The 52,101-nt window shown below is 72.1% G+C and carries 45 protein-coding genes, 1 rRNA gene and 1 riboswitch; of the genes, 23 read left to right on the top strand and 23 right to left on the bottom strand.

The features are described 5' to 3' along the window. Window positions 1–93 (bottom strand): 16S ribosomal RNA (locus tag ACWEPF_RS30100); the annotation flags it as partial. Between the two features lie 580 nt (window positions 94–673). Between ACWEPF_RS30100 and ACWEPF_RS30095 the strand changes: the two genes are divergently transcribed. After that, entirely contained in the window at window positions 674–1,267 is a 594-nt protein-coding gene (locus ACWEPF_RS30095; protein ID WP_452175035.1) for a DUF4291 domain-containing protein, read from the top strand. Window positions 1,268–1,305: 38 nt separating this feature from the next. On the opposite strand, the gene ACWEPF_RS30090 is transcribed toward ACWEPF_RS30095, so the two are convergent. Continuing rightward, window positions 1,306–2,310 (bottom strand): DUF2199 domain-containing protein, encoded by a 1,005-nt coding sequence (locus tag ACWEPF_RS30090; protein ID WP_452175034.1) that lies wholly within the window; start codon window positions 2,308–2,310, stop codon window positions 1,306–1,308. Between the two features lie 90 nt (window positions 2,311–2,400). Beyond that, window positions 2,401–3,114, bottom strand: a complete 714-nt coding sequence (locus tag ACWEPF_RS30085) for an O-methyltransferase (protein WP_452175033.1) — start codon at window positions 3,112–3,114, stop codon at window positions 2,401–2,403. An 89-nt stretch (window positions 3,115–3,203) separates the two neighbouring features. Between ACWEPF_RS30085 and ACWEPF_RS30080 the strand changes: the two genes are divergently transcribed. The 3 genes from ACWEPF_RS30080 (at window position 3,204) to ACWEPF_RS30070 (ending at window position 7,171) form a co-directional block, all read left to right on the top strand. Further along, the gene (locus ACWEPF_RS30080; RefSeq protein ID WP_452175032.1) at window positions 3,204–4,070 is read left to right on the top strand and encodes an NAD-dependent protein deacetylase; all 867 of its coding nucleotides are present in this window, start codon (window positions 3,204–3,206) and stop codon (window positions 4,068–4,070) included. Between the two features lie 160 nt (window positions 4,071–4,230). Then, a complete protein-coding gene (locus ACWEPF_RS30075) occupies window positions 4,231–5,022 on the top strand; it encodes a hypothetical protein (RefSeq protein ID WP_452175031.1) in 792 nt (263 codons plus the stop codon). Between the two features lie 382 nt (window positions 5,023–5,404). Then, window positions 5,405–7,171, top strand: coding sequence for an ABC transporter ATP-binding protein (locus ACWEPF_RS30070; protein ID WP_452175030.1), 1,767 nt, complete (start codon window positions 5,405–5,407; stop codon window positions 7,169–7,171). A 94-nt stretch (window positions 7,172–7,265) separates the two neighbouring features. Here ACWEPF_RS30070 and ACWEPF_RS30065 read toward each other — a convergent pair whose 3' ends face one another. Both ACWEPF_RS30065 and ACWEPF_RS30060 read right to left on the bottom strand, forming a co-directional pair. After that, complete coding sequence (locus ACWEPF_RS30065; RefSeq protein WP_452175029.1) at window positions 7,266–8,276, bottom strand: LacI family DNA-binding transcriptional regulator; 1,011 nt, start codon at window positions 8,274–8,276, stop codon at window positions 7,266–7,268. A 30-nt stretch (window positions 8,277–8,306) separates the two neighbouring features. Then, entirely contained in the window at window positions 8,307–8,936 is a 630-nt protein-coding gene (locus ACWEPF_RS30060; RefSeq protein ID WP_452175027.1) for an SGNH/GDSL hydrolase family protein, read from the bottom strand. A 144-nt stretch (window positions 8,937–9,080) separates the two neighbouring features. Between ACWEPF_RS30060 and ACWEPF_RS30055 the strand changes: the two genes are divergently transcribed. The 4 genes from ACWEPF_RS30055 (at window position 9,081) to ACWEPF_RS30040 (ending at window position 11,769) form a co-directional block, all read left to right on the top strand. Beyond that, window positions 9,081–10,022 (top strand): ROK family protein, encoded by a 942-nt coding sequence (locus ACWEPF_RS30055; protein ID WP_452175026.1) that lies wholly within the window; start codon window positions 9,081–9,083, stop codon window positions 10,020–10,022. Window positions 10,023–10,122: 100 nt separating this feature from the next. Then, window positions 10,123–10,605, top strand: coding sequence for a hypothetical protein (locus ACWEPF_RS30050; RefSeq protein ID WP_452175025.1), 483 nt, complete (start codon window positions 10,123–10,125; stop codon window positions 10,603–10,605). A gap of 166 nt (window positions 10,606–10,771) precedes the next feature. Then, on the top strand, window positions 10,772–11,251 hold the full coding sequence (locus tag ACWEPF_RS30045) for a hypothetical protein (RefSeq protein ID WP_452175024.1): 480 nt from the start codon (window positions 10,772–10,774) through the stop codon (window positions 11,249–11,251). Window positions 11,252–11,331: 80 nt separating this feature from the next. Continuing rightward, the gene (locus ACWEPF_RS30040) at window positions 11,332–11,769 is read left to right on the top strand and encodes a hypothetical protein (protein ID WP_452175023.1); all 438 of its coding nucleotides are present in this window, start codon (window positions 11,332–11,334) and stop codon (window positions 11,767–11,769) included. Between the two features lie 53 nt (window positions 11,770–11,822). On the opposite strand, the gene ACWEPF_RS30035 is transcribed toward ACWEPF_RS30040, so the two are convergent. From ACWEPF_RS30035 to ACWEPF_RS30025, 3 genes are read right to left on the bottom strand one after another with little or no spacing between them, the layout of a single operon-like run. Then, window positions 11,823–12,890 carry a threonine aldolase family protein gene (locus ACWEPF_RS30035; RefSeq protein ID WP_452175022.1) on the bottom strand — a complete coding sequence of 356 codons (1,068 nt, stop codon included), beginning with the start codon at window positions 12,888–12,890 and terminating at the stop codon, window positions 11,823–11,825. Beyond that, window positions 12,887–13,636 carry an SDR family NAD(P)-dependent oxidoreductase gene (locus tag ACWEPF_RS30030; RefSeq protein ID WP_380149881.1) on the bottom strand — a complete coding sequence of 250 codons (750 nt, stop codon included), beginning with the start codon at window positions 13,634–13,636 and terminating at the stop codon, window positions 12,887–12,889. The genes ACWEPF_RS30035 and ACWEPF_RS30030 overlap by 4 nt, the downstream gene beginning before the upstream one ends. Then, the gene (locus ACWEPF_RS30025; protein WP_380149880.1) at window positions 13,633–15,048 is read right to left on the bottom strand and encodes a DUF6421 family protein; all 1,416 of its coding nucleotides are present in this window, start codon (window positions 15,046–15,048) and stop codon (window positions 13,633–13,635) included. Before ACWEPF_RS30025 ends, ACWEPF_RS30030 begins: the two co-directional genes overlap by 4 nt. Before the next feature lie 419 nt (window positions 15,049–15,467). On the opposite strand from ACWEPF_RS30025, the gene ACWEPF_RS30020 reads away from it, so the two are divergent. The 5 genes from ACWEPF_RS30020 (at window position 15,468) to ACWEPF_RS30000 (ending at window position 19,769) form a co-directional block, all read left to right on the top strand. Then, window positions 15,468–16,343, top strand: coding sequence for an ABC transporter substrate-binding protein (locus ACWEPF_RS30020; RefSeq protein WP_452175021.1), 876 nt, complete (start codon window positions 15,468–15,470; stop codon window positions 16,341–16,343). Then, the gene (locus tag ACWEPF_RS30015) at window positions 16,340–17,221 is read left to right on the top strand and encodes an amino acid ABC transporter permease (RefSeq protein ID WP_345289584.1); all 882 of its coding nucleotides are present in this window, start codon (window positions 16,340–16,342) and stop codon (window positions 17,219–17,221) included. Before ACWEPF_RS30020 ends, ACWEPF_RS30015 begins: the two co-directional genes overlap by 4 nt. Continuing rightward, window positions 17,218–17,982, top strand: a complete 765-nt coding sequence (locus ACWEPF_RS30010; RefSeq protein ID WP_452175020.1) for an amino acid ABC transporter ATP-binding protein — start codon at window positions 17,218–17,220, stop codon at window positions 17,980–17,982. The genes ACWEPF_RS30015 and ACWEPF_RS30010 overlap by 4 nt, the downstream gene beginning before the upstream one ends. Before the next feature lie 107 nt (window positions 17,983–18,089). Then, a complete protein-coding gene (locus ACWEPF_RS30005) occupies window positions 18,090–18,581 on the top strand; it encodes a DUF5134 domain-containing protein (RefSeq protein ID WP_452175019.1) in 492 nt (163 codons plus the stop codon). Window positions 18,582–18,812: 231 nt separating this feature from the next. Next, a complete protein-coding gene (locus ACWEPF_RS30000) occupies window positions 18,813–19,769 on the top strand; it encodes a M56 family metallopeptidase (RefSeq protein WP_452175018.1) in 957 nt (318 codons plus the stop codon). Window positions 19,770–19,789: 20 nt separating this feature from the next. Here ACWEPF_RS30000 and ACWEPF_RS29995 read toward each other — a convergent pair whose 3' ends face one another. Then, window positions 19,790–20,482 carry an SDR family oxidoreductase gene (locus tag ACWEPF_RS29995; protein WP_452175017.1) on the bottom strand — a complete coding sequence of 231 codons (693 nt, stop codon included), beginning with the start codon at window positions 20,480–20,482 and terminating at the stop codon, window positions 19,790–19,792. Between the two features lie 150 nt (window positions 20,483–20,632). Further along, window positions 20,633–21,259: a GNAT family N-acetyltransferase gene (locus ACWEPF_RS29990; protein ID WP_452175016.1), complete on the bottom strand. Its 627-nt coding sequence runs from the start codon at window positions 21,257–21,259 to the stop codon at window positions 20,633–20,635. A 99-nt stretch (window positions 21,260–21,358) separates the two neighbouring features. Here ACWEPF_RS29990 and ACWEPF_RS29985 point away from each other — a divergent pair, with 99 nt between their 5' ends. Beyond that, window positions 21,359–22,369: a serine hydrolase domain-containing protein gene (locus ACWEPF_RS29985; RefSeq protein WP_452175015.1), complete on the top strand. Its 1,011-nt coding sequence runs from the start codon at window positions 21,359–21,361 to the stop codon at window positions 22,367–22,369. A gap of 29 nt (window positions 22,370–22,398) precedes the next feature. Here the strand turns inward: ACWEPF_RS29985 and ACWEPF_RS29980 are convergent, their stop codons facing one another. Continuing rightward, complete coding sequence (locus ACWEPF_RS29980; protein WP_345289592.1) at window positions 22,399–22,842, bottom strand: MarR family winged helix-turn-helix transcriptional regulator; 444 nt, start codon at window positions 22,840–22,842, stop codon at window positions 22,399–22,401. 88 nt (window positions 22,843–22,930) lie between these two features. On the opposite strand from ACWEPF_RS29980, the gene ACWEPF_RS29975 reads away from it, so the two are divergent. Both ACWEPF_RS29975 and ACWEPF_RS29970 read left to right on the top strand, forming a co-directional pair. After that, window positions 22,931–24,472 carry an MFS transporter gene (locus ACWEPF_RS29975; RefSeq protein ID WP_452175014.1) on the top strand — a complete coding sequence of 514 codons (1,542 nt, stop codon included), beginning with the start codon at window positions 22,931–22,933 and terminating at the stop codon, window positions 24,470–24,472. Window positions 24,473–24,658: 186 nt separating this feature from the next. Beyond that, on the top strand, window positions 24,659–25,264 hold the full coding sequence (locus ACWEPF_RS29970; RefSeq protein ID WP_452175013.1) for a TetR/AcrR family transcriptional regulator: 606 nt from the start codon (window positions 24,659–24,661) through the stop codon (window positions 25,262–25,264). Window positions 25,265–25,346: 82 nt separating this feature from the next. Here ACWEPF_RS29970 and ACWEPF_RS29965 read toward each other — a convergent pair whose 3' ends face one another. Then, entirely contained in the window at window positions 25,347–26,213 is an 867-nt protein-coding gene (locus tag ACWEPF_RS29965) for a helix-turn-helix domain-containing protein (RefSeq protein WP_345289596.1), read from the bottom strand. A 421-nt stretch (window positions 26,214–26,634) separates the two neighbouring features. On the opposite strand from ACWEPF_RS29965, the gene ACWEPF_RS29960 reads away from it, so the two are divergent. Continuing rightward, window positions 26,635–27,177: an ATP-binding protein gene (locus tag ACWEPF_RS29960; protein ID WP_452175012.1), complete on the top strand. Its 543-nt coding sequence runs from the start codon at window positions 26,635–26,637 to the stop codon at window positions 27,175–27,177. 125 nt (window positions 27,178–27,302) lie between these two features. Here ACWEPF_RS29960 and ACWEPF_RS29955 read toward each other — a convergent pair whose 3' ends face one another. Next, window positions 27,303–27,542, bottom strand: coding sequence for a DUF397 domain-containing protein (locus ACWEPF_RS29955; protein ID WP_345289599.1), 240 nt, complete (start codon window positions 27,540–27,542; stop codon window positions 27,303–27,305). Window positions 27,543–27,882: 340 nt separating this feature from the next. Between ACWEPF_RS29955 and ACWEPF_RS29950 the strand changes: the two genes are divergently transcribed. Further along, window positions 27,883–28,740, top strand: coding sequence for a sirohydrochlorin chelatase (locus ACWEPF_RS29950; RefSeq protein ID WP_452175011.1), 858 nt, complete (start codon window positions 27,883–27,885; stop codon window positions 28,738–28,740). Between the two features lie 90 nt (window positions 28,741–28,830). On the opposite strand, the gene ACWEPF_RS29945 is transcribed toward ACWEPF_RS29950, so the two are convergent. Beyond that, window positions 28,831–30,924 (bottom strand): hypothetical protein, encoded by a 2,094-nt coding sequence (locus ACWEPF_RS29945; RefSeq protein ID WP_452175010.1) that lies wholly within the window; start codon window positions 30,922–30,924, stop codon window positions 28,831–28,833. A 191-nt stretch (window positions 30,925–31,115) separates the two neighbouring features. Further along, a riboswitch (cyclic di-AMP (ydaO/yuaA leader) is annotated at window positions 31,116–31,316 on the top strand. On the opposite strand from ACWEPF_RS29945, the gene ACWEPF_RS29940 reads away from it, so the two are divergent. Both ACWEPF_RS29940 and ACWEPF_RS29935 read left to right on the top strand, forming a co-directional pair. After that, window positions 31,303–32,454, top strand: coding sequence for a transglycosylase family protein (locus ACWEPF_RS29940; RefSeq protein ID WP_452175009.1), 1,152 nt, complete (start codon window positions 31,303–31,305; stop codon window positions 32,452–32,454). (Overlaps the previous riboswitch by 14 nt.) 66 nt (window positions 32,455–32,520) lie before the next feature. Then, entirely contained in the window at window positions 32,521–32,724 is a 204-nt protein-coding gene (locus tag ACWEPF_RS29935) for a hypothetical protein (RefSeq protein ID WP_452175008.1), read from the top strand. A 51-nt stretch (window positions 32,725–32,775) separates the two neighbouring features. Here ACWEPF_RS29935 and ACWEPF_RS29930 read toward each other — a convergent pair whose 3' ends face one another. The 5 genes from ACWEPF_RS29930 to ACWEPF_RS29910 form a co-directional block, all read right to left on the bottom strand. Continuing rightward, complete coding sequence (locus tag ACWEPF_RS29930; protein WP_345289151.1) at window positions 32,776–33,825, bottom strand: LacI family DNA-binding transcriptional regulator; 1,050 nt, start codon at window positions 33,823–33,825, stop codon at window positions 32,776–32,778. Window position 33,826: 1 nt separating this feature from the next. Further along, window positions 33,827–35,542, bottom strand: a complete 1,716-nt coding sequence (locus ACWEPF_RS29925; RefSeq protein ID WP_452175007.1) for a glycoside hydrolase family 13 protein — start codon at window positions 35,540–35,542, stop codon at window positions 33,827–33,829. Between the two features lie 107 nt (window positions 35,543–35,649). Further along, window positions 35,650–36,561 (bottom strand): sugar ABC transporter permease, encoded by a 912-nt coding sequence (locus ACWEPF_RS29920; RefSeq protein ID WP_452175006.1) that lies wholly within the window; start codon window positions 36,559–36,561, stop codon window positions 35,650–35,652. Beyond that, window positions 36,558–37,553 (bottom strand): carbohydrate ABC transporter permease, encoded by a 996-nt coding sequence (locus ACWEPF_RS29915; RefSeq protein ID WP_449798044.1) that lies wholly within the window; start codon window positions 37,551–37,553, stop codon window positions 36,558–36,560. Before ACWEPF_RS29915 ends, ACWEPF_RS29920 begins: the two co-directional genes overlap by 4 nt. A gap of 96 nt (window positions 37,554–37,649) precedes the next feature. Beyond that, window positions 37,650–38,933 carry an extracellular solute-binding protein gene (locus ACWEPF_RS29910; RefSeq protein WP_452175005.1) on the bottom strand — a complete coding sequence of 428 codons (1,284 nt, stop codon included), beginning with the start codon at window positions 38,931–38,933 and terminating at the stop codon, window positions 37,650–37,652. Window positions 38,934–39,244: 311 nt separating this feature from the next. Between ACWEPF_RS29910 and ACWEPF_RS29905 the strand changes: the two genes are divergently transcribed. Further along, complete coding sequence (locus ACWEPF_RS29905; RefSeq protein WP_452175004.1) at window positions 39,245–40,396, top strand: globin domain-containing protein; 1,152 nt, start codon at window positions 39,245–39,247, stop codon at window positions 40,394–40,396. A 1-nt stretch (window position 40,397) separates the two neighbouring features. On the opposite strand, the gene ACWEPF_RS29900 is transcribed toward ACWEPF_RS29905, so the two are convergent. From ACWEPF_RS29900 to ACWEPF_RS29890, 3 genes are all read right to left on the bottom strand, one after another. After that, window positions 40,398–41,000 carry a helix-turn-helix transcriptional regulator gene (locus ACWEPF_RS29900; protein WP_452175003.1) on the bottom strand — a complete coding sequence of 201 codons (603 nt, stop codon included), beginning with the start codon at window positions 40,998–41,000 and terminating at the stop codon, window positions 40,398–40,400. 71 nt (window positions 41,001–41,071) lie between these two features. After that, entirely contained in the window at window positions 41,072–42,109 is a 1,038-nt protein-coding gene (locus ACWEPF_RS29895) for an aldose epimerase family protein (RefSeq protein ID WP_345289159.1), read from the bottom strand. Window positions 42,110–42,307: 198 nt separating this feature from the next. Then, window positions 42,308–45,244: a helix-turn-helix transcriptional regulator gene (locus tag ACWEPF_RS29890; RefSeq protein ID WP_452175002.1), complete on the bottom strand. Its 2,937-nt coding sequence runs from the start codon at window positions 45,242–45,244 to the stop codon at window positions 42,308–42,310. A 283-nt stretch (window positions 45,245–45,527) separates the two neighbouring features. On the opposite strand from ACWEPF_RS29890, the gene ACWEPF_RS29885 reads away from it, so the two are divergent. Together ACWEPF_RS29885 and exaC are read left to right on the top strand one after the other, a co-directional pair. Next, the gene (locus ACWEPF_RS29885; RefSeq protein WP_345289161.1) at window positions 45,528–46,478 is read left to right on the top strand and encodes a terpene synthase family protein; all 951 of its coding nucleotides are present in this window, start codon (window positions 45,528–45,530) and stop codon (window positions 46,476–46,478) included. 221 nt (window positions 46,479–46,699) lie between these two features. Beyond that, entirely contained in the window at window positions 46,700–48,223 is a 1,524-nt protein-coding gene (gene exaC / locus ACWEPF_RS29880) for an acetaldehyde dehydrogenase ExaC (protein WP_452175001.1), read from the top strand. Window positions 48,224–48,254: 31 nt separating this feature from the next. On the opposite strand, the gene ACWEPF_RS29875 is transcribed toward exaC, so the two are convergent. After that, window positions 48,255–51,986, bottom strand: a complete 3,732-nt coding sequence (locus ACWEPF_RS29875) for a hypothetical protein (protein WP_452175000.1) — start codon at window positions 51,984–51,986, stop codon at window positions 48,255–48,257. Window positions 51,987–52,101: the final 115 nt, after the last annotated feature.

Genomic DNA, 52,101 nt, shown 5'->3' with positions numbered 1-52,101 from the left:
ACTGATCCACCCCGAAGGGCTTCACCGTTCGACTTGCATGTGTTAAGCACGCCGCCAGCGTTCGTCCTGAGCCAGGATCAAACTCTCCGTGAATGCTTTCGCACCTCGGAAGAGCGGCACAGCAACCACCGGAATAAGGTGATCCTGCGCACTGCGTCCTCGCTAGTGTCTTACTTTAAAGGAATCTCCAACCGAGCAGATGCCCGGCCGGGGATGTCAACATATCTGGCGTTGACTTTTGGCACGCTGTTGAGTTCTCAAGGAACGGTGGCTTCCTTCGATCCGCCTTCCAGCGGGCCCTCCGGGCGCTTCGTTCTTATTTCGAGCTTATCAGACGTTTTCGTCCGACTCGCTTCCGTCTTCTGCGACCTGACGGCCCGTCCGACGTTTCAAACTCTAGCCGATCCCCGCTCCGAAAAGCGAATCCAGCCGCAATCCATATAAACGCACACGACAAATAGACCCGGCCCGCAAAAAGCACAGACCAGTTCCGAGCAGAAGTGGTGTTCCAAGGATTGGCCGCCCCGGGACCGTCCACACAGAACGCGTGTCCGGTGCTCCCTGCCGAGCGACTAGAGAACAGTACGCCCGTCCCTGCCCGAAGGCAAACGCCCAGGCCCGCCCCTCGAAAACGGTTCGCCCGTTCGGCCCCGCGGGCCGCATCCTCCTCGGCATGGACGAACCGAAGCACCGCATCCGCGCGCTGCACACCGAGGAGACCGTCACCGTCTACCAGGCGTACCGCCCGGAGATCGGGGTGGCCGCGGCCCGTGACGGGCGCTTCCCCTCCTCCTGGAGCCGGAGCCGGATGACGTGGATCAAGCCCTCGTTCCTCTGGATGATGTACCGCTGCGGTTGGGGGGAGAAGGAAGGACAGGAGACCGTGCTCGCGGTCGAGATCTCCCGGGCCGGCTTCGAGTGGGCGCTGCGGCACGCGTGCCTCTCCCACTACGAGCGCGGGCTCCACTCCGACCAGGCCGCCTGGAAGCGCGAGCTCAAGCGGGCGCCGGCCCGGGTCCAGTGGGACCCCGAGCGGGACCTGCACCTCCGCCCCCTGCCGTACCGCTCGCTCCAGCTCGGTCTGGCCGGCGAGGCCTCGGGCCTGTACGCGGACGAGTGGACGGTGTCGATCACGGACGTGACCCCGCTCGCGCACCAGGTCCACGCGCTGGTGCGCGCGGGGGACCTGGGCGCGGCCGCGGAGCTGCTCCCGCAGGAGCGGCCGTACCCGGCGGGGCCGGAACTGCTGGCGCACCTCGGGGCGTGACGGTGTGACGGTGTGACGGGAGGTCACCCGACGGCGGCTCAGTGGTGGGCGTGCTCCGCTGGCTTCTCCGGGTCGTACGGGAGGGCCCAGGCCCGTTCCCCGACGAGGACCTCGTCCGGGAGCCAGGTGCTCTGCAGGACGGTGGTGAGCGCGGAGGCGGAGCTGCTGAGGACCGTCGGGGTGCTCAGCCCGTCCGCCCGGCGCGGGGAGGAGATGGTGACCGGGGCCGCGAGGACGGTGTCGCCCCAGGGTGCGAGGGCGGTGGCGAGCCGGCCGTCGAAGGCCTCCTCCGCGGAGCCGGTGCCGTGCACCGCGTCGGCGAATCGGCCGTAGGTGTCCGCCTCGATCGATATCCACACGCCGAAGCTGACGGTCCGTCCGTCGGTGAGCCGCACCCGGAGCAGGGCACGGACGAACCCGCCGAGGGTGCTGGTGAGCACGGTCTGTTCCGAGCGGAAGGTGACGACGCGCTCCCGCTCCTGCTCGGAGAGGGCTGCGACGGGGTCCGGCAGGTTGTAGTCGAAGGCCGGCGTCGCCGTGCCGAGCGGCTCGCCGCAGCAGCTGCAGAGCGGGAGGACCGCCTCCTCGTCGGACTCGTCCTCCTCCTCGAACGCCGCCGGGCCCTGCACCGCGACCCGAGCCCGCGCGGCGGCGAGCTCCGGGTCGCGGACGGCCAGGTAGGAGAGGTCCTCGTGCCAGGCCTCGGGCGTGAGGCGGACGAGCAGGCTGCCGGGGACGGAGGGGTCCGCGGTCGGCAGGTCGACGATGGCACCGTCGGCCCTGAGCTGGCCGAAGACGCCCATCCGCCCCAACTGGGTGTCCCCGTAGGGCTGCGCCCGCACGTACGCGCCGACGTCCACCACGTCGCCGGCCGAGTCGCTGCGGCGGAAGACCTCCTCGCGCAGCATCCCGGCGTGGTACCGGGTGTTCTGGGTCTGCTTGTTGCCGTAGATCCGCCGTCTCAGGTAGAGCCCGAGCGCGAGCCCCAGCGGCACTCCGATGGCGAGTCCGACGATCAGTACGTCGAGCAGATCCGAATCCATGGTCCGTCCCCCGTCCCCCGTGACTTGTCCGGCGGAGCGTAATGAGGACGGGGGCGTCCTGTCGATCGGCAATCGGCGGACCGGGCGGGGTCAGGCGGTGACCACGGCCAGGACGAAGCCGTCGTAGCCCTTGGAGCCGACGGTCTGGAGGGCGGTGGCGGTGAGGCGAGGGTGGGCGGCGATCAGTTCGGTGAAGGTGCGGACGCCCTGGACGCGGGGGTCGTCGGAGGCCTCGTCGGTGACGGCGCCGTCGCGGACCACGTTGTCGCCGATGATCAGGCTGCCGGGGCGGGTGAGGCGCAGGGCCCAGTCCAGGTAGGCGGGGTTGGAGGGCTTGTCGGCGTCGATGAAGACCAGGTCGAAGGGGCCCTGGCCCTCGGCGGCGAGCTGCGCGAGGGAGTCCAGGGCGGGGCCCTCGCGGAGTTCGACGCGGTCGGTGAGGCCGGCCCGGTCGAGGTTGGCGGTGGCCACCTCGACGCAGCGGGGGTCGACCTCCAGGGTGACGACGCGGCCGTCGGCCGGGAGGGCGCGGGCGAGCCAGATGGTGCTGTAGCCGCCGAGGGTGCCGATCTCCAGGACGGTGCGGGCGCCGCTGATGCTTGCCAGCAGGTGGAGCAGCTTGCCCTGGTTGGGGGCGACCTGGTGGCCGGGGAGTCCGGCGGCGTCGCTGTCGGCGACGGCGGTGAGCAAGGCGTCGTCCTCCTCGACGAGGAGGTCGTTGAAGTAGTCGTCGACCGCGGTCCAGGTCTGCTGCGCCTCCTGGGCCTGCTGGGTCAGGGTCTGCTGGGCCGAGGACTGCTGCATAGTGAGTTCCCTTTCGAAACTTGCGCCGTGCCGAACCGGAATCTACTACATCCCGCCCTGCTCGAACAGGCCGGTCTACCCTGGGCGGCATGGCTGAGCCCGTGATCGCGGCGGAACCGTCCGCCGGTGTCGAGGCCCTGGCCCGGCTGGTGGCCGGGCGGGGCGTGGTGGTGCTGAGCGGGGCCGGTCTGTCGACCGAGTCGGGGATCCCGGACTACCGGGGCGAGACCGGCAGCCGTCGCCGCGGCTCCCCGATGACCTATCAGGAGTTCACCGGGAGCGAGGCGGCCAGGCGCCGCTACTGGGCCCGCAGCCACGCCGGTTGGCGGACCATCGACCGGGCCGAGCCGAACGCCGGGCACCGCGCGGTGGAGCGGCTGCGCCGCTCGGGCCACGTCTCGGCCGTCATCACCCAGAACGTGGACGGCCTGCACCGGGCGGCCGGCACCCGGGACGCGGTGGAGCTGCACGGCGGGCTGGACCGGGTGGTCTGCCTGACCTGCCGTCACCTGAGCTCCCGGGCCGAGCTGGACCGCCGGCTGACCGAGCTGAACGGGGAGTTCGCGGACCCGGGAGCGCACCGCCAGGCCGACGGCGACGCCGTCCTGCCGGACGCGGCGGTGGAGGGCTTCCGGGTGGCGCCGTGCGCCCGGTGCGGCGGGGTGCTCAAGCCGGACGTGGTGTTCTTCGGCGAGAGCGTGCCCAAGCCCCGGGTGGAGCGCTGCTTCGACCTGGTGGCGGCCGGGCAGGTGCTGCTGGTGCTCGGCTCCTCCCTGACCGTCATGTCCGGCCTGCGGTTCGTCCGCCGGGCCGCCAGGGACGGCACCCCGGTCGCGATCGTCAACCAAGGCCCCACCCGGGGCGACGAGTTGGCCACCACCCGGCTCGGGCTCCCGCTCGGCCCGGCGCTCAGCGAACTGGCCGATCTGGTCGGCGGCACGGCGTCCTACGCCTGACCGTTCGGACCGCACGGGGCTGTCCGAACGGGCAGAACCGGAAAACCGCCGCTCCCTCCCGTTACCGCCACCGCCCGCCGCCACGTCCAGATGGGCAACACCGCCACCGGGCGGTCTGCATGGCCGGCATGCGACGACGACAACGGAAGGACCGACGGAGATGCACGAGCTCCCGTCCGACATCCCCCGCAACGAGCTGCCGATGCTCGACCTCACCCCGCCGAGCACCGACACCCGCCGACCGGCCCGTCGGCGCCGCGCCCGCCTGCTCGGCGGCGCGGTGGCCACCACGCTCGCCGTGGCCGGCCTGGCCGCACTGCTCGGCGGACACCTCCGGCCGACCGGCGGCACCGACGACACGGTGCAGCTGGCGGCGGCCGCCGGGCCCGCCGCGAGCCCCAGCGCCGGCGCCAGCGCCGGCGCCAGCGCCGACCCGGACGCCGGTCTGGTGAAGGTGACCGGCCGCGCCCTGCTCGGGCAGCTCCTGGACGCACTGCCGCCGTCCGTCCCGACCAGCGGCTACGCCGCCGAGACGGCCTATGTCGACGAGGGCTCCAAGGAGACCGTCGCCCAGGTGTACCTGAGCACGCCCAAAGGCACCGGCATGCTCCGGGCGTTCGTCAGCTCCGCCAGCCCGGACAAGGTCTGCACCGCGCAGACCTCCTGCCGGGTGGACGGGCGGGGGAACAAGTACACGGTCAGTCACATGCGGGACAACTGCATCCAGGACACGGTGATCTGGATGGTGCACCCCGACGGCACCGGCATCCAGCTGAACCTGGCCGGCTGCCTGGCCTGGGACGGCACCGGCAACAAGAAGGGCGTCGTGCCGCTGACCGAGGAGGAGGCGGTCCGGCTGGCCGGTGACCCGGGCATCCGCCGCATGATCACCCCGGCCGCCCGGGACGCCGCCCAGGCCCGTTTCCCGGAGATGCCGCGTCTGACCAGCTGACACCCGGTCGCACGACGGTGGGCGGCCCTTGACGAGGCGTCGGACGCGGGACCCCGTGGCTCCGAGGGGTCGTCGAGCCGAGGAGTCGTGGCACCGAGGGGTCGGTCCGCGGCTCTCCCCCGTACGTGCGGTCTTGGCGGGGCCCGACCGGTTCGGGCCCCGCCTTCCACGGTAGGGCGGTCCGGGAGCCGTGGGCAGGCCCCTGGGCCCGGAACTGCCCGGCACCTGGAACGGCGCCCGGGAGCGGCCGAGTTCAGCAAGTTCAGCGAGGCGCGCGGAGGGGGTGGTGGACTGCCCACGGAGTGGGACGGGGCTGACCGATCGGGTACGGCTTGGCACACTGCTCACCATCCCCCACACCACCCCCTCCGCTGGAGCCTCCATGGCACTGCCCCAGGGCGCACTCGGTCACCGCTACCAGGGCGAGCACCCGCTCCGGACCCTGCTCTTCCTGATCCGCCCCGACCGCACCCGCGCCGCCCTGGCCGTCCTGGTCTTCCTCGCCAAGCACTCGCCGATCTGGCTGCTGCCGCTGGTCACCGCCAACGTCCTGGACGTGGTGGTCGACCACCGCCCGCTGGCCGAACTCTGGTGGAACACCGGCCTGTTGCTGGTGATCCTGGCCCTGAACCTCCCGCTCCACCTGCTCTACGTGCACTGGATGCACGGCACCATCCGCCGGATGGGCACCCGGCTGCGCAGCGCGCTCTGCCACCGGATGCAGCAGCTGTCGATCGGCTTCCACGCCCGGGTCACCGCCGGGGCGCTCCAGTCCAAGGTGATCCGGGACGTGGAGAACATCGAGAACGCCGCCCAGCAGACCGCCGACAACGGGCTGGCGGCCATCGCCACCCTGCTCGGTGCGCTGGCCGTGATCGGCTGGAAGGCCCCCGCCTTCCTGCCGGTCTTCCTGGTCCTGGTGCCCGCGGCCGCCTACCTGGTGACCAGGCTGCGCAACCGGCTGCGCGACCAGAACGAGTCCTTCCGCCGCGAGGTCGAGCAACTCGCGGGCCGGGTGGGCGAGATGACCACCCTGATCCCGGTCACCCGGGCGCACGGTCTGGAGCGCACCGCGCTGCGCCGGATGGACCGCACCCTGGACCGGGTGCTGCACGCGGGCCTGCGGCTCGACCTGCTGAACGGGCGCTTCGGTGCGCTCTCCTGGATCCTGCTGAACGCGATCGGGGTCGGCTGCCTGGCCGGCGCGGCGGTGGCGGCGTACCGGGGCTGGCTGGGCGTCACCCCCGGCGCGGTGGTGATGCTCAGCGCCTACTTCACCTCGCTGACCGGCTCCGTCACCGGCCTGCTGGCGCTGGCACCGCAGTTGGGCAAGGGCTTCGCCTCGATCCGCTCGGCCGGGGAGGTCCTCCAGGCTCCCGACCTGGAGGAGAACGCGGGCAAGGCCGAGGTCACCGCCGTCCGCGGCCGGATCGACTTCCGCGGCGTCACCCTGCTCCACCCGGGGGCGGACCGGCCCGCGGTGGCGGGGCTGGACCTGAGCGTGCGCGCCGGGGAGACCATCGCCCTGGTCGGCGGCTCGGGCGCGGGCAAGTCCACCGTGCTCAACCTGGTGATCGGCTTCCTGCGGCCGACCGAGGGCCGGATCCTCCTGGACGGCACCGACATGGAGACCCTCGACCTGCGCAGCTACCGCCGCTTCCTGTCGGTGGTCCCGCAGGAGCCGGTGCTGTTCGACGGCACCGTCCGGGAGAACGTCGCCTACGGCCTGCGGGACGTGCCGGAGGAGGTGCTCGACGCGGCCCTGCGGGACGCCAACGCGCTGGAGTTCATCGACCGGCTGCCGCAGGGCAGGGACACCCTGCTCGGCGAGCGCGGTGTGCGGCTCTCGGGCGGACAGAAGCAGCGGCTGGCCATCGCCCGCGCGCTGGTGCGCGACCCCCGGGTGCTGGTGCTGGACGAGGCGACCTCCGCGCTGGACCCGCACTCGGAGGCCCTGGTCCAGCGGGCGATGGCCGAACTGGTGAAGGGCCGCACGGTCTTCGTGGTCGCGCACCGCCTCTCCACCATCCGGGCGGCGGACCGGATCGCGGTGCTGGAGCACGGGCGGCTGGTCGAGCTGGGCAGCCACGCCGAGCTGATCGCCGACGACGGCGCGTACGGGGCGCTGCACGCGGCGGCCGCCTCCTGAACGGTCCCCGGCGCGGGGCCGCCCGCTGACGGTGGACCGGTGCGGGGCCTCCCGCTGACGTTGGACCGGTGCGGGGCCTCCCGCTGACGGTGGGTCAGTGCGGCGGTCGTTCGGCCGAGCCGCGCGGGACCAGGCGGGTCGGCAGGACGGTGCGCCTGGCCGGGGAGGAGTCCCCGGCCAGGCGGTCGAAGAGGGCGCGCGCGGCGGCCGCGCCGAGGGCCGGCGGGTCCTGGGCGACCACGGTGAGGCCGGGGCTGAGCAGGTCGGCCAGCTCCAGGTCGTCGAAGCCGAGCAGCGCGGGCGGGCGCGGCGGGAGGTGGTGCAGGGCGGCCAGGGTGATCCGGTTGTTGGCGGTGAACAGGGCGGTCACGGGCTCGGGCCCGCCGGTGAGCCGGGCGATGGCCGCCGCCACCCGGGCCTGGTCGCTCGGGCCGCTCTCGATCCAGCGCCGATCGACCGTCAGACCGGCGGCGGCCATCGCCTCCCGGTAGCCGCGCAGCCGTTCGGCGGCGGTGTGCAGGTGCGGCTGGTCGCCGACGAAACCGATCCGGCGGTGCCCGTGGCGGATCAGGTGGGCCACCCCGTCCCGGGCGCCGCCCGCGTTGTCGCTGAGCACCGCGTCCGCCTCGATCCCGGCGGCGGGGCGGTCCAGGAAGACCACGGGGGTGCCGGACTCGGTCTCCGGCAGCAGGTACCGGTGGTCGTCCCCGGCCGGCACCACGATCAGTCCGTCCACCCGGCGGGCGCAGAAGGCCAGGGCCAACTCCCGTTCGCGCTCCGGGTCCTCACCGCTGGAGCCGGTGAACAGCAGACTGCCCTCGGCCCGGACCACCTCCTCCACCGCCCGGGTCAGGGCGGCGGAGAACGGGTCCGCGATGTCCTCCAGGACCAGACCGACGGAGGCCGTCCGGCCGGTGCGCAGCAGGCGGGCGCCGTCGTTGCGGCGGAAGCCGAGGGCGGCGATGGCCTCCCGCACCCGGACGGCGGTCTCCTCGGTGACCCCGCGCTCCCCGTTGACGACCCGTGAGACGGTCTTCAGCCCGACCCCGGCCGCCGCCGCCACGTCCTTCATGGTGGGCCTGGCGGTGACGGGGCGGCTGGTCATACCGGGAGCATACGGCTCCCCCGGCTCGGCTCAGCCGAGCACCAGGGCGGTCCAGGCCTCGGCCAGCAGGCGGTGGCCCGCCTGGGTGGGGTGGATGCCGTCGGTGGCGATCGCGGCCGGGCCGCCGGCGGTGCGGGCGGCCTGGTTGAGCAGGCCGTCGGCGGCGAGCAGCAGCGCGCCGTACTCCTCGGCGAGGCGGCGGACCACCTGGATCCGGGCGTCCAGGTCGGGGCGCCAGGCCCACTGGGTGGGGGCGACGGGGATCAGGAAGGGTTCGACCAGCACCAGGCGGGTGGCGGGGTGACGGTCCAGCAGTCCGTCCAGCAGGGCGCGGTAGTGGCCCTCCCAGGGGTCGATCGGGGACTCGATGCCGCCCTCCTGCCACCGCCAGGTGTCGTTCACCCCGATCAGGAGGGAGAGCAGGTCGGGGCGGTGGGCGAGGGCGTCGTCCGCCCAGCGCTCCCGGAGGTCGGTGACTCCGTCGCCGGAGAGGCCGCGGTTGAGCACGGTGGCGCCGGGGTGGGCCTCGCGCAGCGCCGGGGCGGCGAGTGCCGCGTAGCCGTGGCCGAGGTCGGACGGGGAGGCCGGGTGGCGCCCGGCCCGGGTGATGCTGTCGCCCTGGAAGAGCACGGTCGGGTGCGGCGGCAGGTCGATCGGCATGCGGGCGGGCCTTCCTGACGGTCGGTCGGACGGGGTCAGCGTACGAGACCGGGGCGGGGGCTGCCGAGGGCTCCTGGACAACGTTGTCAGGGGCGGCGAGAATCGCCGCAGTCCCACCGAACCCCACCTGCGGAGCCGTCGCCCATGAACGTCCGGACCCCCGAGTCCCTGCTGGCCGCGATCGACCTCGGCGGCACCAAGATCGCCGGTGGGCTGGTCGACTCCGAGGGCGTCCTGCTGCACCGGGTGCAGGTGCCGACCCCGGCCCGGGGCACCGAGAAGGAGATGGCGGCCGCCGTCACCGCCGTCCTCGACATGCTCGCCGGGCACCCCGGCTGGGCCGCCGTCCGCGCCGTCGGCATCGGCAGCGCCGGCCCGGTCGACATCGAGGCGGGGACGGTCAGCCCGGTCAACATCCCCTCCTGGCGTGCCTTCCCGCTCCGCGCCGAGGTCGCCGCCCACCCGGCGGTGGCCGGGCTGCCCGTCGTCCTCGGCGGGGACGCGGTGGCGATGACCGCCGCCGAGCACTGGCGCGGCGCCGCCCGCCCCTACCGGGACGTCCTCTGCCTGGTGGTCTCCACGGGGGTCGGCGCGGGGCTGGTGATCGGGGGTCAGCTGCACACCGGCCGTACGGGCAACGCCGGCCACCTCGGCCACATCACCGTCGACTTCGAGGGGCGGCCCTGCCCGTGCGGCTCCCGCGGCTGCCTGGAGGGCCTCGCCAGCGGCACCGCCATCGCCCGCACCGCCGCCGAATCCGGCTGGCGCTCCCCCGACGGCGACACCTCCGCCAACGCCGTCGCCGCCTCCGCCCGGTCCGGCGACCCGCTCGCCCTCGCCGCCTTCGACGCCGCCGCCCGCGCCCTCGCCGCCGGCATCGCCGCCACCGCCACCCTCGTCGACCTCGACGCCGCCGTCATCGGCGGCGGAGTCGCCCAGGCCGGTGACCTACTCTTCGCCCCGCTCCGCCGCCACTTCGCCACCTACGCCGCCCTCCCCTTCGCGGCCCGCACGGTCCTCCTGCCGGCCGAACTGGGCACGGACGCGGGCCTGATCGGAGCGGCGGCGCTGGCCCGGGCAGCGTGACCCCGCGTCGGCGACCACCCCGGGCTTCCGGCAGCGTGCGCAGTCAGAGCCCAGGGCTAGGTTGTGCGCGAGTCGACGAGGAAGCGAAGGAGTTCAACGCATGGGTGCCAGCGGCTGGAACTACGTCACGCCGTACCGCGGGGGCGTGGGCGCGAGCCTGGAAGCCCTCCGGGAGGAGGTGTTCGCGCGGGAGTACGGCGGTGGCGAGGAGTACGGCACCATCGAGGAGCTGTATGCCGATGAGGAGTTCATGGAGGAAGAGGGAACTCACTCGATTCTGGACATCCACCGCATCGTCCAGTCGACGGAGCGGCCTCAGCCGTCCAGCGCAGCGGACTACTTCACCGTCCGGCCGCTGGCCCCTGCTCGTCTGCTGGTCCACTTCGGGACGGAACGCCCCACCGTCCAGCAGTTCGAGGATGCGATCGCCCGGTCCTACACGCGCATGCAGGGCCGCCGTCCGGGCGATCCGGACCCGAGTCTGCTCGGGGAGCACGAGATGCGCTGGACCGGCTTCTACGTCCTCCTCCACACCGAGGGCCGCCCCACCCACGTCGGGTTCTTCGGGGCTTCCGGAGACTGACGCGGCGCCCGGTGCGGGCCGGGCCGATCTGATCGGATCCCGGTCGGTCGCCCTCTGCCACGGCGTCCGCAGTTCGCCCGGTGTTTCCGTGCGGTACGACGACAGGCACGAGGATGTCCTGCGGCCGCACCTGACGGCGGACCACCGACCGAGCGGAGAGCCGAGGATGACCGTCCCCTCCCCCGATCCCTTCTACCGGACCGCCGAGGTCTACGACCCGTCCGAGGAGGCCTGGCAGCTCGAACTCCGGGGCCCGCAGAACCAGTTGCTGATGGTGGCGCTGATCCCCGACGAGGATCCGTCGGAGGAGCCGACGCTGCACTTCGAGTCGCCCGAGCCGCACTCGGTGGTGCCGTACGAGGTCGTGCGGTGGTACGTGGACCGGGTCGACGAGGCGATCCACGAGATCCGCGCCTGGATGCGGCTGCGCCCCCAGCTCGTCGCCACCGTCCACCGCCTCCAGCAGGAGTACTACGGCGGCTGGATCGAGGACGCGGACTTCCCCGCCCTCCTCGCCGAACTCCGCACCGCCATCCCCGAGCCCGACCTCCCCGCCGTCCTGGCCGCCTCCGTCCGCCGCAGCCCCGACGGCACGGCCCTGGAGCCCGCCGACGCCCTGCGGATCGTCCTCGACGCCGCGGACTGACCGCCGAAAACCGCTCGGCACGGCGCGGGGCCGCCCCCGATGATGTGACTCCGCCGCACCGACCGACCGAAGGACCGGGGATGACCGTCCCGACGCTGAGCCACGACTACGCGATCACCTCGACGTACGTCCTGCCGGACGACGCCTGGTGCCTGGAGCTCGAACACGTCCCCGGGCAGCGGACCGTGATGATCGCGACCGTCCCCGACGAGGACCCGGCCCGGGAGCCGACGGTGTGGTTCGGCGGGGAGGGCCCGCACTGCGAGGTGCCGTACGAGGTGCTGCGCTGGTTCACGGACCGGGTCGGGGAGGAGGTCCGCGCCTCCCGGGCCTGGATGGGGCTGCGACCCGAACTGGTCGAGGTGATCCACCGCCTGCGCCAGGAGTACCTCGGCTCGATCGACGACGAGGACCTCCCCGACGTCCTGGCCGAGCTGCGCGTCACCATCCCGGAGGCGGACCTGCCGGCCGTCCTGGAAGCGGCCTTCGGTCGCGGACCCGAGGACCTCACCGACTGACGTCGAACGCCCCCGCCGTGGACGGCGGGGGCGTTCGACGGAGTGGCGGGGCGTCAGGCGCGGTCCATCTCCTCGGCGATGGCGGCGGCGAAGGCGTCGATGTCGGCTTCGGTGGTGTCGAAGGCGGCCATCCAGCGGACCTCGCCGGTGTGCTCGTCCCAGAAGTAGAAGCGGTAGCGCTTCTGCAGGCGCTCGCTGACCTCGCGCGGGAGGATGGCGAAGACCGCGTTGGCCTGGACGGGGCGGACCAGGGTGACGCCGTCGATGCCGGAGACGGCGGTCTCCAGGCGCTTGGCCATGGCGTTGGCGTGCGAGGCGTTGCGCAGCCAGAGGTCGCCGCTGAGCAGGGCCTCGAACTGCACGGAGACGAAGCGCATCTTCGAGGCGAGCTGCATCGACATCTTGCGCAGGTACTTGAGGTTCTTGACCCGCTCCGGGTTGAGGACCACCACGGCCTCGCCGAGCAGCAGGCCGTTCTTGGTGCCGCCGAAGGAGAGCACGTCGACGCCCGCGTCCGTGGTGAAGGCGCGCAGCGGCAGGCCCAGGGAGGCGGCGGCGTTGGCGATGCGGGAGCCGTCCAGGTGCACGAGCATGCCGTGCTGGTGGGCGTGGTCGCAGATCGCCTTGATCTCCTCGGCCGTGTACAGCGTGCCGAGCTCGGTGCTCTGGGTGATGGAGACGGCGAGCGGCTGGGCGCGGTGCTCGTCGCCCCAGCCCCAGGCCTGACGGTCGATCAGCTCGGGGGTGAGCTTGCCGTCGGGGGTGGGGACGGTGAGCAGCTTGATGCCGGCGATCTTCTCGGGGGCGCCGCACTCGTCCACGTTGATGTGGGCGGACTCGGCGGCGATCACCGCGCCCCAGCGCGGGAGCAGGGCCTGCAGGGCCACCACGTTGGCGCCGGTGCCGTTGAAGACCGGGTACGCCTCGGCCGTCGGGCCGAAGTGCTTGCGGAACACCTCCTGGAGGTGCTCGGTGTACTGGTCCTCGCCGTAGGCGACCTGGTGGCCGTCGTTGGCCAGCGCGATGGCGGCGAGGATCTCCGGGTGGACGCCGGCGTAGTTGTCGCTGGCGAAGCCGCGGACGGCCGGGTCGTGGCGGCGTACGGCGTCGGTGGTGGTCATCGGGCTGTCAGCCACAGGTGCTGTCCGTTCAGTTCTGCTGCGGGGCGGTCCCAGAGGGACGCCAGGGCGTCGGCCAGGTCGGCGGTGTCGGTGAAGCCGGCGAACTTGGCGTCGGGCTTCTCGGCCCGCATCTCCGGGGTGACCAGGGCCTTGATCACCAGGATCGCAGCCGCCGCGGTCGGGACGCCGTCGGGGGCGGTGGTCTCCTTGACGAAGGAGTCGGCCATGGCCAGCGTCCAGGCCTCGGTGGCGGCCTTGGCGGCGGCGTACGCGGCGCCGCCGGCGGTCGGCTTGTGGGCGGCCGAGGCGGAGATCATCGCGTAGCGGCCGGCCTCGCTGCGGACCAGTGCGGGCTGGAAGGCCAGCGAGGTGTGCTGGAGGGTGCGGACCACCCGGTCGTGCAGGAAGTCCCAGTCGTCGATGCGGCTGTCGAAGAAGGTCTTGCTGCCGCGCCAGCCGCCGACCAGGTGGAAGACGCCGTCCACGTGGCCGTGCTCGCCCTCCAGGTGGTCGGCCCAGTCGTGGACCTCCTGCGGGTCGAGCAGGTCGATGACCTGGCTGGAGATCTTCGCGTCCGGGACGGTGAGCCGGATGGTGTCGAGGGCCGCGTCGAGCGCCTGGCCGTCGATGTCGGCGGCGATCACGGTCGCGCCGGCGGTGGTCAGGCGGCGCAGGGTGGCGCGGCCGGCCGGGCCGGTGGCGCCGGCGACGGCGATGACCTTGCCCTCGAGGTGACGGTCGGTCATGCCGCGATCTCCTGACGGTCGGCGGTGGCGCCGGTGATGCCGGTGGTGGCGGCGATGACGCCGCCGAGCTTCTTGGACAGGGCCTCGAAGAACATCGAGAGCGGGAACTCGTCCGGGAGCACCGCGTCGCAGAGCGCCTTGCGGAGCGCCTTGTCCTCGGCGATGTCCAGCGGCAGGCCCTCGGGGCCCTTGGCCCAGGTGGAGGCCGGGTGCGGGGTGAGGTACTTGGAGACCAGCTCGTAGGCCGCGATCCAGTGCGCGGTCTTGGGGCGGTCGATGCCGTCGCGGTAGAGGGTCTCGATCTCGGCGCAGAGCGCGTTGGTGACCTCGGCGACCCGGGTCCAGTCGATCGAGAGCCGGTTGTCGCGCCAGCGCAGCGCGTCGTTCTTGTGCAGGTAGGCGAAGAGCAGCTGGCCGCCCATGCCGTCGTAGTTGCGCACCCGGTCACCGGAGACGGTGAAGCGGAACATCCGGTCGAAGAGGATCGCGTACTGGACGTCGCGGCCCTGCGGGTAGCCCTCGGCCTCCAGCTTGACGGCCTCCTTGAAGGCGGTCAGGTCGCAGCGCAGCTCCTCCAGGCCGTACATCCAGAACGGCGAGCGCTGCTTGATCATGAAGGGGTCGAACGGCAGGTCGCCGTGGCTGTGGGTGCGGTCGTGGACCAGGTCCCAGAGCACGAAGGTCTGCTGGGCGCGCTGCTGGTCGGCGAGCAGGCCGACGGCGTCCTCGGGGATCTCCAGGCCGAGCTGGCGCACCGCGCTGGTGGAGACGGCGCGGAAGCGGGCCGCCTCGCGGTCGCAGAAGATGCCGCCCCAGGTGAAGCGCTCGGGGGCCTGGCGGACCGCGACGGTCTCCGGGAAGAGCACCGCGGAGTTGGTGTCGTAGCCGGCCGTGAAGTCGGTGAAGGTGATCGGCACGAACATCGGGTTGTCGAAGCGCTCGCGCTCCAGCTCGGCCAGCCACTCGGGCCAGACCACGGTGAGCAGGACGGCCTCGAGGTTGCGGTTCGGGTTGCCGTTCTGGGTGTACATCGGGAACACCACGAGGTGCTCCAGGCCGTCCTCGCGCTGCTCGGCGGGCTGGAAGGCCAGCAGCGAGTCCAGGAAGTCGGGCTCGCGGTATCCGGTGTCGGCCCACTTGCGCAGGTCGGCCAGGACGGCGGTCAGGTAGGCGGCGTCGTGCGGGAAGAGCGGGGCGAGCTCCTCGACCGCGCCGAGCACCGACTCGACCAGCGGGTCGACGGTGGAGCGCTGGACGGCGGACAGGTCGATGGAACCGTCCTTGGCCTGCAGGGGGCGCAGCGCCTCGACGGCCTCCTTGAGCCGGAGCCAGGCGGGGTGCGCCGCGTGGCCGGCCGGGGTTACTCCGGAGAGTTCGGCCGCCTCGACGAGCTTGGGCGAAAGATTCTGCATCAGAGACCCACTTAGACAGGAGTTATTTCGACAGGTACACCATAGATTCGAAAGGTTCTCCTGTTCAAGGGGGGTCCCTCCGACACTGAGGTGACATCCGTGCCGTCCAGCATGCGGACAGTCACGTGGACTTTGTGGACAGTGGGGCCGATGGGGTGCGAACCTCCCGCCATGCTCCCGGCGGTGATCCACGTGGCCTGCTGCCACCCCTACCTGACCCGGGTGCCTTCCTGTTGTCGCGGCACCTGCTGACGCCCCGCCGCTGACACCCCGTCGGGAGGCACCGCGGCGGCCGTGCCGTACGCCGACCATGCCCGCCGCCCCCGCGCTCCGCCACCGCTGCTGACCCGGTTGGCCGCGCCCGCCCGACGGGCAGTCCTCTTCTGGCAAGTCCTCACCCCCTGCCCCTGGAGCCCGCCATGACCCCGGCCGTCCGCCCGCACCGCCTCGCCCCCGCCGCCGCCCTGCTCGCGGCCGCCGCGCTGCTCACCGCCTGCGCTCCCCAGGAGGAGGCCAAGTCGCCCTCCGCCGCCGGGAGTTGCGAGGCGGGCAAGCTGGCCACCAAGAAGTCCGGCACCCTGACGGTGGGCACCGACAAGCCCGCGTACGACCCGTGGTTCTCCGAGGACACCCCGTCGAACGGCAAGGGCTTCGAGTCGGCGGTGGCCTACGCGGTGGCGGAGAAGCTGGGCTACCCCAAGGACAAGGTCAGCTGGGTGGTCAGCCCGTTCAACAAGGCCTTCGCCCCCGGCGTCAAGGACTTCGACTTCGACGTCAACCAGATCTCGGTGAGCGCCGAGCGCAAGCAGTCGGTGGACTTCTCCTCCGGCTACTACGACGTCCGGCAGGCCGTGATCGCGCTCAAGGGCTCCAAGGCGGCCGGCGCCGCCTCGCTGGCCGACCTCAAGAACGCCAAGCTCGGCGCCCAGGTCGGCACCACCAGCCTGTCCGCCATCACCGGGCAGATCAAGCCGGCCACCCAGCCCGCCGTCTTCGACGACAACGACCTGGCGAAGACCGCCCTGAAGAACGGTCAGATCGACGCCCTGGTGGTCGACCTGCCCACCGCCTTCTACATCACCGGCGCCGAGGTGACGGACGCCAAGGTGATCGGCCAGCTGGAGACCGTGGCGGGCGGCTCGGGCGGCGAGCAGTTCGGGCTGGTGCTGGACAAGGGCAGCGCGCTGACCGGCTGCGTCAGCCAGGCCGTGGACGCGCTGCGGGCCGACGGCACGCTGGCCAAGCTGGAGAAGCAGTGGCTCTCCGACGCCGTCTCCGCCCCGGTGCTCAAGTGACCGCGACCACCGACCTGACGAAGCCGGAGGAGGAGTACCGGCCGTCGGAGCGGCGGCTGGCCCGGGAGGCGCACCGGCGCCGCCGGGCCCGCCGCTCCGCCCTGATCGCCACCGCCAGCACCGCGCTCACCGCGCTGGTGCTGGCGGTCGTGGTGGTCAGCTCCCCCGGCTGGGAGCGCACCCGGCAGACCTTCTTCAACGCCCACTACGCCCGCCAGGCGCTGCCCGAGGTGCTCGCCGGCCTCAAGGTCAACCTCGTCCTGATGCTGGTCTGCGGCGCGCTGATCCTGGTGTTCGGCCTGCTGCTGGCGGTGCTGCGCACCCTGCGCGGCCCGGTCTTCCTGCCGGTGCGCCTGCTGGCCACCGCGTACGTGGACTTCTTCCTCGGCCTGCCGATGATCATCTGCCTGCTCGTCATGATCACCGGCGTGCCCGCGCTCCGGCTCACCGGCGTCACCACCGACCCGCTGGTGCTGGGCGGCGCCGCCCTGGTGCTGACCTACTCGGCGTACGTCTCCGAGGTGTTCCGGGCCGGCATCCAGTCCGTCCACCCGAGCCAGCGCGCGGCGGCCCGCTCGCTGGGCCTGACCAACGCGCAGGCGATGCGGTTCGTGATCCTGCCGCAGGCGGTGCGGCGGGTGGTGCCGCCGCTGCTGAACAACCTGGTCTCGCTCCAGAAGGACACCGGCCTGGTCTCCATCGGCGGCGTGATCGACGCGGTCTTCGCCGCGAAGATCATCACCTCCCGGACCTTCAACTACACGCCGTACCTGGTCTCGGCGCTGGTCTTCATCCTGCTCACCATCCCGATGACCCGGTTCACCGACTGGGTCAGCCAGCGGATGAACCGCCGTCAGCTGCAAGGGGGTGCGGTGTGAGCCAGGACCCGGTGCTCCGCTTCGAATCGGTCCGGAAGTCGTACGGCGGCCAGCTGGTGCTGCGCGACGTCTCGCTCTCCGTGCCCGCGCACTCCGTCACCGCGCTGATCGGGGCCTCCGGCTCCGGAAAGTCGACCCTGCTGCGCTGCGCCAACCTGCTGGAGGAGGTGGACGACGGCGCGGTCTTCCTGGACGGCGAGGAGATCACCGACCCGGCGGTGGACCAGGACGCCGTCCGGCGCCGGATCGGCGTGGTCTTCCAGTCGTACAACCTCTTCCCGCACCTGACCGTCCTGCAGAACGTCACCCTCGCCCCGCGCCGGGTCCACCGCCGGGAGCGCGCGGAGGCCGAGGCGCACGCCCTGGAACTCCTCGCCCGGCTCGGCCTGGCCGACAAGGCCCGCGAGTACCCCGACCGCCTCTCCGGCGGCCAGCAGCAGCGGGCGGCCATCGTCCGGGCGCTGGCCACCGGGCCCCGGCTGCTCCTGCTGGACGAGGTCACCGCCGCGCTCGACCCCGAGCTGGTGGGCGAAGTCCTGGGCGTGGTGCGGGACTTGAAGGAGCAGGGGATGACCATGGTGCTCTCCACCCACGAGATGGGCTTCGCCCGCGAGGTGGCCGACCAGGTCTGCTTCCTGGACTCCGGCGTGGTGCTGGAGCAGGGCCCGCCGGAGCAGGTCTTCGGCGACCCGCAGCACGAGCGGACCCGCCGGTTCCTCAGGCGGATCGTCGCCTCCGGACGGCTCACGCCCGGCAACTGACCACCTGTCACACCCCAGTGCGCCCCCTTTCGCGCCCTGCTCCGCCCGTTCCCGATCGGTGATCGTGGAGCGGACGGGGCGGAATCGGCTGCGGAGGGGGCGCTGCGGTGCACGGACCGGTGCTGGTGAGCACGCTGCTCGCGGCCGTCGCGGGCGGCACGGCCGGCTACTGCCTGTACCGCCTGCGGCGGGGCGGGCAGCGGGAGTCCGACGCCACCGAGGCCGCGATGGGCCTCGGCATGGCCGGCATGGCCCTGTGGCCCCTCCCCCTCTGGGGCTGGCTCTTCGCCGGCCTCACCGTCTACATGCTGGCCGCCGCCGCACTCGGCGGCCACCACCCCGGCCACCGCCTCCACCACGCCGTCGGCTCGGCGGCGATGGCGTACATGGCGCTCAGCCCGGCCGCCCACCACGGCGCGGCGGGGCTGCCGTTGCTGACGGGTCTGCTCCTGCTGTACTTCGGCGGCTACACCGTCTGGAGCGGCACCCGCCTCCTCGTCACCCCGACCGGCCACACCGTCGCGGTCTCCGCCCACGTGACGCGCGCCTGCCGCTCGGCCATGGGCGTCGGCATGTTCGCGATGCTGCTGACCATGTAGCGGACTGACGCCCACTGCAGAGAGCGCCCCGACAGGGGCGCGGGGAACTGCGCGCAGGGGAACGGCAACACGTGCAACTGGCTCGCCTGCCCCGATCCAGCACTGGGCCGCCTTCCGCCTCGCGCAGTTCCTCGCGCCCCCAGAGGCCTAGCCACGTACAACAAGTGTGCCGTGGGTCATGTTGGGCCGTAGCGGGTTCTCGCGGGGCGGTGGAGCGCGTAGGTTGCTGCCATGACGGCTCTGTTCGGTCTGCTGGTGCTCGGGGCGGTGCTGGCCACCGTGGCGCCGCGGCTGTTGGCGCGGGTGCGGTGGGCGGACCGGGAGCCGGTGTTGGCCCTGCTGGTGTGGCAGTGCCTGGTCGTCGCGGTGCTGCTGTGCTGCGTGCTGGCGCTGCTGCTGGCCGCCTCCGCCGCGCTGCCGCCGGTCCGGGGTCTGCTGTTCTCGACCGCCCCGCACGGGGTGGAGGCCGCCTACGGCCTGGCCGACGCGGAGGGGTGGGGGCGGCTGACGGCCGCGCTGCTGGCGGCCGGCGGGCTGTGGACGGCGTACTCGCTCTCCCGGGAGGTCCGCTCCGCCCGGGCGCTGCGCGACCGTCGCTCCGCCGAACTGGCCCACCGTGCGCCGGAGTTGCCCGAGGGGCTGGGCGCCCGCAAGGGCGCCGGGCGGGAGCGGCTGGTGGTGCTGGAGAACGTCCGCCCGGAGGCCTGGTCGCTGCCGGGTCCGTCCTCCCGGCTGGTGGTGACCACGGGGGCGCTGCAGCAGCTGACGGACCGTGAGCTGGCGGCGGTGCTCAGCCATGAGCGCGGGCACGTCCGGCACCGGCACCACTGGCTGGCGCAGTCCGCCGAGGCGCTGGCGAGCGGCTTCCCCGGGGTCGGGGTGTTCTCCGCCTTCCGGGACCAGGTGGGCGAGTTGGTGGAGCTGGCGGCCGACGACCGGGCGGCCCGCCGGCACGGCCGGGTGACCACGGCGCTGGCCCTGGTGGAGATCAACAGCGGCCGGGGCGTCTTCGGCGCCGCCTGCCCCCCGCAGCAGCTCGCCGAGACCCCGCGCCGCGTCGACCGCCTGCTCGCCGGCGAACCCCGCCTGCCGGTCCACCACCGCCTGCGCCTCACGGTGGCCGCCCTGGCCGCCCCCGCCGCCGCGATCCTGCTGGCCGCCGCCCCGGGCCTGGTCAGCCTGATCTGAGCGGGCCGTCGACGGTCCGCTCAGCCGAGCTGCCCCGTCGGCCGCACGGTGATGTGGTTGACGTCCACGCCCGCGGGTCGACCGAGGACGAAGACGATCGTGTTCGCGATCTGCTCGGCGGTCAGCGCCGTCCCGGGGCTGCCGCCGCGCTCGTCCCAGAACGGGGTGTCCACCACCCCGGGGGCGACGACGGTCACGCCGACCCCGTCCTGGCCGACCAGCAGCCGGGTGTTCTCGGCCAGCGCGTGCACGGCCCACTTGGTGACCGAGTACAGGTTGCCGGGCGTGTGGCGCACCCCCGCGACCGAACCCATCAGCACGATCCGGCCCTTGGACTCCCTGAGCAGCGGCAGGGTCTCCCGCACCAGCAGCGCCGGGCCCAGGACGTTGGTGAGGACCATGGCCCGCATGTCCTCGGGCGCGTGGCTCTCCAGGTTCCCCGGCAGCGAGAACCCGGCGTTGGCGATGACGTTGTCCAGCCCGCCCCAGGTGTCCACCACGCGGCGCACCGCGGCGGCGACGTCGTGCTCGTCGCCGGCGTCCCCAGTGACCGTCAGCAGCTCCTCGCCCGCTCCGGCCGTGGCGGCGAAGGCGGCCAGCTTGTCCGCGTCCCGTCCGGTGACGGCCACCCGGTGGCCCTCCTTGAGCAGGGCCCGGGCGGTGGCGGCACCGATACCGGTCGATCCCCCGGTGATCAGTGTGACGGGTCCCATCGGACGTCCTCCTCGACGACGTGGCCGGGCTGCGGCCCGACCGGCCACCCCCGGAACGCCTGCACTATAGCCCCGGCCCCGGGCCGGATCTGACTGCGCGTCAGGGAGGGCGGACCCGACCGGGCCCGGCACCACGACGGCCCCGGCACCTCAGCGGGCCCGGGAGACGTAGCCGTTCAGCGGGGCGAGGGTCCGCCAGCCGAGGGCCTCGTAGAGCGCGCGGCCCTCGACGGTCGCCCCGAGGACACCCGTCGAGACCCCGTGGGCGAGCGCCACGTCGGTGAGGGCCGCGATCACCACCGTGCCCAACCCCCTTCGCCGGTGGGCCGGTTCGGTGGAGATCTGATCCGGGACGCAGACGGTGCCGGTCAGGCCCGCCTGCCCGGAGGCGGCGGGGCCACCGTCGGCGCAGAGGACGCGGACGGTGGCGACGCCGTCGGCGGTCGAGGTGGTGACGGTGTAGCCCTCGGGCACCCGTACCCGCGGCGGGCGCAGCTCGGTGGCCATCAGGAAGCAGGGGTCGAGCGGCAGCCAGCCGGTGGCCGGGAAGTACGGGTCCAGCTCGGTGGCGGGGAGGAAACCCTTGACGCAGACGGCGGGTTCGGTGACCGAGGCGGCCAGGGCACGGGTGGTGCGGGCCTCCGCGTCGAGCAGGACGTGACGGACCGTCTCCCGCGGCTTCCCGACCTCGATCCGCAGCCCCCAGGGCACCGTCGCCGGCCCGGCCAGCCCCCGGGACACCGCCCACCCCTCGACCCACGACCGCGCGAGCTCCACCGCCACATCCCCCTTGCCAGGCCGACACCGACCCGACCCGAACTGTACGGGGCCGAATTCGGTGGCCCCGCACCCTCCCCGCCGGGCTACCGTCCCCTGGTGAACGACGAACTCCGCACCGCCACCCGCCTCTTGCTCGACCACCGCCTGGAGGCGGCCCGTACCGCCCTCGGCGCGACGGCGGCGACCGCCGTGGTGCTCCGGGACGGCCGGCCCCTCTGGCGGGGCGCCACGGGCGCCGTGGACGGCCACCCGCTGGACGCCGACACCCAGTTCCGGATCGGCTCGATCACCAAGACCCTCACCGCCGCCCTGGTGCTCCGGCTCCGCGACGAGGGACGGCTCGGCCTGGACGACCCGCTGGGGCGCCACCTGGCCGGCCTGCCGGAGCCGGTCGGTGCCGCCACCGTGGGCCAGTTCCTCGCCCACACCTCCGGCGTGCCCGCCGGCCCGCCCGCCACCTGGCGGCGGGACGGCACCGACGACTTCCCCGCCGGTCTGTTCGGGCAGCCGCCCACGCTGTACCCGGCCGGTGCGGTGCACCACTACTCCGACGTCGGCTTCACCCTGCTCGGAGCGCTGGTGGAGCGGCACCGCGCGGCCCCGTGGGCCGAGTGCGTGCGGACCGAGCTGCTCCGTCCGCTGGGAATGCGCCGCACCACCCGCCTGCCGGCGGCACCGGCCGCCACCGGCTGGGCGGCCGACCCGGAGACCGGCGGACCGACGGCCGTCCCGTCGTACGACTTCGGCGTGATGTCACCGTCCGGGCAGCACTGGTCCACCCTCGACGACCTGGTGCGCTGGGCGGCGTTCCTGACCTGGGGTCAGGACGGGGTGCTGAGCGCGGCGACCCTGGCCGAGATGCGCCGCCCGGCAGTGCCGGACGGGTGCTACGGCCTGGGTCTGGAGCTCTGGCCGGACGACCCGGCGCGCGATGGCGGGCCGGGCTTCGCCGGGCACACCGGTTCGGTGCCGGGCTTCCGCTCCGCCCTGCTCGTCGCGCCGGCGGAGGGCCTGGCCGGAATCCTGCTGGCGAACGGTTCGACCGCCCTCCCGGAGGGGACGGCCGCCCTGGTCCGGGACCTGGTCCGGCTGGGCACCGCCGCCTGACGGTGAACCGGCCCGGACCTGACGGAGCCTCAGCCGTCCTGCCGCTTGCCTCCGGGCGCGCCGGGGCCACCGCCCAGGGTGCGGGCGAGCACCTCGCGGTGGACCGGCCGGGCGTCCTCGTAGCGCTGCCGGCCGGCCTCGGTGAGGGTGACGTAGATGCCGCGCCGGTCCGAGGAGCACATGGCCCGCTCGACCAGCTCCGCCTTCTCCAGGCGGCCGATCAGGCGGGAGAGGGCGCTCTGGCTCAGGTGGACCTGGGCAGAGAGGTCCTGCACCCGCAGCCGCGTCTCGTGCAGGGGCTTCCGCTCGTCCTCGTAGAGGCGCTCCAGCACCTCGAACTCGCTCATTCCCAGCCCGTGCAGCTCGCCCAGCTCGCGGTCGAGCGCGCAGGCGGTGGCCGCCTGACGGGCCAGCAGGTCGCGCCAGTCGGAGACCAGGTTCGCCCCGTCGGCGGGGACATCGGGTTCGGACACGCGGCCACCCTACCACATGCGCATGAACTTATTGCGCACACATTAAATCGACTTGCATTGAATGCACGTGCATGGAAGTGTCCTCCCCATGACCACAGCACGAGAGCCATCGGCATCCGCCGCTCCCGCCACCCCCTCTGACGCCCCGTCCGTCCACGGCGACGAAGCCTGGAGCCCCCGGCTCTGGGGCACCCTGATCGTGCTCTGCGCCGCGCTCTTCCTCGACGCCCTCGACGTGTCGATGGTCGGCGTGGCACTGCCCTCGATCGGCACCGACCTCCAGCTCTCCACCTCCACCCTCCAGTGGGTGGTCAGCGGTTACGTGCTCGGCTACGGCGGCCTGCTGCTGCTCGGCGGCCGGGCGGCCGACCTGCTGGGCCGCCGTCAGGTCTTCCTGGTCGCCCTCGCCGTCTTCGCCGCCGCCTCCCTGCTCGGCGGCGTGGTCGACGACGGCGGGCTGCTGATCGCGGCGCGCTTCGTCAAGGGCGTGGCGGCGGCCTTCACCGCCCCGGCCGGACTGTCGATCATCACCACCACCTTCGCCGAGGGCCCGGCCCGCAACCGCGCGCTCAGCATCTACACCGTGACCGGCGCCAGCGGCTTCTCGCTCGGCCTGGTGCTCAGCGGCCTGCTCACCTCGGCGGGCTGGCGCTGGACCTTCCTGATGCCGGTGCCCGTCGCGCTGATCGCCCTGGTCTTCGCGTTCCGCCTGCTGCCCCGCCAGCCCCGGCCGCCGCGCGGCTCCGCCGGGTACGACATCGCCGGCGCGGTCACCGGCACCGGCTCGCTGCTCCTGCTGGTGTTCACCGTGACGGAGGCCCAGAGCGCCGGCTGGGCCAGCCTGCGCACCATCGGCTCGCTGGTCCTGGTGCTCGCCCTCGCGGCGGCCTTCCTGGTGATCGAGCAGCGCACCGCGCACCCGCTGGTGCGGCTCGGCATCTTCCGCAACGGCGGCGTGGCCCGGGCCAACCTGACCGCGCTGGCGCTCTTCGGCTCCTACGCGGGCTTCCAGTTCATCGCCACGCTCTACCTCCAGCGGCTGCTCGGCTGGTCGGCCCTGGAGATGGCGCTGGCCTTCCTCCCGGCCGGCGCACTGGTCGCCCTCTCGGCGACCAAGATGGGTTCGATCGTGGACCGCTTCGGCACCGGACGCCTGATGGTGCTCGGGGTGCTCTCGCTGACCCTCGGCTACGCGCTCTTCCTCCGGCTCGACGAGCACAGCGGCTTCGCCACGCTGGTGCTGCCCAGCATGGTGCTGCTCGGCATCGGCTTCGCGCTCGGCTTCCCCTCGGTCAACATCGCGGCCACCAACGGCGTCGACGACGAGGAGCAGGGCCTGGCCTCGGGCCTGGTGAACACCGCCTTCCAGGTCGGCAGCGCCCTGGTGATGGCCGCCGTCACCGCCGTGATCACCTCGGGCAGCGGCGGCGGGGAGAGCGCCGCGGCCCAGCTGGACGGCTACCGCCCGGCCCTGCTGCTGGTCACCGGGATCTCGCTGGTCGGCTTCGTGGTGGCCGCCGTGGGCGTGGCGCTGGAGCGGCGCAAGGCGCCGGTGGCGGTGCCGGACTACGACTACACCCGCAACGCCGCAGAGACCCCCGCGCCGGCCGAGGTGCTCACCAAGGGCTGACCCACCGGGTCGGTTCATGACGGAGGCCGGGTCCACCAAACCCCCGTGTTGGTGGACCCGGCCCCGTCGCCGTACGCGTAGCCCGAAGGGCCGGGCGAGCGGCTCCCGCACAGTATATTGGCTGGGAGCCAATCAACGTACGGAGCAGACACGATGGCACCTCGCGGGGAATCGGTCAATGAGGAAATGCGCCAACGTTCCCGGCTCCGCATCATGCAGGCGACGGTCGATCTGGTGGACCTGAACGGGTACGCCAAGACCACGCTGGGCGACATCGCCGAGCGGGCGGGGCTGGCGCGGGGGCTGCTGACGTACTACTTCGACAGCAAGCGGCTGCTGATGCAGGCGGCCACCCACCGGATGATGCACCTGACGCTCTCCGCCGCCCTGGCGGAGCTGCCCGGGGGCAGCGACCCGGAGGCCCGGCTGGCCCGGGCGATCGACGCGGTGCTCGGGCTGGCGCTGGACCACCCCCGGGTGATGCGCTCGCACCTGGCGCTGATCCTCGACCCGGACGTGGGCGCGTTCGTGAAGGACCCCGAGCAGCGCACCCTGGGCGGCATCCTCCAGGGGCTGCTGGGCGACTGGGGCGCGGCCGACCCGGTGGCCGAACACGCGGTGCTGCGCAGCGCGTTGATGGGCGGGGTGATCGGGCTGCTGCTGCCGGGCGCGGCGGTCTCGCTGCCGCCGATCCGGGCGGACCTGTTCTACCGCTACGGCCTGGCCTGGGAGTTGGGCCGGCCGCCGCTGCCCGAGGCGCCACCGCGCGCGCAGCCGCCGACCCGGGTCTGAGCCGGGCCGGGGTCTGACGACCTGTCAGGAATGCGTCAGGGGCCCGGACATGAGTCTGCCCGGGCCCCTGACGGAGAGAAGATCAGTTGCCGGACAGTATCCGGGTGAGCAGGTCCTTGGTCTGCTCCGGCGTCAGGCTGTCCACGCACAGGCGCTCCATGACCTGGACGTAGGCGTCCACGTCGTCGCGCTTGTCGAGGTAGAGGGCGCTGGTGAGCTGCTCCAGGTAGACCACGTCGGCGAGGTCCTGCTCGGGGAAGCGCAGGATGGAGAACGCGCCGCTCTCCCCCGCGTGCGCGCCGAAGCGGAACGGCATCACCTGGATCACCACGTTGGCCTGCTCCGACACGTCGAGCAGGTACTGGACCTGAGCGCGCATCACCTTGGGGCCGCCGACCGGGCGGCGCAGCGCGGCCTCGTCGATCACGGCCCACAGGCGCGGGCCCGGCCCGTCGCTGAGCAGCTTCTGACGGCGCATCCGCAGGCTCAGACGGCGCTCCAGCTCCTCCTCGGTGATCACCGGGCGGGTCTGCGAGAAGACCGCGCGGGCGTACTCCTCGCACTGCAGCAGACCAGGGATGAACTGCACCTCGTAGGTGCGGATCTGGGCGGCCGCCTCCTCCAGACCGACGTAGGTCTGGAACCAGCCCGGCAGCACGTCGTTGAAGCTGTGCCACCAGCCGGACTTGTTGGCCTCGCGGACCAGGCCGAGCAGCGCCTCGCGCTCGGCGCCGTCGTCCACCCCGTAGAGGCTGAGCAGGTCGGCGACGTCGCGCTCCTTGAAGGAGACGCGACCGAGCTCCATGCGGCTGATCTTCGACTCGGAGGCGCGGATCTGGTAGCCGGCGTCCTCCCGCGTGATGCCCCGGGACTCCCGGAGCCGGCGGAGCTGCGAGCCGAGCAGGATCCGGCGCACCATCGAACCGCCACCGGGCTGGACTGTGGTCATTGCCGTCAAAACCTCCGCCGTGAGCAAACAGCGCACAGTCTGCCATCAGTTGAGCGCTCTGGGTGCCGGTACTGACTGATCAATCTGCCAGTTCTGCTCCGACCCTCCCAGGATGCACGTGCATCCGGCGCTTGCATATGCCAAAGGTGCGACTGCACGTGAATCGACTCTTGCATCCGCAGTGTGCGCACGGGACCATGGTGCACGTGCACCTGCACACCCCTGGCACCCCCGCGGGCACCGTGTCGACGTCCCCACGCGCGATTCCGCACACGCCTCCGGCCGCGCCCCCGCGCGGCCGGATAGCCGTGTGCGGACGTGGTTCGTCGGCCCGGTGGCCGCGCGGCCGAGCGAGTCGGAGGTGACCGGCATGACCCCGGTGGGTCCCGCCGTGTCCGCCCCCTTATGGGAGGAGCTCTTCATGAGCACCGGTACGGCCATCGCGGCCGACCCGTACGTGGTCAGCTGCACCCTCGCTCCCCGCTTCGAGGCCGTGAAGACGGCCCGGGAGTTCGCCAGGGAGACCTTGCACGGCTGGGGCCTGGCTCCCCTCTTCGACGACATCGCCCTGGTGGCCTCGGAGTTGGTCACCAACGCGCTGCGGCACGCCCTGCTGCAGCGGCCCGACGCCGCGTCGGCGGTCCGGCTGCCGGTGCAGCCCGGTCCCGACCGTACCGTGGAGCCGCGGGCCGATGCGCGCCTTCTGCCGATCCGAATAAGCCTGGTGCACCGCGCACCCCAGGTGGTCTGTGCCGTCAGTGACCCGAGCAGCCAGGGTCCGGTGGCCCGCGAGCCCGATTTCGTCGCCGAGTCCGGCCGCGGCCTGCACCTGGTGGACTCCTTCAGCCGCTCCTGGGGCTGGCACCCGCTGGCCGGCGCGGGCAAGGTGGTCTGGGCCGTGTTCGAGGCCGACACCGTCCCCGCCCCTGCGGCCGCCCCCGGCCGCCACCGGCGCTCCGCCTGACCCGCCGTCATCCGGCACCCGCCGACGGGGCACCCGTCCGTCTGACGCCCCGTCGGGCCCGGACACGACGAAAGGCCGCCGCGATCCCCTCGCGACGGCCCCGGTGCCCCCGGTCCGACGGGCTGTCAGCCCGCCAGGTGGTCGAACTCCCCGTCCTTCGCACCGAGCAGCAGCGCCGCTATCTCCGCGCGGGTGTAGACCAGGGCCGGCCCGTCCGGGAAGCGGGAGTTGCGCATCGCGACGTCACCACCCGGCAGCGCCGCGAACTCCACGCAGTTCCCCTGCGAGTTGCTGTGGCGGCTCTTCTGCCAGACCACACCCTCGAGGTCCGCGGAAGGCATGCCGTTGTACGTGGTGTTCTGCATGTGGATTCTCCCCGACGTGACAGGCGTTCGCCTCACTTGACGTGATGATAGCTCCAGTGCACGTGCATCAGCACGGGTGTTTGCGCGTGCACGATGTGGGGCATCAATCAGTCAGCACGGGTGTCCGACAAGCGAGTTGAGGCCCCGTATCAGGACAAACGCGGGCCAATCGTGGACATACCGATGACTGCGCGTACTCGAACTCCAGCGGGTTGTCGATCTTCGGGGGTTTCTCGAGATGGCTCACGGTCCGTCACCTCTGTCGGATTGTGACGCCGATCACTGTCCGGACTCCGGCCCGGCTGTGGGAGGTAGGGCGAGATGTCCTACGATCTCCGCCATGAGCACAGCAGCCATCCCGGGCCCGGCACTGCCCGTACGTACTCCAGGCTCCCGTGCGCGGGGGCGCCACCGCCGTCCCGAGCGGCCGGAGATCCCGGCGGGTTCGCCGACGCTGGTGCTGGCCGTTCCGGCCACCGCCGGGCCGGAGGTCCGCCCCGTGGTCGAGGAACTGCTCTCGATCGTGCGCGGCGAGCAGCCCGGCATCGAGACCGCCGCCGCCTACCTGGACGGCTCCCAGGACGACTCCTCCCCCACCGTGGCCGAGCTGCTCGCCCGGGCCGCCGAGGCCGGGCTGCCCGCCCCGGTGCTGGTGCCCCTCCTCCCGGGCCCGCACGGCTTCCTGACCGGCCTTCACGAGCTGGCCGCCGCGCACGGCGCCGTCGTGACGGACGTGCTCGGCCCGCACCCGCTGCTGGCCGAGGCCGTCCACGTCCGCCTCTCCGAGGCCGGGCTGGCCCGGGCCGACCGGGCCCGGCTGTTCGCCATCGCGACCGCCGCGGACGGCATCGTGCTCACCACCGCCGGCGGTGAGGACGCCGCCCAGGCCGCCGAGATCACCGGCGTGCTGCTGGCCGCCCGCCTGGCCGTCCCGGTGGTCGGCGCCGCGCTCGACGTGCCCGGCTCGGTGCTGGCGGCCGTCAACCACCTGAAGGCGACCGGCTCCCAGCGCCCCGCGCTGGCCCCGCTGGTGATCGGCCCCGAGGCCGACCCGGAGCTGCTGGCCACCGCCGCCGAGGAGGCGGGCTGCCCCAGCGCCGCCCCGCTCGGCGCCTACCCGGCCGTCGGCCAGCTGATCGTCTCGGCGTACCTGGCAGCGCTCCCGCAGCCCGCCTTCGAGGAGCAGCCGGAGGCCTGACACCCCGACAGCACGAGGGGGCCCCGTACGGTGTGCAACCGTACGGGGCCCCCTCGCGTCCGTCCCCGTGTGGACCCCGCGACCCAGGACTCAGGAGAGCGGCGCCGCGTCCCGCAGCGCGATCCGCGGGGTGACCACGGCGCGCGGCGGAACGGCGCTGGTGGTCGGGGTCGGCGCGCCCGAGAGGTGGATCTCCTGGGCCTGGTCCGCCCCGGCCCGGCGCAGCACCACCCGCTTCGGGGTCGGCAGCTTGGGGTCGATCCAGAGCTCGGTGCCGCTGAACTCGCAGTCCAGGATGGCGATGTCCTCCGGCGCCCCGCCGTCCACCGCGCGCAGCGCGACCCCGGCCTTCCGGTATCCCCTCAACGTGCTGCGCGTCACCTGGACGGTCTCGCCGGGGAGTTGGTGGAGCGCGGTGGAGACGGCGTAGTCCGACTGCCCGGCCGCGTCGATCAGCAGGCCGTCGAAGACGGTGCCCTTGTCCCGGCCGAGCGCGTGGATCGCCACTCCGCCGGCCGCGTTGCCGTACAGGACGGTTCCGTTGTAGTCGAAGTCGTTCAGGTAGGCGCCGTGCTCGATGCCCCAGCCGCCGTTGTGGTAGGCCACGAACTGGCCGACGGTGTGGTGGAATTCGGCGTTCAGCCAGACGAAGATGCCGTTCTCCAGGTTGTTGTGGGCCAGGCAGCGCTCGAAGGTCCACACCCCTTCGCTGGTCTCCGGCCACTCGTAGCCGGAGGCGCCGTTGGCGCCCTGGACGCCGACCGCCACGCAGTCCCGCGCCACCCCGCCCTTGCCCGCGCCGAGGCTGAAGCCCGTCAGCCGGTAGCCGCGCGGGTTGGGGTCGAACTGGGTGCGGGAGGCCACGCAGGCGTCGTAGGTGATGTCGTGCGAGGGCCCCTGGGGGGTGCGGGTGTCCAGCGGACCGTCCCACCAGTAGGCGTCCTCCCAGGTCTGGTGGGCGATGCAGGAGCGGAAGGTGATGCCGTGGCAGTTGTGCGGCACGAAGGCGTGGCTGCCGGTGTCGCGCACCACCACGCCCTCCACCACGGTGCCCCGGGTGGTGTCGCCGAGCATGTGGAAGTGCAGCCCGTACCGGCCGAGCACCGGCTCGGTGACGGGCTTGCCGGCCCACTTCTCCTTGCCGGCCGACCTCGGGCCCATCCAGCGCAGCGCGGCGTAGCGGACGTCGGCCCGCTGGTTGCTGGTGATGTGGACGTGGGCCCGGCCCTTCTCGGTGCCCTCGACCCGGACGTTGCGGGTCAGGTTGAGCACCTCGGCGCCGACGCTCACCCCGCCGCCGGTGGTGACCTTGGGGTGGGCGTACTTGAGCGGGCCGTCCAGGCTGACGGTGGATCCGTTGACGGCGGTGACGGTGCGGTGGTCGTAGCGCTCGGAGAAGCCCTCGGCGTCGGGCGTCCCGGTCGGGGTGACGGCGAGCTCGTCGCCGACCTGCCAGCCGGCCGGGGCGGCGGCCAGCCGGATGCTGGTGTCGCCGGCCTTCAGCGGGCCGGCCGCACGGACCCAGGCGGTGCGCTGGGCGCCCGCCAGGCGGAGCCGGCCGGAGCCGGTGACCCAGAGGCCGGTGTCGCTCTCCACCAGGGCCATCCCGCCGCCCTGGAAGCGTCCCTCGTCGACCGCGGGGAAGCGGACGGCGTGGACGGTGGCGGCGTTCGACGGGGCGAGGGTGAGCGCGCCGCGGACCTCGACGTTGCCGTGCGAGGTGAGCGAAACCGGACGATCCGGGGCAAAGGTGAGCGAACCTGACGGTTCGACCAGGAGCGAACCCACCGTCACGTCGCCGTCCAGCAGCACGTGGTCGGTGATCCGCACCGCCGCGCCGGGGCGGGGCGCGGCGCCGCCGCTCCAGCCGGCCGGGTCGGACCAGCTCCGCGGCCGCACCGTCTCGGAGGGCGAGGGGGAGGCCGACTCGGTGGCCGAGGCGGAGGCGGACGGGGTGTCAGAGGCACTCGGAGAGGCACCGTGCGAGTGCGAAGCTTCCGTCGGTGGCGGTGGCTTCGCCGCCGAGGGGGCGTCAGGACCGCTGCCGCTGCGCCGCACCACCTCCTCCACCCCGACCGCCGCCAGGGCGGTGCCGATCGCCAGGCCGATGAGGAGCTTCCGGCGACTGACCTTTGCCGATCCGTTGTCCGCCGGGCCCGGCTGGGGCCCTCTCGCGTGCCGCATGACCCGAAGCATAGGCAAATCCCTTTGCTCGCAAGGAATTTGAACAGAATCGATCGGAATCGACATCCGGATCGACAGCTTCCGGTTCATGAAGAGTCGGTAAAGAAACCATGATCAGCATCACAGGGGTTTGCGGTTTCAACTTAACTCTGCCTAACGTGACGCCCTGTTCGTGACCACACGGACCCAGCCCCTCCGGAACGCCGAATCCTGCCGCCGGACGGGTCGGCAGCTCATCAGCACCGCGGCAGGGGCGGGGGAACCACAGGTAAGTCGCCTGGTTTTGGTCATGTATGACCGATTTCAGGCTTGGGGTGAAGCCGCGCTCAGGCACGGCCGGGCAACTCCAGCCCGAATCCGACAGCTCACCTCGCAGGCGTGGGAGAGGAACGCGTCTTCGTGCTGTCCAGCACCACTTCCAAGCGTGCCCGCCGACTCATCGCCGCCACCGGCGTCGTGGGCATCGGCCTCACCATCCCGACCCTCACCGCCGGCACCGCCTCGGCCGCCCCCGTCTCCGTGTGGGACAAGGTCGCCGCGTGCGAGTCCACCAACGACTGGTCGATCAACACCGGCAACGGCTTCTACGGCGGCCTGCAGTTCACCTCCAGCACCTGGGCCGAGTTCGGCGGCAAGCAGTACGCGCCGCAGGCCAACCAGGCCACCAAGGCGCAGCAGATCGCGGTCGCCGAGAAGGTGCTCGCCTCCCAGGGCCCCGGCGCCTGGCCGGTCTGCTCCGTCAAGGCGGGCCTGACCAAGGGCGGCGCCGCCGCCCAGGTCGACACCTCCTCGACCACCACCGCGGCCCCGAAGGCGGAGGCCCCCAAGGCCGCCGAGCAGCCCGCCGCCCAGCCGGCCGCGCAGCCCGCCGCCGCCAAGAGCTACACCGTGGTGGCCGGTGACTGGCTCTCCACCATCGCCCAGCAGCAGAACGTCGAGGGCGGCTGGGAGAAGCTCTACGAGCTGAACAAGGCTCAGCTCACCGAGGGCCCGGACATGATCTACCCGGGCCAGCAGCTGGTCCTGGGCAACGTCGCCCAGGCCGCCCCGGCTCCGGCTCCGGCCCCCAAGTCGACCGCCCCGCAGTCGGGTTCGGCCTCCACCGGCACCACCACCAAGGCGAAGAAGTCCGCCGCCGCAGCCGCCGAGCAGACCGCGACCGTCGCGACCGGCTCCAAGGCCGCCGCGATCAACTTCGCGCTCTCCAAGGTCGGCCAGGCCTACGTCTACGGCGGCAGCAGCAACGGCGGCTGGGACTGCTCCGGCCTGACCCAGGCGGCCTTCCGCCAGGCCGGGATCTCCCTGCCGCGGGTGGCCAACGACCAGGCGGACGCCGCCACCCGGGTCTCGCTGGACAACCTCCAGGCGGGCGACCTGCTGTTCTGGTCCAACAACGGCGCCAACTCCGGCGTCTACCACGTCGCCATCTACCTGGGCGGCGGCAAGTACGTCGAGGCGGCCAACCCCCGCGCCGGCGTGAAGACCGAGACCATCGCCAACTGGGCCCCCGACTTCGCGGGCCGCGTCTGACGACGGCATGAAGCCGTGCCCCCGGAGACCTGGTCGGCTCCGGGGGCACGGCCGTATCCTGCCGCCATGGCCAAGGTCAACGTCTCCCTGGAAGCCGACTTCGCGATCGAGCTGATGCTCCTCGCCGGCACCAAGAACCCGCAGGACGCCGTCGAGCTGATCCTGCGCGACTACCTCGCGCGCTCGCGCCGCACCGAGGCGCGGACCGGCGACGCCGCCGACGAGGCCCGCCTCACCGAACCCAAGGGCGGTGTCGTCCAGGAGGGCTGACAGCACGGAGGGGCCCGGGGTCACGACGACCCCGGGCCCCTCGCGCGCGTCCTAACGCCCGTGCTGGCGCGGGCCGGTGGAGCCGCGCATGACCAGCTCGGGCTGGAACATGAACTCACCGCGCTGCGAGCCGCTGCCGTTGACCTCCTCCAGCAGGGCGTCGACGGCGGCGGTGGCCATCGCCTCGACCGGCTGGCGGACGGTGGTGAGCGGCGGCTCGGTGAAGGCGATCAGCGGCGAGTCGTCGAAACCGACCACCGAGACGTCCTTCGGTACCGCCATCCCGCGCTGGCGGACCGCCCGGATCGCGCCGAGCGCCATCAGGTCGCTGCCGCAGACGATCGCGGTGCAGCCCTTGTCCAGCAGGGCGTTGGCCGCGGCGTGCCCGCCCTCCACGCTGAACAGCGTGTGGTGGACGTACTCGGCGGCCTGGTCCGGGCCGAGGCCGAGGTACTCGCCGACCGCGGCGGTGAAGCCCTCGATCTTGCGCAGCACCGGCACGTAGCGCCGCTGACCGACCGCCAGGCCGATCTTCTCGTGGCCGAGTTCGACCAGGTGCTGGACGGCCATCCACATCGCGGCCCGGTCGTCCGGCGAGATGAACGGCGCGGCGATCTTCTCGCTGTAGCCGTTGATCAGCACGAACGGCACCTGGCGGCCGGTCAGCTTGGCATACCGGTCGTGGTCGGCGGTGGAGTCGGCGTGCAGGCCGGAGACGAAGACGATGCCCGCCACGCCCCGGTCGACCAGCATCTCCACCAGTTCGTCCTCGGTGGAGCCGCCCGGGGTCTGGGTGCAGAGCACCGGCGTGAAGCCGTGCCGGCTCAGCACCTGCTCGATCACCTGGGCCAGGGCGGGGAAGATCGGGTTGCTCAGCTCCGGCGTGATCAGGCCGATCAGGCCGGCGCTGCGCTGGCGCAGCCTGGTGGGCCGCTCGTACCCGAGCACGTCGAGTGCGGCCAGCACCGTCTGACGGGTCGTCGCGGAGACGCCCGCCTTGCCGTTGAGGACGCGGCTGACGGTGGCCTCGCTGACCCCCGCCTGCGCCGCGATGTCCGAGAGTCGCGCCGTAGTCACGATCCCAGAGCCTATTGCAACCATGTCAGACCGCCCACCAGATGGTGCTGTCCGCCGGGAGGACCGTCTCGCCCTCCACCGCGACGGCCTCGGTGGAGGAGAGCAGGATACGGCCGGGAGCGGCGATCCGGACCGGCTCGGAGCCGGTGTTCACGGTGCAGACGAAGGAACCGCGGCGGAAGGAGAGCAGGTGCTCGCCGGTCTCCAGCCACTCCACCGACTCGCCGGCGCCGAGGTCCGGGTGGGAGCGACGGATCGTCAGGGCGGAGCGGTAGAGCTCCAGGGTGGAGGTCGGGTCGCCGGTCTGGACCTCGACGCTGAGCCCGGCCCAGCTGTCGGGCTGCGGCAGCCAGCTGGGGCCGCCGGCGGTCGGGCCGAAGCCGTAGGGGGCCTCGGTGCCGGACCACGGGATCGGCACCCGGCAGCCGTCGCGGAAGCCGTCCTGGCCCTCCGCGCGGAAGAAGGACGGGTCCTGGCGGACCTCGTCGGGCAGGTCGGTGACGTCCGGCAGGCCGAGCTCCTCGCCCTGGTAGACGTAGGCGGAGCCGGGCAGGGCGAGCATCAGCAGGGAGGCGGCGCGGGCCCGGCGCAGGCCCAGCTCGCGGTCGCCGGGGGTGCGGATCTGGGTGCCCAGGCCCGGCTCGTTGGCGAAGCGGGTGGCGTGCCGGGTGACGTCGTGGTTGGAGAGCACCCAGGTGGTCGGGGCGTCGACCGGGCGCATCGAGTCCAGCGAGAGGTCGATCACCTCGCGCAGCTCGGCGGCGTCCCAGGAGGTGCCCAGGTACTGGAAGTTGAAGGCCTGGTGCAGCTCGTCCGGGCGGACGTAGTTGGCGGTGCGCTGGACGGTCGGGGTCCAGGCCTCGGCGACGCCGATCCGCTGGCCCGGGTACTCGTCCAGGATCCGGCGCCAGGCGCGGTAGATGGCGTGCACGCCGTCCTGGTCGAAGAACGGCATCACGTCGTTGCCGAGCAGCTTGAGCTGGTCGTGGGCGCCGAGGTCGGGCAGGCCGGGGGCCTTCACCATGCCGTGCGCGACGTCGATCCGGAAGCCGTCCACGCCCATGTCCAGCCAGAACCGCAGGATCGAGCGGAACTCGTCGGCGACGGCCGGGTTCTCCCAGTTGAAGTCCGGCTGCTCGGGGGCGAAGAGGTGCAGGTACCAGTCGCCGGGGGTGCCGTCGGGGTCGACGGTGCGGGTCCAGGCCGGGCCGCCGAAGATGGACTCCCAGTCGTTGGGCGGCAGTTCGCCGTCCGCGCCCTTGCCCGGCTTGAAGTGGTAGCGGTCCCGCAGCGGCGAGCCGGGGCCCTCGCGCAGGGCGCGCTGGAACCACTCGTGCTGGTCCGAGGAGTGGTTGGGGACCAGGTCCACGATGATCCGCAGGCCCAGCTCGTGCGCGTCCCGGATCAGGCCGTCGGCGTCCAGCAGGGTGCCGAACATCGGGTCCACCGCGCGGTAGTCGGCCACGTCGTAGCCGGCGTCGGCCTGCGGGGAGGCGTAGAAGGGGGAGAGCCAGACCGCGTCCACCCCGAGGTCCCGCAGGTACGGGAGCCGGCTGCGCACGCCCGGCAGGTCGCCCATGCCGTCGCCGTTGGAGTCGGCGAAGCTGCGGGGGTACACCTGGTAGATGACCGCGTCCCGCCACCAGCCTCTGCCGGCGGCACCGTTCGCAGCGGAGGAGTCGGCGTCGGACTCGGCGGCGGGGGCGGCGGGCCGGGAGGTGTCGGCCAGGTTCTGGGTCATGGACAGTCATCCCTTGGGGACTCGGTGGCGGCCCGGCCGCCCGGTCGGGGCGGCCGGTTCGCGGCAACAGGCAGGTGCGGGGGCGGTTTTGACGGTACGTCAGGCCGTCAGGACTTCGCGGCGCCGGCGGTCAGACCGGTCACGAGGTGACGCTGTACCAGGTAGAAGACCAGAGCTGCGGGGAGGGCGATCAGCACCGAGGTGGCGGCCATCAGGTTCCACTGGCTCTCGTACTGGCTGATGAAGGTCTGCAGGCCCACGGCCAGCGTGTACTTGCCGGAGCTGAGCATGAAGGTGGAGGCGAAGGCCACCTCGGCCCAGGCGGTGAGGAAGGAGTAGAAGGCGGCGACCGCCAGGCCCGGCCGGGCCAGCGGGATGACCAGGCGCCAGAAGGTGCCGAAGGGGCTCAGCCCGTCCACCCGCCCGGCCTCGTCGATCTCGACCGGGATGGTGTCGAAGTAGCCCTTCAGCAGCCAGGCGCAGTAGGGGACGGTGGTGGCGGAGTAGACCATGATCAGGCCAAGGTAGCCGTCCAGCAGCTTCAGCTCGGAGAGGATGGTGTACATCGGCACAATGAGGACCGCAATAGGGAACATCTGGGTCACCAGCAGGGTCCACATCAGCTGGCGGTGGCCGGCGAAGCGCATCCGGGAGACCGCGTAGCCGGTGGTGGCGGCGACCAGCACGCCGAAGACGGTGGTACCGCCGGCCACGATCACCGAGTTCAGGAACCAGGTGCCGAAGTCGGTGTCGAACAGCACCTTGGTGTAGTTCGAGAAGGTCACCTTGGAGAGGATCTGCCCGGGGTGCAGGTAGTCCATCTTGTCCGGCCCGAGCGAGATGAAGCCGATGTAGAGCACCGGGAACAGCGCGATCAGGCTGGCCAGCACCAGGGCGGCGTGCGAGAGCGCCTTCACCAGGGGTGAGGACTCGCCGCGGCGGCGCACCTTCTTCGGACGGCCGGGGGAACTCGCCTTCGGGGCCGGGGTGTTCACGGCCTCCTCGATGGTCGCGGTCATCGGGACGACTCCTCGTTCCGGGCCAGCCAACGGCGGTAGAAGCTGGTGAAGACGATCAGGATGGAGAGCAGCAGCACACCGTAGGTCGCCGACTGGGCGTAGTCGCGGGGCTGTTGGCCGAAGCCGAGGCGGTAGGCCCAGGTGACCAGGATCTGCGCGTCCGGCGCGCCGTTGCCGAACAGCAGGAAGATGACGGTGAACTGGTTGAAGGTCCAGATCACGCCGAGCAGCACCACGGTGGAGGAGACGGTGCGCAGGCCCGGCAGGGTGATGTGACGGAAGCGCTGCCAGGGGGTGGCACCGTCCATCTCGGCAGCCTCGTACAGCTCGCCGGGGATGGACTGCAGGCCGCCGAGGAGCGAGACCATCATGAACGGCACGCCGACCCAGGTGTTCACCCCGATGGCGGCCGCCTTCTGGGCCAACGGGTCGGAGAGCCACGAGGGTTCGGGCAGTCCGACGCTGCCGAGCAGTCCGTTGACCACTCCCCCGTCGGCCAGCATCAGACGCCAGGAGAAGACGGTGACGAAGGTGGGCACCGCCCAGGGCAGGATCAGCATCAGCCGGTAGAGGCCGCGGCCGCGCAGGTGCTGGTTCATCAGCATGGCCAACGCCAGACCGGTCGCGTAGGTGACGGTGACGCAGATGACCGTCCACGCGATGGTCCAGACGAAGTGCGACCAGAAGCGGTCGTAGGAGCCGGGGCCCCAGAGCACGTCGGCGTAGTTGTGCAGGCCGATGAACTCGTAGGTGGCCGGGATGTGCTTGACGCCGATGGTGCGGGCCGAGTTGAGGCTGTTGGAGTCGGTGAGGGTCAGGTACAGACCCTGCACCAGCGGGTAGCCGACCAGCACCCCGAGGACGATGACGACCGGGGCGACCATCGCGTACGCGTACCAGTACTTGCTGTACGAGAGCTTGACGCGGGCCAGCAGACCGGGACGGGAGCGCCGTCCGTCCTCGGCCGGCGCGTCCTGCACGGCGACTGCCATGAGTTGACACCTTCTCGGGAGTGGGTGGCAGCCGCCCGGGCCACCTCCGTCAGGTGGGCGGCCCGGGCGGCGGGCTTGCGAGGTGCTTCCTGGGGCTTACTTGGCGAAGCCGGGGAGCAGCTTGGCGTAGTCCACGGCGGCGGCGTCCAGGCCGGCCTTGGTGTCGGACTGGCCCTGGACGACCTTGCCCAGGTTGGTGCCGAGCGAGGCGAACAGCGAGGAGTACTCCGGCAGTTCGGGGCGCGGCTGGGCGGAGGCCAGCACCGCCTGGAAGCCGGCGATGCCCGGGTCGGCCTTGACCTCGGCGGTGAAGGCGTCGGTGCGGGTCGGCAGGGTGGAGTTCTTCTGCGCGAGGAAGGCCTGGCTCTCGGCCGAGGTCAGGAAGCCGGCCAGCTTGGCGGCGGCCTCCTTGTGGGCCTTGTCCGAGCCGGCGTAGACCGAGACGTTGTGGCCACCGGTCGGGGCGCCGGCCTTGCCGGCCGAGCCGGCCGGGACGGGCGCGATGCCGAGGTTCTTCTTGTCGGCGAAGGCGGTGCCCTTGTAGATGTTGGTGACCTCCCACGGGCCCTGGATGATCGCCGCGACCTTGCCGCTGTTGAAGGCGTCCATCATGTGCGCGTAGGAGTCGGTGGTGACGTCGGCCTTCACGGTGCCCGGGGCGGTGAACATCGACTTGTAGGTCTCGATCGCCTTGGCGGCCTCGGGCGAGTTCACGGTGATCTTCTTGCCCTTGGCGTCCACCGTGTCGGTGCCCTCGCCGAGCAGGTAGGGCATCGCGTAGTAGCCGTCACCGGCGCGCTGGAAGAAGCCGTCGGCGCCGGTCTTCTCCTTGACCTGGGCGGCGGCGGTCTTCAGCTCGTCCCAGGTGGTGGGCGCCTTGGTGATGCCGGCCTTGGTGAACAGCTCCTTGTTGTAGAGCAGGCCCAGGGTGTCGGTGACCAGCGGGGCGCCGTAGACCTTGCCCTCGAAGGTGGCCTGCTGGATCAGGCTGGGCTGGAACGCGGCCTTGTCGGCGAGCGCGGCGGTGCCGTCCAGCGGCTCCAGGTAGCCGGCCTTGGCGAAGGCCGAGGTCCAGCCGACCTCGGAGCGGAAGGCGTCCGGGGCGCCGGTGGCGCCCATCGCGGTCTGCAGCTTGTTCTGCGCCTGGTCGAACGGGACGTTCTCGAACTTGACCTTGATGTTCGGGTTGGCGGCCTCGAACTTCTTGACCAGGGCCTCGTAGTTCGGCGCCTCGTTGGTGGCGTTGGAGGTGTCCCAGTAGGTGATGGTGACCGGGCCGGAGGCGGCCTTGTCGTCCGAACCGGAGCCGCTGCTGCCACAGGCCGCCATGGTGACCGCGAGGGCCGCAACGAGGGCAGAGGCCGCGATGCCACGCCGCATGAGAACTCCTTGGGGAAAGGTGGGGGTGCCCGAAGTGGAGGGGGACGGCGCATAATGGCTGTCCCGTTGCCGACTGCGCCGTTGCTCGTGGCCGTCGGGCTCGGGAAGGAACGTAACAGCGGCGCGAGCGGCGCCGAAAGGTCTTGCAGCAAGTTTCTGCAAGAACCGGGGATCGTTACGTCCGCGTGTCCTGCGCGTTGCCGGACGGTGGCGGGGCCGGATCGGCGGAGATCGGGACCTTTGGCCCACTTTTTAAATGGCGATCACCATTTATATTGAGAGCGCAGCCGTCACCCCATCCAGGAGGACCCGTGCTCTCCCCACAGTCGACCGAGACCGTCCGCGCCACCCTGCCCGCCGTCGGCGGGGCCATCGGGGAGATCACCCCGCTGTTCTACTCCAAGCTCTTCGCCGCCCACCCCGAACTGCTCCGCGACCTCTTCAACCGCGGCAACCAGGCCAGCGGCGAGCAGCAGCAGGCACTGGCCGGCTCGATCGCCGCCTACGCCACCCTGCTGGTCGAGCACCCCGAGGTGCGGCCCGGCGCGATGCTGGCCCGGATCGCCCACAAGCACGCCTCGCTCGGCGTCACCGAGGCCCAGTACCAGGTGGTGCACACCCACCTGTTCGCCGCCATCGTCGAGGTGCTCGGCGAGGCCGTCACCCCCGAGGTGGCCGCCGCCTGGGACGAGCTCTACTGGCTGATGGCCGGTGAACTCGTCGCCCTGGAAGCCAAGTTGTACCAGGAGGCCGGCCTGGAGCCCGGCGACGTCTGGCAGTCCATGACCGTCACCGGCCGGCAGGACGAGACCGCCGACGCGGTCTCCTTCACCCTGCGCCGCACCGACGGCGCCCCGGTCGGCGCCTTCCTGCCCGGCCAGTACGTCAGCGTCGGCGTCCGACTCCCGGACGGCGCACGGCAGATCCGGCAGTACAGCCTCTCGGCCGCCCCCGGGCGGGACGAGTGGCGGATCACCGTGAAGCGCGACGGCGAGGTGTCGAGCCGGCTGCACGAGCACCTGGAGGTCGGCGGCGAGCTCACCGTCTCGCACCCCTTCGGCGACCTGGTGCTCCGGGACGGCGACGCGCCGGTGCTGCTCGCCTCCGCCGGCATCGGCTGCACCCCGATGATCGGCATGCTCGACCACCTGGTCCGCACCGGCTCCAAGCGCCGCGTGGTCGCCGTCCACGGCGACCGCTCCCCCGCCGCGCACGCCCACGCCGCGGAGCTGGCCGAGCTCACCGAAGCCCTCCCGCAGGCGGAGCTGCACCGCTGGTACGAGGAGACCGACGGCCTGGTCGACCTCTCCTCCGTCGCCCTGCCCACCGGCGTGCAGGCCTACCTCTGCGGTCCGCTCCCCTTCATGCGGGCGGCCCGCGGGCAGCTGCTGGAGCGCGGCGTCCCGGCGGACGCCATCCACTACGAGGTGTTCGGCCCCGACCTCTGGCTGGCCGGGCAGTAGGTCACCGCGCCCCGGGCAGCTCGATGGTGCAGATGCCCGGGGCGGAGAAGGGGCGCAGGGTGATGCCGGGGGCCAGGGCGTCGAGCAGGCCCTGGTGCACGGCGCAGACCACCTCGGGGTGGCGGGTGGCGTTGGGGGCGAAGGGGCAGCCGTGGAGGAGGACCCGGCGGCCGTCCAGTTCCGGCTCGAAGCCCCAGCGTTCGGCGGCGGCCATCACCTGGTCCGCGAGCGGGGCGTCCGGCGGCGGTGTGCCGGTGCCCCACTCCCGGCCCGCCTGCGACGGGGTGAGCCGGCCGTACCCCTGGGCCAGGATGTCCACCAACTCGCGGTAGGCGTCCAGCTGTTCGCGCTCCGGGGCGGCGGTGTAGCACAGCTTCGGACGGCCCCGGCCGGCCGCCGGTTCGGTGTGCACGGCGACCAGCCCGGCCCGCACCAGGGCGGTCAGGTGCTGCCGGACGGTGGTCAGGTGGAGGCCGACCGCCTCGGCCAGCTGCCGTGCCTCCAACGGCTCGCCGGCCTCCGTCAGCTCCGCCAGCAGCGCGCGGCGGGCCGGCGCGGCCAGCGCCCGGTGCACCTCGCCGCTGCTCTCCGTGCTGCCGTCCATCCGGTCAATATACGGCGAATCGGATGTACCGCTCCTGCCGGCCGGAGGTGCCGTCCTCCGGCGAGCGGCCGTCAGGAGGTGCCGAGGCGGAAGACCGTGACGGAGCGGAACTCCTCGCCCGGGCGCAGCACGGTGCTCGGGTACGAGGGCTGGTGCGGGGAGTCCGGGTGGTGCTGGGTCTCCAGGGCGACGCCGGAGTAGCGGCCGTAGGGCACCCCGCTCGGGCCGGTGACGGCGCCGTCGAAGCCGTTGGCCGTGTAGACCTGGATGCCCGGCTCGGTGGTGAGCACCTCCAGGGTGCGGCCGCTGATCGGGTCCTCCAGGAGGGCCGCGCGGGACGGAGCGGTGCCGCCGTCGTAGCCGCGCAGCACCCAGTTGTGGTCGTAGCCGCCCGCCTCGCCGATCGCCTTCCCGATCGGGCGGGCCGTGGTGAAGTCGAACGGCGTGCCGGCCACCGCCTCGTACGGGCCGAGCGGGATCTGGCGCGCGTCCACCGGGGTGTAGTGGTCGGCCTCCAGGGTGAGCAGGTGGCCGAGGACGTCGCCGGAGCCCTCGCCCGCGAGGTTGAAGTAGGCGTGGTTGGTCAGGTTGACCACCGTGGGGCGGGTGGTGACGGCGTGGTAGGCGATGGTGAGGTCGGCGCCGTCCAGCAGGTAGTCCACGGTGACGTCCAGCGCACCGGGGAAGCCCTGGTCGCCGTCCCGGCTGTGCAGCGTCAGGCGGACGCCGGCGCCCGGCAGTTCGGTGGCCTGCCAGAGGCGGTGGGCGAAGCCGTCGGGGCCGCCGTGCAGGGTCACTCCGTTGCCGGTCGGGGCGAGCGGGTGGTCCTCGCCGTCGACGGTGATCCGGCTGTCGGCGATCCGGTTGGCGTACCGGCCGACGGTCGCCCCGTAGTGGCGCGCCGGGCCGAGCACGGCGGCGAGCTCGTCGGAGGCGAGCAGCACCTGGGCGCTCCGGCCGTCGCGGTCGGGGGCGGTGAGGCCGTGCAGCGTCGCCCCGAGGGAGAGGACCGTGGCCTCGACCGGGCCGCTGCGCAGGGTCCAGCGCTCGATGGCGGCGCCTGCGGCGGTGCGGTCGAACGGCGCGCGGCTTACCTCGGTCTGCGGCATCTGGACGGACCCCTTCGCATGTTCGAACCTGTGCGACTTTGTCGATTTGGACCAAGGCTACCCGCCCAGGGGCGCGAGGAACTGCGCGCGGGGGAACGGCAGCACGTGCAACTGACCGATGTGCCCTCAGTTGCAGGTGCTGCCTTTCCACTGCGCGCAGTTCCTCGCGCCCCTGCGGGGCGCAGCCCTGCCGGTGCGTCAGCTGTCCTTGGGGCGGTCGAGTCCCAGGGCCTCGGCGAGGCCCTCGGGGCCGGTGCCGATCTTCCGGTGGACGGCCGCCAGGCGGCGGTGGACCATGCTCAGCGCCACGTTGAGCTGCTCGGCGATCCGCTGGGGAGGTACTCCTTTGGCGGCGAGCTCGGCGACGCTGCGCTCGTTCTGGCTGAGGGAGTCCTTGCTGAGGGTCCGCAGCCGGTTGGGCCGCAGGCCCGCGCGGGCGAGTTCGCGGCGGGCCTGGGCGACCAGCCCGTCCGCGCCGCAGTTCTGGGCCAGTTCGATGCCCTGGTAGCAGTACTCGGCGGCGTCGTGCAGCCGGCCGGTGCGGATCAGGGCGCCGCCGAGTTCGACCAGGGAGCAGGCGAGTTCGTAGCTGACCGGGGACTGGGTGAGCAGGTTGACGGACTCCTCCAGCCGGTCGACCGCGAACTGGCCGTCCCAGACCGAGGCCTGCATCCGCAGGGCCGCGCCCCGCGCCGAGGCGGTGCCGAACTTCTCCGCCCGGGCGACCGCCTCCGCGGCCAGCTCCCGCGCCTCGTCGGGGCGTTCGGGGGAGATGGCCTTGGCGAGGTGGCCGGTCCACGGGGCCCAGACGGTGTTGTGCCAGCCCCGGCGGTCCAGCTGCTCGCCGACGGTGCGGAAGACCTGGGCCGCTCCGTGGCGGTCGCCCCTGGCGAGCAGCAGCTTGCCGTAGAGGGTCGGCGCGTCGGGCAGCACCATGGCGGTGGGGTGGTACGGCGGTGCGAAGCGGTACTTGCGGGCCAGCTCCCAGGCCTCGTCGACCCGGCCGCGGGCCAGCAGGGTGTCGGCCAGCACGCCGACGGTGTCCCACTGGAGCGGGATGTCCGGGGCGATCCGCTCGGAGAGCCGCAGGCCGCGACGGAGGAAGTCCTCGGCCTCGGCGAGGAGTCCGCGGCGGAACCGGACCAGGCCCATCAGGAAGTAGGAGAACCCTCGGTGCCCACTGCTCCAGCCGGCCACCTCGTACTCGGTGATGGCGTCGGCGAACAGCCGCTCGGCGGTCGCGAGTTGGTCGGTGTAGGTGTAGGTCAGGCCGAGGATGGCGGGGAACTCGAAGCCCCAGGTGTTGTTGCGCCAGCCGAGGCCCTCGGGCAGGCGGTGGCCGTCCATCGCCTGGCCGACCAGGTCGAGCGCGCGGCCCGCGGGCTCGCCGCGCAGCGTCAGGTCCCAGGCCCGCATGGTGTGGACGGCCCGGTCGGAGTCGCCGCGGCCGCTGACCGTGCGGCCCAGCTCGGCCAGCCGGCGCGAGCGGGCCGGGCCGTCGTCCTCGTCGCGCTGCCAGGCGATCCACATGAAGTGCAGCGCCTCCAGCCGCATCCGCCCGGGGCCGGGCGCGGTGTGCTCCGCCTCGGCCCGGCAGACCTCGGCGGCCTCGACCAGCTGTCCGGCGTGCGCCAGCACCTCGGAGAGCCGGAAGGTGGCGTCGACCCGCAGCTCGGCGCTGAGGCCGGGCTCCAGCGCGAGGGCCTGGCGGAGCTGGTGGACGGTGGTCAGGGGGTCCGTCAGGAGGGCGGCGCAGCCCGCCTCGTAGAGCACCTCGGCCCGGACGTCCTCCTCCGGCGGCTCGTACAGCGCGCGCTGGAGACAGCGCAGCGCGGCCTCGGGCGCACCGATCGCCAGGTGCTCGGTGGCGGCCTGGCGGAGCTTGGCCACCATGCCGTCGTCGCCCTCGGGGTGGGTCTCCAGCAGGTGGCGGGAGGCGTCCAGGAGCGAGCCGCCGGAGTGCTCGATGGCGGTGGCGGCCATGCCGTGCATGCCGGTCCGGGTGCTGGGCGGCATGGTCTGGTAGATCGAGGTGCCGATCACCGGGTGGACGAAGTCGAGCCGGCCGGTGGGGCCGGTGGTCAGCACGTGCTGGCGGCGCAGCTGGCGGACGGACTCCTCGGCCTCGGCCGGGCTCTGGGCGCAGATGGTGGCGGCCAGGTCCTGCTTGATGTCGGTGCCGAGCAGGGCGCAGGCCCAGGCGAACCGCAGGACGTTGCTGCCGAGCTTGTCCAGCCAGTACTGCAGCGTCATGCCCTTGGCCGCGGCGGCCAGGTCGCGCAGCTGCTTGACGTTCTCCTCGAAGGGGTCGAGCTGCTGGTCGCGGACCTCGCGCAGCAGGACGGCGACGTCGTACGGGTTCCCCTTGGTGACGGCCCAGACCTCGTGGCAGAACAGGTCCTCGGTCTCCGGGCCGAGTTCGGCCCGGACCAGCTGGCCGACCGAGGTGGGGTTGAGCGGGCGCAGCGCGTGCCGGCGGGTGGCCTGGCCCTCGATCTGCTGCTGGAGCTCGCGGCTCTCCTCGAACTCGTTGCGGTAGGCGAAGACCAGCAGGACCGGCAGCAGCCGGGCCCGGGCGGCGAAGGAGGCCAGCCAGGTGAGCGACTCCTGGTCGGCCCAGTGCAGGTCGTCCACCATCATCACCAGCGGGGCGCGCCGGGGCGCCAGCTGGGTGAGCACGTAGTCCAGCCCGTCGCGGACGCCCTGGGGGTCCATCTGCTCGACCTCGCCGGAGGGCGGGAGCAGGCCGATCGCCGGGCCCACGATGGAGTACCAGCCGCCGAAGACCTCGGACCGCTCGGACTCGGAGAGTCCGCCGAGCACCGGCAGCAGCAGCTGCTTGAGGACGTGGAACGGCTCCTTGGTCTGCCGTTCGCCACCCCGGCCGGAGAGCACGGTGCAGGTCTTGCGGAGCTTGGCCAGCCGGCGGATCTGGTCCATCACGGCGGTCTTGCCGACGCCGGCCGGGGAGGCGTAGACGAGCAGCTCGCCGATCTCGGTGCCACCGGCCTCGAAGTCCTCGCAGAGGCGGTCCAACGCCTGCTCGGCGGTGTGGAGTTCCTCCTCCCGCTCGTGCAGGCGGGCGTGACCGCCGTGCCCGTGACCGTCCCTCGGCCCGCCCTGCTGATCGACCACTGCCAGCCTCCGCTTCGCACCCGTCCCTTGGTCCTGGTGGTGAGCGTAATACCGTGGCCGCCCCCGTGGCGCGCGTTCGCGCAGGCCGGAGCCCACGTTCAGGATTCAGGCCGGACTCCGAGGGCAAATGCCTTGGTACCCCTGCCGTCTGATGATCAGATCGGATAATCTTCGCCCGGAACGGGCGCCGTTGATCATTCAGACGCATACGGCGCAAAGGCTGACACACACAGAGCCGTGGAGAGCGCCAGAACTACGCACAGTACCGAGCGCCTGGAGTCCGATGTCCGACGACAGCTCAGTTGAGCTCCCCTTCCCCCACCGACGCAGCCCCCACCAAGCACAGGCCGCCCGGCACCACGCCGAGTGGCTGCACCGCCACCGTGAACTGGCCGCCTCCACCGGCCAGTTGAGCTACGAGAGGTGGGACGTACCGGAACTGGCGGCGCTGACCTACCCGGAGAGCTCGGCCGAGGACCTCGGGTTGGCCGCTGACCTGATGGGCTTCTACTTCCTCTTCGACGACCAGTTCGACGACGCGCTGGGACGACGCCCCGAAGAGGTCGCCGAGATCTGCGAGCGGCTCACCGCCCTCATGCACAGCCCCAGACCGGTCGGCAGCACCCCCGCCGAACGCGCCTTCTCCGACCTGTGGCGCCGCAGCATCGAGGGCATGTCGCCCCGCTGGAGAGCCAGGGCCGCGTACAACTGGGAGTCCTACTTCGCCTCCCACCCCGCCGAGGCCGCCGGGCGAATAGCCAGCCGACCACCGGACCGTGAAAGCTACCTGATGCTCCGTCGGGGCACCGCCGCGATGGAGACCATCTTCGACATGATCGAGCGGCTGGGGCGCTTCGAGGTGCCGCAGGCCGTGCTGCACCATCCCGTGCTCCGCCAACTCCGCCAGCTGGCGGCCGACATACCCTCCCTCACCAACGATGTCCGCTCCTACGCCCAGGAGTTGGCCCGTGGCGACGTGGCCAACCTGGTGATGATCGTGCAGCGCGAGCGCGACTGCTCTCCCGAGGAAGCCGCCTCCGTGGTCATGGCGGAGGCCCAGCTGATGGCCGACAAGGTCGGCGAGCTGATGAACGAACTGCCCGAAGTCTACCGCCTGTTGCGGCTGACGGTAGCCGATCGTCATGCCGCGCACCGGTACGCCGACGGACTCGGCGCATGGACCGCCGGCTATCTCCGCTGGGAGCTCCGGACCGGTCGGTACGTATCGGGCTGACGTCCCACCAGGTCACCGCCTTCCCTTCCGTCCCCCGCTCCTCCTCCCCCGCTCCCCCTCCTCTCCGAGCTCCACGACGCACCATGGCGGCCCGAGCCCTTCGGGGCTAGGGTCTCGCCCTGGAGTCGCTACCGTGCGTGTCCGGCCGGTGACCCCTGCACCGGTGCGCGTACGTGGTCGTCCCGCAGCTCCACCCTCAGCAGCGAGGAGAGATACCGCCCATGACGGTCTACCAGCCCCCCGGCCAGCCCGGCAGCATCGTCGAGTTCCGCCCCCGCTACGAGCACTGGATCGGCGGCTCCTTCACGCCGCCGGTGCGCGGCGGCTACTTCGAGAACCCCACCCCCGTCACCGGCCGGACCTTCTGCGAGGTGGCCCGGGGCACCGCCGAGGACGTCGAGGCGGCACTCGACGCCGCCCACGCCGCCGCCCCCGCCTGGGGCCGCACCTCACCCGCCGAGCGCGCCCAGGTGCTGCTCCGGGTCGCCGACCGGATCGAGGCCAACCTCGAACGCCTCGCCGTCGCGGAGAGCTGGGAGAACGGCAAGCCGGTCCGCGAGACCCTGGCCGCCGACCTGCCGCTCGGCGTCGACCACCTGCGCTACTTCGCCGGCGCCCTGCGCGCCCAGGAGGGCGGCCTGTCCCAGATCGACGAGGACACCGTCGCCTACCACTTCCACGAGCCGCTGGGCGTGGTCGGCCAGATCATCCCGTGGAACTTCCCGATCCTGATGGCCATCTGGAAGATCGCCCCGGCGCTCGCGGCCGGCAACGCGGTGGTCCTCAAGCCCGCCGAGCAGACCCCCGCCTCCGTCCTGCTGCTGATGGAGCTGGTGGCCGACCTGCTCCCGCCGGGCGTGGTCAACGTGGTCACCGGCTTCGGCGAGGAGGCGGGCAAGCCGCTGGCCTCCTCCCCGCGGATCCGCAAGATCTCCTTCACCGGCGAGACCTCCACCGGCCGCCTGATCAGCCAGTACGCCGGACCGAACCTCATCCCGGTCTCCCTGGAGCTCGGCGGCAAGAGCCCCAACCTCTTCTTCTCCGACGTGGCGGACCGTCAGGACGCCTTCTACGACAAGGCCCTGGAGGGCTTCGCGCTCTTCGCCCTCAACCAGGGCGAGGTCTGCACCTGCCCCAGCCGGGCCCTGATCCAGTCCTCGATCTACGACCGCTTCCTCGGCGACGGCCTGGAGCGGGTCCGCGCCATGCGCCAGGGCAACCCGCTCGACACCGAGACCCAGATCGGCGCCCAGGCCAGCGCCGAACAGCTCGCCAAGATCCTCGCCTACCTGGAGATCGGCCAGGCCGAGGGCGCCAAGCTCCTGACCGGCGGTGAGCGGGCCGAGCTGGACGGCGACCTGGCGGGCGGCTACTACGTCACCCCGACCGTCTTCGAGGGCGACAACTCCATGCGGATCTTCCAGGAGGAGATCTTCGGCCCCGTCGTCGCCGTCACCCGCTTCGACGACTTCGACGACGGCATCGCCCTCGCCAACGACACCGCCTACGGCCTCGGCGCCGGCGTCTGGTCCCGCGACGGCTCCACCGCCTACCGCGCCGGCCGCGCCATCCAGGCCGGCCGGGTCTGGACCAACTGCTACCACGCCTACCCGGCCCACGCGGCCTTCGGCGGCTACAAGAACTCCGGCATCGGCCGCGAGACCCACAAGATGCTCCTGGAGCACTACCAGCAGACCAAGAACCTCCTGGTCTCCTACTCCCCCGACGCCCTCGGCTTCTTCTAGGACCCACCCCTGAGACCCCGTCAGGCCCGGGTCACCTCCGACCACCCGGGCCTGACGGCCTCCCGTCCCGCTCCAGCACGATCACCTCGTAACCGGCACCGACCACCAGCTCACCGCCGGGGGCAAAGGCGACCGCTCCGGGCCGAGCCGGCAGCTGGATATCGTCCAACAGTGCTCCATCCCGCAGATTCCAGATCTGTACGGCAGAGTGGTCGGCCGTCAGGGCCACGGGCATGCCGTCCAGGACGCCGAACGCCACAGCGGACACTCCACCATTACCGAGCTGACACCACTGCTTCCGAGTGCGGAGGTCCCACACCTGAGTGCCATGGCGGATAGTGGCGGCCAGCACCACAGGGACCGGTCCAACGGCGCCGTATGCCATCGCGTCGACTTGGCCCACCTGTCCCTCCAGATCACCGATCCAGGTCATCTCCGTGAGGTCCCAAACTCCGATCCTCCGCCCGCTGCCCGGATAGTCGGCGACCACCGCCACCGGCCGCCCGTCCAGTAGGGCCCAAGCCAAGGCTTCGACACCGAACCGCCCGCTCACTTCAAAGGTTCCGCCGATCCGCAGGGATCCCAGATCCCACTGGCCCATCCGCCTTCCGCCAGTGTGGTGCACGACCACGGGGTTGCTCTCGATGTGGCCGACGGCCAGCGGCGATCCGTAGCTACCCTCGGTGCACCCGGCCTCCGATCCGTCCGCGAGGCTCCACATACGAACGGTCCTGTCGCGCCCGCTGGTAATCGCAACCGGCCTCCCCATGACCGTCGTACAGGTCACCTCCTCCACCCAGGCGGTGTGCCCTTCGAGACGACGCAGCTCCCGACCGGACGAAACGTCCCACACCCGAGCGGTGTGGTCGTGACTCGCCGACACCACGGCGGGGGAACCGTCCAGCACCGTGCAGGCAAGCGCCGACACCGTGCTCGCATGCCCGTGCAGCTCGAGCTCCTCCGGTCGCTCCTCCAATCTCCACAGGCGGACCGAGCCATCGCTGCTGGAACTGGCAGCCACTGGCCATCCGTCGGCGTAGGAGATCGCGATGGAACGGACCCAGTCAGCGTGGCCATTGAGACGGGCCAGCAACCGACCCGCGGGCCCTGCGGCCCGTTCTCTCAACTCCATGGAACCGTCTGCGTAACCCAGCACCATGACAGCGCGACCGTCGAGTTCCGCGAAGGCGAGCGCGGTGATCCATCCCGGTGCGAGGTCGCAGGAGAAGACCACTCTCCCGGTGTCCGGATCGCGGAACTGGAGTGCCCCACCCCGGAATCCCAGCGCAATCAGGTCGACACCGTCCTGAACGACGCTGGCCATCGCCTCACAGCCCTCTGAGTCGCCAAGCTCCACCCAGGCCCCTGTGTCCACGTTCAAGAGTCGGACCGCACCGGACGGCTGTTGGACCAACGCGGAAGGTTCTCCTCGAACTCTCGTGCCGAGCAGGTCCAGGTGCAGGCGGACTGCACTCGGATGCCCCGGAAGCTCTCGCCGGAGCTGACCGGACGCCAGTTCGCGGACCCAGGCCGAGCCGTCGCGCGAGCAACCCACGATCAGCATCTGGTCGTGCCCCTGCACACAGGACAGAGCCGCCACGATGGGCCCCGTATATCCCTCACTGGCCCACTCCGCGACCTCGGCCTCGGTCCGCACGGCGAAGTTGTGAAGCTCCGTGGTGCGCACGAGGTCCCAGACACGCACCGTTCCATCGTCGGCACCCGTCACTACGAGCATCACCCCGTCCACTTCGACGGAGTGAATTGCCGTCACTGTCCTGGTATGCCCGTCCAACGACGCCAGGCAGACCTGCCCCGCCGGATCCCAGATCTCCACCGGTCCGCCGTCTCGAGCGATGAGCACGGCCGGCGCCCCGTCGAACTCAACAGCGAGCAGTGGATCGCCGGACCACGAGCTCAACTCCCCTCGGTACAAAGTGCTCGTCTGAGACCCGGTCGCCCATCTGGGCTTCCACACCAGCCGCTCGCCAAGCGCCCTCCGGTACTCCTCCAATCGGTACCGCGCCGAGTCCACAGCCATGACCTGTGTCCGCTCGTGGACGCAGAGATGCCGATAGAGGTGGGCCGAGGTCCGGTACATCGTGCGGACTCGCTGCGCGTGCGCGCCTTCGACGCCCTCCATCGCCGCCACCAGCGGATCGGGCTCGGCGTGGACCACGAACCACGGGTCTTCGAGGAGACGCCCCAGATCTCCCGACGCTGCGGCGTGACCGGCCAGGTGCGCTCGGACATACGGGTGCGCGCGCTCCCAGTCGAGGTCACGGGTTTCGGCCCTGGCCGCTACCGAGTCGATCAGGGCAGCCGTCATCCGGCGCTGGTCCTCACCCCTGCGCCGGGGATCGCGCAAGTGCTCGGCCAACGCCTCGTGGTACAGCCGGAACACCGACCTGCCCTCACTGACCGGCACCTCCACGACGTACGAACCCGCCTGCCTCAACAGCCAGTTCACGTCAGCGTCGGTGCACTTCTCGCCCGAGAGGGCCGCCGCCAGTGGAGCCCACAACGAGTCCCACGGAAGACCGGACCCTTCCGCGTAGGCCAACGGTCGCAACAGCCACCGCACTCGATCCTCGTCCTCGCCGTACCGGGCCAGGTAGGCGTCGAAGGCCTGTCCCACCTCCGAGGGAAGCTGCTCCTCCCAGCCCGGCCGGGACTGATCAATGGTCAAGTCCCCGTGCAGCAGCGCCCGGACGGTCATCCTGGCGACCAGGAAGGAGCGGCCAGCCCGCCGGGCCACTGCCTTGGCCAACGCCGCCCGCTCGGGCTCCGCGACCTCACCCGGCATCGCGGCGAGCGTGCGCCGCGCGTACTCCTCGATGTCATCGCGGCCGGTGTACGCATCCGTGTCCAGGTCGAGGACCTCCACGCCACGCCCCAGGTCGGGAATCGTCGTCCGACGCGTCCCGATCAGCAGGCGCAGCCGGGGCAGCACCGACATGGGGCGGAGCAACTCCCTGGCGATACGCTGTGGTTCTCTCCCTTCGACGCCAGTGCCGGCCTCGTCCAGGGCGTCGATCAGCACGGTCCGGAGCGAGCCCTCGTACGCGGCGAGGCTGGCGAGCAGCTGTGAAGGAGTGTCGGCTTCGACGTCCAAAGCGACTGCCAGCCGCGTCGTGAGCTGCTCCAGGGTGGTGCCGTGCGCGTGCACCGAGGCCGTCACCACATCCGGCGGCGGCAGCAGGTGTGCGGGGGCTTCGGGGTGGTCCGGCCGGGCCAGGGCCAGTAGCCGTCCCAGGACCGCGGACTTGCCGGAGCCCGGATCGCCAGTCACTACCCGGGCCCGGCGGTCGTGGACGGGATCGCGCAGCCATCCCGCGAGCGAGGCCAAAGCCTGGCGTCGGCCGGTGAACCAGTCGCCCCGTTCACTGACGTACTCGACCCCGCGCCCCCGGGGCTCGAAGTGCGCGGTCCACTCCCGCTGGGACTGGACGTCCATGGCGCCGTCGGGCAGACCGGGGCGGTACCTGGGGTTGGGCAGGAACGGCGGGACGGCCCGGCCGGAGACCGCGTGGTAGCTGGCGCTCTGGTCCGAACCGTGCTCTCGGAGGTGGTCGTTCACCTGGCTGGTCACAGTGGCGATGTCGAGGTAGCGCTGGCGCATCCCAGCGGTGGCTTCGCGGACCGCCGCCTCCAAAGCGGTCACGAAGGCGTGGTCGTAGGCGAGTTCCCTGGAGCGGGCGGAAGCCACCAACCAAAGGCCGTCGGCATCCCGCGGGCGCTCGTCCACCAGTTGGCCGGCCACCACGGCGACCTCGGCCGCACCTAGTGGCTTGGCTCGGATCTTTGGACGGGGAACAGCTGATGGTCAGTGCGGGGTGAGACTGTTTCCGCATGGTTCATGCGGCTGATGGTGGTGC

The sequence above is a fragment of the Kitasatospora sp. NPDC004289 genome (assembly GCF_053602875.1).
The sequence above is the reverse complement of the archived record's forward strand: the minus strand, read 5'-3'. Positions and strand labels throughout refer to the sequence as shown.

What these genes read in the sequence shown, in the direction of transcription:
- ACWEPF_RS29945 (WP_452175010.1), bottom strand. Translation starts at nt 30,924, where the DNA reads ATGCGGCACGCGAGAGGGCCCCAGCCGGGCCCGGCGGACAACGGATCG.
- ACWEPF_RS29925 (WP_452175007.1), bottom strand. Translation starts at nt 35,542, where the DNA reads ATGACCCAGAACCTGGCCGACACCTCCCGGCCCGCCGCCCCCGCCGCC.
- ACWEPF_RS29900 (WP_452175003.1), bottom strand. Translation starts at nt 41,000, where the DNA reads ATGGACGGCAGCACGGAGAGCAGCGGCGAGGTGCACCGGGCGCTGGCC.
- ACWEPF_RS30095 (WP_452175035.1), top strand. Translation starts at nt 674, where the DNA reads ATGGACGAACCGAAGCACCGCATCCGCGCGCTGCACACCGAGGAGACC.
- ACWEPF_RS30030 (WP_380149881.1), bottom strand. Translation starts at nt 13,636, where the DNA reads ATGACCGACCGTCACCTCGAGGGCAAGGTCATCGCCGTCGCCGGCGCC.
- ACWEPF_RS29920 (WP_452175006.1), bottom strand. Translation starts at nt 36,561, where the DNA reads ATGACCGCGACCATCGAGGAGGCCGTGAACACCCCGGCCCCGAAGGCG.
- ACWEPF_RS29885 (WP_345289161.1), top strand. Translation starts at nt 45,528, where the DNA reads ATGTCCGACGACAGCTCAGTTGAGCTCCCCTTCCCCCACCGACGCAGC.
- ACWEPF_RS29930 (WP_345289151.1), bottom strand. Translation starts at nt 33,825, where the DNA reads ATGGTTGCAATAGGCTCTGGGATCGTGACTACGGCGCGACTCTCGGAC.
- ACWEPF_RS29895 (WP_345289159.1), bottom strand. Translation starts at nt 42,109, where the DNA reads ATGCCGCAGACCGAGGTAAGCCGCGCGCCGTTCGACCGCACCGCCGCA.
- ACWEPF_RS29915 (WP_449798044.1), bottom strand. Translation starts at nt 37,553, where the DNA reads ATGGCAGTCGCCGTGCAGGACGCGCCGGCCGAGGACGGACGGCGCTCC.
- ACWEPF_RS30075 (WP_452175031.1), top strand. Translation starts at nt 4,231, where the DNA reads ATGCACGAGCTCCCGTCCGACATCCCCCGCAACGAGCTGCCGATGCTC.
- ACWEPF_RS30080 (WP_452175032.1), top strand. Translation starts at nt 3,204, where the DNA reads ATGGCTGAGCCCGTGATCGCGGCGGAACCGTCCGCCGGTGTCGAGGCC.
- ACWEPF_RS30000 (WP_452175018.1), top strand. Translation starts at nt 18,813, where the DNA reads ATGACGGCTCTGTTCGGTCTGCTGGTGCTCGGGGCGGTGCTGGCCACC.
- ACWEPF_RS30025 (WP_380149880.1), bottom strand. Translation starts at nt 15,048, where the DNA reads ATGCAGAATCTTTCGCCCAAGCTCGTCGAGGCGGCCGAACTCTCCGGA.
- ACWEPF_RS30060 (WP_452175027.1), bottom strand. Translation starts at nt 8,936, where the DNA reads ATGCCGATCGACCTGCCGCCGCACCCGACCGTGCTCTTCCAGGGCGAC.
- ACWEPF_RS30085 (WP_452175033.1), bottom strand. Translation starts at nt 3,114, where the DNA reads ATGCAGCAGTCCTCGGCCCAGCAGACCCTGACCCAGCAGGCCCAGGAG.
- ACWEPF_RS30040 (WP_452175023.1), top strand. Translation starts at nt 11,332, where the DNA reads ATGACCGTCCCGACGCTGAGCCACGACTACGCGATCACCTCGACGTAC.
- ACWEPF_RS29995 (WP_452175017.1), bottom strand. Translation starts at nt 20,482, where the DNA reads ATGGGACCCGTCACACTGATCACCGGGGGATCGACCGGTATCGGTGCC.
- ACWEPF_RS30065 (WP_452175029.1), bottom strand. Translation starts at nt 8,276, where the DNA reads ATGACCAGCCGCCCCGTCACCGCCAGGCCCACCATGAAGGACGTGGCG.
- ACWEPF_RS30055 (WP_452175026.1), top strand. Translation starts at nt 9,081, where the DNA reads ATGAACGTCCGGACCCCCGAGTCCCTGCTGGCCGCGATCGACCTCGGC.
- ACWEPF_RS30090 (WP_452175034.1), bottom strand. Translation starts at nt 2,310, where the DNA reads ATGGATTCGGATCTGCTCGACGTACTGATCGTCGGACTCGCCATCGGA.
- ACWEPF_RS29955 (WP_345289599.1), bottom strand. Translation starts at nt 27,542, where the DNA reads ATGCAGAACACCACGTACAACGGCATGCCTTCCGCGGACCTCGAGGGT.
- ACWEPF_RS29970 (WP_452175013.1), top strand. Translation starts at nt 24,659, where the DNA reads ATGCGCCAACGTTCCCGGCTCCGCATCATGCAGGCGACGGTCGATCTG.
- ACWEPF_RS29960 (WP_452175012.1), top strand. Translation starts at nt 26,635, where the DNA reads ATGAGCACCGGTACGGCCATCGCGGCCGACCCGTACGTGGTCAGCTGC.
- ACWEPF_RS30070 (WP_452175030.1), top strand. Translation starts at nt 5,405, where the DNA reads ATGGCACTGCCCCAGGGCGCACTCGGTCACCGCTACCAGGGCGAGCAC.
- ACWEPF_RS29965 (WP_345289596.1), bottom strand. Translation starts at nt 26,213, where the DNA reads ATGACCACAGTCCAGCCCGGTGGCGGTTCGATGGTGCGCCGGATCCTG.
- ACWEPF_RS30045 (WP_452175024.1), top strand. Translation starts at nt 10,772, where the DNA reads ATGACCGTCCCCTCCCCCGATCCCTTCTACCGGACCGCCGAGGTCTAC.
- ACWEPF_RS30035 (WP_452175022.1), bottom strand. Translation starts at nt 12,890, where the DNA reads ATGACCACCACCGACGCCGTACGCCGCCACGACCCGGCCGTCCGCGGC.
- exaC (WP_452175001.1), top strand. Translation starts at nt 46,700, where the DNA reads ATGACGGTCTACCAGCCCCCCGGCCAGCCCGGCAGCATCGTCGAGTTC.
- ACWEPF_RS29935 (WP_452175008.1), top strand. Translation starts at nt 32,521, where the DNA reads ATGGCCAAGGTCAACGTCTCCCTGGAAGCCGACTTCGCGATCGAGCTG.
- ACWEPF_RS30020 (WP_452175021.1), top strand. Translation starts at nt 15,468, where the DNA reads ATGACCCCGGCCGTCCGCCCGCACCGCCTCGCCCCCGCCGCCGCCCTG.
- ACWEPF_RS30050 (WP_452175025.1), top strand. Translation starts at nt 10,123, where the DNA reads ATGGGTGCCAGCGGCTGGAACTACGTCACGCCGTACCGCGGGGGCGTG.
- ACWEPF_RS29975 (WP_452175014.1), top strand. Translation starts at nt 22,931, where the DNA reads ATGACCACAGCACGAGAGCCATCGGCATCCGCCGCTCCCGCCACCCCC.
- ACWEPF_RS29910 (WP_452175005.1), bottom strand. Translation starts at nt 38,933, where the DNA reads ATGCGGCGTGGCATCGCGGCCTCTGCCCTCGTTGCGGCCCTCGCGGTC.
- ACWEPF_RS29950 (WP_452175011.1), top strand. Translation starts at nt 27,883, where the DNA reads ATGAGCACAGCAGCCATCCCGGGCCCGGCACTGCCCGTACGTACTCCA.